At 70.7% G+C, this 57,671-nt stretch carries 50 protein-coding genes (2 of these 50 running past the window's edge); 24 read left to right on the top strand and 26 right to left on the bottom strand.

The features are described from left to right. Positions 1-712 carry the beginning of an IMP dehydrogenase gene (gene guaB / locus BH708_RS18315; RefSeq protein WP_076811600.1) on the bottom strand. 788 nt of this gene lie to the left of the window's left edge, so only the first 712 of its 1,500 coding nucleotides appear in the window; it begins with the start codon at positions 710-712; its stop codon lies off the left edge, out of view. Between the two features lie 298 nt (positions 713-1,010). Between guaB and BH708_RS18310 the strand changes: the two genes are divergently transcribed. Further along, the gene (locus BH708_RS18310; RefSeq protein WP_076810393.1) at positions 1,011-2,657 is read left to right on the top strand and encodes an inorganic phosphate transporter; all 1,647 of its coding nucleotides are present in this window, start codon (positions 1,011-1,013) and stop codon (positions 2,655-2,657) included. Positions 2,658-2,730: 73 nt separating this feature from the next. On the opposite strand, the gene BH708_RS18305 is transcribed toward BH708_RS18310, so the two are convergent. The 6 genes from BH708_RS18305 to groES form a co-directional block, all read right to left on the bottom strand. After that, complete coding sequence (locus BH708_RS18305; protein ID WP_076810392.1) at positions 2,731-3,513, bottom strand: hypothetical protein; 783 nt, start codon at positions 3,511-3,513, stop codon at positions 2,731-2,733. A gap of 29 nt (positions 3,514-3,542) precedes the next feature. Then, positions 3,543-4,514, bottom strand: coding sequence for a pseudouridine synthase (locus tag BH708_RS18300; protein ID WP_253705401.1), 972 nt, complete (start codon positions 4,512-4,514; stop codon positions 3,543-3,545). After that, positions 4,511-5,212 (bottom strand): hypothetical protein, encoded by a 702-nt coding sequence (locus BH708_RS18295; RefSeq protein WP_253705400.1) that lies wholly within the window; start codon positions 5,210-5,212, stop codon positions 4,511-4,513. The genes BH708_RS18300 and BH708_RS18295 overlap by 4 nt, the downstream gene beginning before the upstream one ends. A 159-nt stretch (positions 5,213-5,371) precedes the next feature. Further along, on the bottom strand, positions 5,372-7,546 hold the full coding sequence (gene betT, locus BH708_RS18290) for a choline BCCT transporter BetT (RefSeq protein WP_076811598.1): 2,175 nt from the start codon (positions 7,544-7,546) through the stop codon (positions 5,372-5,374). Positions 7,547-8,123: 577 nt separating this feature from the next. Then, positions 8,124-9,707, bottom strand: a complete 1,584-nt coding sequence (groL, locus tag BH708_RS18285; protein ID WP_076810389.1) for a chaperonin GroEL — start codon at positions 9,705-9,707, stop codon at positions 8,124-8,126. A gap of 4 nt (positions 9,708-9,711) precedes the next feature. After that, entirely contained in the window at positions 9,712-10,008 is a 297-nt protein-coding gene (gene groES / locus BH708_RS18280; RefSeq protein WP_076810388.1) for a co-chaperone GroES, read from the bottom strand. Between the two features lie 563 nt (positions 10,009-10,571). Between groES and BH708_RS19935 the strand changes: the two genes are divergently transcribed. Further along, positions 10,572-10,739, top strand: a complete 168-nt coding sequence (locus tag BH708_RS19935) for a hypothetical protein (protein ID WP_157236050.1) — start codon at positions 10,572-10,574, stop codon at positions 10,737-10,739. 115 nt (positions 10,740-10,854) lie between these two features. Here the strand turns inward: BH708_RS19935 and BH708_RS18275 are convergent, their stop codons facing one another. The 4 genes from BH708_RS18275 to glp all read right to left on the bottom strand — a co-directional run bounded on the left by BH708_RS18275 (position 10,855) and on the right by glp (position 14,630). After that, on the bottom strand, positions 10,855-11,709 hold the full coding sequence (locus tag BH708_RS18275; protein WP_076810387.1) for a metallophosphoesterase: 855 nt from the start codon (positions 11,707-11,709) through the stop codon (positions 10,855-10,857). Positions 11,710-11,776: 67 nt separating this feature from the next. Continuing rightward, positions 11,777-12,838, bottom strand: a complete 1,062-nt coding sequence (locus tag BH708_RS20565; protein WP_172805780.1) for a molybdenum cofactor biosynthesis protein MoaE — start codon at positions 12,836-12,838, stop codon at positions 11,777-11,779. Continuing rightward, entirely contained in the window at positions 12,835-13,350 is a 516-nt protein-coding gene (moaC, locus tag BH708_RS18265; RefSeq protein ID WP_076810386.1) for a cyclic pyranopterin monophosphate synthase MoaC, read from the bottom strand. Before moaC ends, BH708_RS20565 begins: the two co-directional genes overlap by 4 nt. Next, the gene (gene glp, locus BH708_RS18260) at positions 13,347-14,630 is read right to left on the bottom strand and encodes a gephyrin-like molybdotransferase Glp (RefSeq protein ID WP_076810385.1); all 1,284 of its coding nucleotides are present in this window, start codon (positions 14,628-14,630) and stop codon (positions 13,347-13,349) included. The genes moaC and glp overlap by 4 nt, the downstream gene beginning before the upstream one ends. A gap of 229 nt (positions 14,631-14,859) precedes the next feature. Between glp and moaA the strand changes: the two genes are divergently transcribed. Next, entirely contained in the window at positions 14,860-15,960 is a 1,101-nt protein-coding gene (gene moaA / locus BH708_RS18255; protein ID WP_083713795.1) for a GTP 3',8-cyclase MoaA, read from the top strand. A gap of 13 nt (positions 15,961-15,973) precedes the next feature. Further along, complete coding sequence (locus tag BH708_RS18250; RefSeq protein ID WP_076810384.1) at positions 15,974-16,243, top strand: MoaD/ThiS family protein; 270 nt, start codon at positions 15,974-15,976, stop codon at positions 16,241-16,243. 85 nt (positions 16,244-16,328) lie between these two features. Here the strand turns inward: BH708_RS18250 and BH708_RS18245 are convergent, their stop codons facing one another. From BH708_RS18245 to BH708_RS18230, 4 genes are all read right to left on the bottom strand, one after another. Then, positions 16,329-18,053, bottom strand: a complete 1,725-nt coding sequence (locus BH708_RS18245; RefSeq protein WP_076810383.1) for an ABC transporter family substrate-binding protein — start codon at positions 18,051-18,053, stop codon at positions 16,329-16,331. 271 nt (positions 18,054-18,324) lie between these two features. Next, positions 18,325-20,022: a dipeptide ABC transporter ATP-binding protein gene (locus BH708_RS18240; protein ID WP_253705398.1), complete on the bottom strand. Its 1,698-nt coding sequence runs from the start codon at positions 20,020-20,022 to the stop codon at positions 18,325-18,327. Positions 20,023-20,105: 83 nt separating this feature from the next. Next, positions 20,106-21,107: an ABC transporter permease gene (locus tag BH708_RS18235; RefSeq protein ID WP_083713794.1), complete on the bottom strand. Its 1,002-nt coding sequence runs from the start codon at positions 21,105-21,107 to the stop codon at positions 20,106-20,108. Between the two features lie 4 nt (positions 21,108-21,111). Then, a complete protein-coding gene (locus tag BH708_RS18230) occupies positions 21,112-22,104 on the bottom strand; it encodes an ABC transporter permease (protein WP_253705397.1) in 993 nt (330 codons plus the stop codon). A 279-nt stretch (positions 22,105-22,383) separates the two neighbouring features. Here BH708_RS18230 and BH708_RS18225 point away from each other — a divergent pair, with 279 nt between their 5' ends. After that, on the top strand, positions 22,384-22,701 hold the full coding sequence (locus tag BH708_RS18225) for a hypothetical protein (RefSeq protein WP_076810380.1): 318 nt from the start codon (positions 22,384-22,386) through the stop codon (positions 22,699-22,701). A 49-nt stretch (positions 22,702-22,750) separates the two neighbouring features. Here the strand turns inward: BH708_RS18225 and BH708_RS18220 are convergent, their stop codons facing one another. After that, positions 22,751-24,016: a molybdopterin molybdotransferase MoeA gene (locus BH708_RS18220; RefSeq protein WP_076810379.1), complete on the bottom strand. Its 1,266-nt coding sequence runs from the start codon at positions 24,014-24,016 to the stop codon at positions 22,751-22,753. 154 nt (positions 24,017-24,170) lie between these two features. Between BH708_RS18220 and BH708_RS18215 the strand changes: the two genes are divergently transcribed. From BH708_RS18215 to BH708_RS18185, 7 genes are all read left to right on the top strand, one after another. Continuing rightward, positions 24,171-25,157: an NADP-dependent oxidoreductase gene (locus BH708_RS18215; RefSeq protein WP_076810378.1), complete on the top strand. Its 987-nt coding sequence runs from the start codon at positions 24,171-24,173 to the stop codon at positions 25,155-25,157. Positions 25,158-25,235: 78 nt separating this feature from the next. Then, positions 25,236-26,510 (top strand): 50S ribosomal protein L11 methyltransferase, encoded by a 1,275-nt coding sequence (locus BH708_RS18210; RefSeq protein ID WP_076810377.1) that lies wholly within the window; start codon positions 25,236-25,238, stop codon positions 26,508-26,510. Beyond that, entirely contained in the window at positions 26,507-27,301 is a 795-nt protein-coding gene (locus BH708_RS18205; RefSeq protein WP_076810376.1) for a DUF4129 domain-containing protein, read from the top strand. The genes BH708_RS18210 and BH708_RS18205 overlap by 4 nt, the downstream gene beginning before the upstream one ends. Further along, a complete protein-coding gene (locus BH708_RS18200; protein WP_076810375.1) occupies positions 27,298-27,807 on the top strand; it encodes a hypothetical protein in 510 nt (169 codons plus the stop codon). Before BH708_RS18205 ends, BH708_RS18200 begins: the two co-directional genes overlap by 4 nt. After that, positions 27,804-28,829, top strand: coding sequence for a MoxR family ATPase (locus tag BH708_RS18195; RefSeq protein WP_076810374.1), 1,026 nt, complete (start codon positions 27,804-27,806; stop codon positions 28,827-28,829). Before BH708_RS18200 ends, BH708_RS18195 begins: the two co-directional genes overlap by 4 nt. An 80-nt stretch (positions 28,830-28,909) precedes the next feature. Further along, entirely contained in the window at positions 28,910-30,217 is a 1,308-nt protein-coding gene (locus tag BH708_RS18190) for a DUF58 domain-containing protein (protein ID WP_253705396.1), read from the top strand. Next, positions 30,217-30,765: a hypothetical protein gene (locus tag BH708_RS18185; RefSeq protein ID WP_076810372.1), complete on the top strand. Its 549-nt coding sequence runs from the start codon at positions 30,217-30,219 to the stop codon at positions 30,763-30,765. The genes BH708_RS18190 and BH708_RS18185 overlap by 1 nt, the downstream gene beginning before the upstream one ends. Positions 30,766-31,006: 241 nt before the next feature. Here the strand turns inward: BH708_RS18185 and BH708_RS18180 are convergent, their stop codons facing one another. The 4 genes from BH708_RS18180 to BH708_RS18165 all read right to left on the bottom strand — a co-directional run bounded on the left by BH708_RS18180 (position 31,007) and on the right by BH708_RS18165 (position 36,574). Beyond that, positions 31,007-32,683, bottom strand: a complete 1,677-nt coding sequence (locus BH708_RS18180) for a sulfatase (RefSeq protein ID WP_253705395.1) — start codon at positions 32,681-32,683, stop codon at positions 31,007-31,009. An 83-nt stretch (positions 32,684-32,766) separates the two neighbouring features. Further along, positions 32,767-34,662: an HNH endonuclease signature motif containing protein gene (locus BH708_RS18175; RefSeq protein ID WP_172805779.1), complete on the bottom strand. Its 1,896-nt coding sequence runs from the start codon at positions 34,660-34,662 to the stop codon at positions 32,767-32,769. A 183-nt stretch (positions 34,663-34,845) separates the two neighbouring features. Continuing rightward, complete coding sequence (locus BH708_RS20480; protein WP_253705394.1) at positions 34,846-35,904, bottom strand: PKD domain-containing protein; 1,059 nt, start codon at positions 35,902-35,904, stop codon at positions 34,846-34,848. Further along, positions 35,897-36,574, bottom strand: coding sequence for a DUF6318 family protein (locus BH708_RS18165; protein WP_076810370.1), 678 nt, complete (start codon positions 36,572-36,574; stop codon positions 35,897-35,899). The genes BH708_RS20480 and BH708_RS18165 overlap by 8 nt, the downstream gene beginning before the upstream one ends. 248 nt (positions 36,575-36,822) lie before the next feature. On the opposite strand from BH708_RS18165, the gene msrA reads away from it, so the two are divergent. Beyond that, positions 36,823-37,518 carry a peptide-methionine (S)-S-oxide reductase MsrA gene (gene msrA / locus BH708_RS18160; protein ID WP_076810369.1) on the top strand — a complete coding sequence of 232 codons (696 nt, stop codon included), beginning with the start codon at positions 36,823-36,825 and terminating at the stop codon, positions 37,516-37,518. Positions 37,519-37,521: 3 nt separating this feature from the next. Here the strand turns inward: msrA and BH708_RS18155 are convergent, their stop codons facing one another. After that, positions 37,522-38,619, bottom strand: a complete 1,098-nt coding sequence (locus tag BH708_RS18155; protein WP_076810368.1) for an NAD(P)-dependent alcohol dehydrogenase — start codon at positions 38,617-38,619, stop codon at positions 37,522-37,524. 93 nt (positions 38,620-38,712) lie between these two features. Between BH708_RS18155 and BH708_RS18150 the strand changes: the two genes are divergently transcribed. Further along, positions 38,713-39,300 carry a TetR/AcrR family transcriptional regulator gene (locus BH708_RS18150; RefSeq protein ID WP_076810367.1) on the top strand — a complete coding sequence of 196 codons (588 nt, stop codon included), beginning with the start codon at positions 38,713-38,715 and terminating at the stop codon, positions 39,298-39,300. A gap of 57 nt (positions 39,301-39,357) precedes the next feature. Here BH708_RS18150 and BH708_RS18145 read toward each other — a convergent pair whose 3' ends face one another. Together BH708_RS18145 and BH708_RS18140 are read right to left on the bottom strand one after the other, a co-directional pair. Further along, positions 39,358-39,927, bottom strand: a complete 570-nt coding sequence (locus BH708_RS18145) for an arsenic metallochaperone ArsD family protein (RefSeq protein ID WP_076810366.1) — start codon at positions 39,925-39,927, stop codon at positions 39,358-39,360. A 22-nt stretch (positions 39,928-39,949) separates the two neighbouring features. After that, positions 39,950-40,672: a FadR/GntR family transcriptional regulator gene (locus BH708_RS18140; protein WP_076810365.1), complete on the bottom strand. Its 723-nt coding sequence runs from the start codon at positions 40,670-40,672 to the stop codon at positions 39,950-39,952. Between the two features lie 342 nt (positions 40,673-41,014). Here BH708_RS18140 and BH708_RS18135 point away from each other — a divergent pair, with 342 nt between their 5' ends. From BH708_RS18135 to BH708_RS18095, 9 genes are all read left to right on the top strand, one after another. Then, positions 41,015-42,658 (top strand): ABC transporter substrate-binding protein, encoded by a 1,644-nt coding sequence (locus BH708_RS18135; protein ID WP_076810364.1) that lies wholly within the window; start codon positions 41,015-41,017, stop codon positions 42,656-42,658. A 146-nt stretch (positions 42,659-42,804) separates the two neighbouring features. Then, positions 42,805-43,770, top strand: coding sequence for an ABC transporter permease (locus BH708_RS18130; protein WP_076810363.1), 966 nt, complete (start codon positions 42,805-42,807; stop codon positions 43,768-43,770). A 1-nt stretch (position 43,771) separates the two neighbouring features. Then, positions 43,772-45,799 carry a dipeptide/oligopeptide/nickel ABC transporter permease/ATP-binding protein gene (locus tag BH708_RS18125; protein ID WP_076810362.1) on the top strand — a complete coding sequence of 676 codons (2,028 nt, stop codon included), beginning with the start codon at positions 43,772-43,774 and terminating at the stop codon, positions 45,797-45,799. Continuing rightward, complete coding sequence (locus BH708_RS18120) at positions 45,796-46,626, top strand: ABC transporter ATP-binding protein (RefSeq protein ID WP_076810361.1); 831 nt, start codon at positions 45,796-45,798, stop codon at positions 46,624-46,626. The genes BH708_RS18125 and BH708_RS18120 overlap by 4 nt, the downstream gene beginning before the upstream one ends. Before the next feature lie 117 nt (positions 46,627-46,743). Next, complete coding sequence (locus BH708_RS18115; RefSeq protein WP_076810360.1) at positions 46,744-47,679, top strand: dihydrodipicolinate synthase family protein; 936 nt, start codon at positions 46,744-46,746, stop codon at positions 47,677-47,679. After that, on the top strand, positions 47,672-48,676 hold the full coding sequence (locus BH708_RS18110; RefSeq protein ID WP_076810359.1) for an ROK family protein: 1,005 nt from the start codon (positions 47,672-47,674) through the stop codon (positions 48,674-48,676). Before BH708_RS18115 ends, BH708_RS18110 begins: the two co-directional genes overlap by 8 nt. A gap of 81 nt (positions 48,677-48,757) precedes the next feature. Continuing rightward, on the top strand, positions 48,758-49,438 hold the full coding sequence (locus BH708_RS18105) for an N-acetylmannosamine-6-phosphate 2-epimerase (protein WP_076810358.1): 681 nt from the start codon (positions 48,758-48,760) through the stop codon (positions 49,436-49,438). Positions 49,439-49,485: 47 nt separating this feature from the next. Continuing rightward, positions 49,486-50,697, top strand: coding sequence for an exo-alpha-sialidase (locus tag BH708_RS18100; RefSeq protein ID WP_076810357.1), 1,212 nt, complete (start codon positions 49,486-49,488; stop codon positions 50,695-50,697). Beyond that, entirely contained in the window at positions 50,694-51,848 is a 1,155-nt protein-coding gene (locus BH708_RS18095; RefSeq protein ID WP_076810356.1) for an exo-alpha-sialidase, read from the top strand. Before BH708_RS18100 ends, BH708_RS18095 begins: the two co-directional genes overlap by 4 nt. Positions 51,849-51,903: 55 nt before the next feature. Here the strand turns inward: BH708_RS18095 and BH708_RS20560 are convergent, their stop codons facing one another. Then, the gene (locus BH708_RS20560; RefSeq protein ID WP_076810355.1) at positions 51,904-54,588 is read right to left on the bottom strand and encodes a S8 family serine peptidase; all 2,685 of its coding nucleotides are present in this window, start codon (positions 54,586-54,588) and stop codon (positions 51,904-51,906) included. A gap of 177 nt (positions 54,589-54,765) precedes the next feature. Between BH708_RS20560 and BH708_RS18085 the strand changes: the two genes are divergently transcribed. Then, positions 54,766-56,202, top strand: coding sequence for a DUF2079 domain-containing protein (locus BH708_RS18085; RefSeq protein WP_253705393.1), 1,437 nt, complete (start codon positions 54,766-54,768; stop codon positions 56,200-56,202). 91 nt (positions 56,203-56,293) lie between these two features. On the opposite strand, the gene BH708_RS18080 is transcribed toward BH708_RS18085, so the two are convergent. Next, a complete protein-coding gene (locus BH708_RS18080) occupies positions 56,294-57,169 on the bottom strand; it encodes a hypothetical protein (RefSeq protein WP_157236048.1) in 876 nt (291 codons plus the stop codon). Positions 57,170-57,519: 350 nt separating this feature from the next. Next, positions 57,520-57,671, bottom strand: the final stretch of a protein-coding gene (locus tag BH708_RS18075) for an alpha/beta hydrolase (protein WP_076810353.1). Its footprint extends 1,222 nt past the window's final position; only the last 152 of its 1,374 coding nucleotides appear in the window; the start codon falls outside the window, past its right edge — the gene reads right to left on this strand; the stop codon is at positions 57,520-57,522.

Here is a 57,671-nt window from a genome sequence, read left to right as displayed (position 1 = left end):
CCCGCTCGAGGGAGTCGCCGAAGAAGCCGACGCCGGCCCCGACCAGCAGGCGCCCTTGGCGATCCTTGGAGGCGTCGGGGAACTGCTCGGACTTCACGAAGTCCTTGACGGTGATGAGCCCGGTGAGGCGGCCGTCGGCGTCGACGAGCGGGAGGCGCTCGCGCTTGTTGCGGCGCAGCTGCGCCGTGGCCTGCTCACTGGTGACGTCGTCGGGGGCGGTGAACAGCTCGGTGGTCATGACGTCGGCGATCCGGGTCCCCGCCCACTCGGCGACGGGGATGAAGCGCAGATCGCGGTTGGTGCAGATGCCCAGCAGGAGCCCCGAGGGATCGACGACCGGCAGCCCGGAGACACGGTACTGACCGCAGACGGCGTCGAAGTCCTCGAGGGTGGCGTCGGGCCCGATGGTGACGGGATTGGTGATGCGACCGGTCTGGGTGCGCTTGACGAGGTCGACCTGATGGGCCTGGTCCTCGATGGAGAGGTTGCGGTGCAGGATGCCGATGCCGCCGTGGCGGGCCATGGCGATGGCCATCCGGGATTCGGTGACCGTGTCCATGGCGGCGCTCGCGAGCGGCACCTTCAGGCTGATCTCCCGCGTGAGCCGGCTGGAGGTGTCCGCCTCCGAGGGGATCACATCCGTCTCCCCGGGCAGCAGCAGCACGTCGTCGTAGGTGAGTCCGATGAAACCGAAGGGATCCGCGCTCGTCATGCACCGATGGTAGCGGCGCGCGCGGCGCACGTGCAGTCCTGCTCATCACACCGTCGGCCCGCCATATCGACACGACCTGCACAGATGTCGAGCGTGCGGGGCATCACCCCTGGAGCTGAGATCGCCGAGGCGTGGATCACGTCCGCACTCGGCGGTGCAGGTCCCACCGATGTCCTCCGGCGCGAGGTGGACGTATTGATTCGTGGTGAACGCACGGTGGCCTACAGTGGCGTCGGCCCCTGCGACGGTCCGACCACGGCTCACCGTCCCCGATCCTCCGCATCCCGGGAGCTCGACAATGTCCCCCACGCCTGTCCAGCAGCATTCCGACGTCCCGGTGACCCCTGGTTTCCTCGGCCCGGACCGGAACTGGCACCTCGGTGCCGGCCTGATGACGGCGGCGACCGTGGTCGCCTTCACCATCTGGTCGTTCTCCCACTCCGGCGGCGAGGTGAACGCCTTCCTGCTGATCCTCGCGATCGCCTTCGGCCTGTTCATGGCCTTCAACATCGGTGGCAACGACGTCGCCAACTCCTTCGGGACCAGCGTCGGGGCCGGGACCTTGACCATGAAGCAGGCGCTCCTGGTCGCCGCCGTCTTCGAGGTCTCCGGGGCCGTCCTCGCCGGCAGCTCCGTCACCGAAACGGTCCGCAGCGGCATCGTCGACATCGACGGCATGCACATGGATCCGCACTCCTTCGCCTACATCATGATGTCCGCCCTGCTCGGAGCGGCCGTCTGGCTGCTGCTGGCCACCAAGATGGGCTGGCCGGTCTCGACCACGCACGCGATCATCGGCGGCATCGTCGGCGCCGCCGTCACCACCGGTATCGTCACCGGGACCGGCGGCCTGGAGATGGTGCAGTGGAGCGAGATCGGCATGATCGCGATCTCCTGGATCCTCTCGCCGCTGCTCGGCGGTGTCGCCGCCTTCCTGCTCTTCGGCGCGATCAAGCGCCGCATCCTCGCCCCGGCGGCGCGCGCGATCGCCCTGGGCTCCCGGGGCTTCGACGACGCCGAGGACGATGATGACGACGACGACGAGGACGGCGAGGAGGACGAGGACGGCCGTCACGTGCCCGGGTACGAGCGCGTGACCGAGCTCCAGCAGAGCGCCTTCGCCGAGTCCGCGGCCCTGGACCTCAGTCCCGGCAGTCCTGGTGCCGAGCTCGCAGAGCACGCCTCGACGCTGACGAAGAAGGAGCGCAAGGCCGCTCGCAAGATCGAGCGCAAGGCCGCCTACCACGCGCTCGAGAAGCGGGTCCCGCCGCTGGCCGCGGGTGCCGCCGTCGTGATCGCGGGGATGCTCGTGTTCAAGGGGCTGAAGAACGTGGGGCTGGACGTCTCGATCGGCGGCGGAGTGCTGCTGCTGATCATGGTCGCGATGGGCGTGTGGATGGCGGTGACCGTGTTCGCCCGTGCCCTGAAGAAGCAGTCGATCTCCCGCGCCACCTTCATCATGTTCAGCTGGATGCAGGTGTTCACCGCCTCGGCCTTCGCCTTCAGCCATGGCGCCAACGACATCGCCAACGCCGTCGGCCCCTTCGCGGCCGTGCTGGACGTGCTCAGCACCGGGCAGATCTCCGAGGAGGCCGCCGTGCCCACCGCGGTGCTCGCGGCCTTCGGCATCGCCCTGGTCTCCGGGCTCTGGTTCGTCGGCCGACGGGTCATCGCGACCGTCGGCACCGGGTTGACCTCGATGCATCCGTCCTCGGGCTTCGCGGCGGAGCTCGCGGCCGCGGGTGTCGTGCTGCTGGCGTCCGTGCTGGGGCTGCCGGTCTCCTCCACCCACATCCTGATCGGCGCCGTGCTCGGAGTCGGGATCGTCAACCGCGCCGCGAACTGGAAGCTCATGCGGCCGATCTTCCTCGCCTGGATCATCACGCTGCCGGCGGCCGCGAGCATCGGGGCCGTCGTGGTGCTGGTGCTGCGCGCCGCCTTCTGATCCCGACGGCCCAGCGCCAGACGCCCACTGCCCGCGGACGGCCGCCGCCCGCAGAACGTCTCCGCCCCGGGGGTCACCAGCCCTCGGGGTCCCCGTCCTGCGGCGGCTCCTGTCCTCCGAGCACGCGGCGGATCCGGTCGAACTCGGCGCGGAAGGCCGCCTCGTCGTACTCGTACTCGGGCCGCCAGGGCATGCCGAGCCGGTCCGCGAGCTCATGATTGCTGCGGGCGATCCGGCGGCGCCGGTTCTCGGCCACCAGCTCGCGCCGCGGCGGAGCGGGGCGCAGCCCGGCCGCGGCCTGCAGCACCCGCAGGCCGTCGAAGGAGGCCGCGTCCCAGCCGACCTCCGGAACCACCCACTGCCGCAGCGTCTGCGCCCCGTCCCTGTCACGCCCACGCAGCCCGACCAGCGCCATGCTCCCCCGGTCCGGCTCCCCCACCGCGTGGTCGACGTCCGCCAGGCGTGCCCGGTCCGCGCTGCGCACTCCTTTGCGCAGCTCGAGCGTCTCAGCGGACTCGTCGAGGAGCACCACCCGGTGGGTCATCAGCAACGGCACGACCGCCCACAGCGCGAACAGCGCCCACAGCAGCAGGGCCCCGACCAGCAGCTGCATCGCCGCCGGCGCCAGCAGCTGCTCGAGCAGGGTGTCGTGGCCGTCCCGGAGCCGGGCGGCACGCCACTGCTGCAGGCCCGCCCCGGCGAACGGGGACAGCAGAACGGACACCAGCGGCAGCCCGATCAGCGCGCCCGGCCGGTACCGGGCGGGGATCGTCGGCCCGATGATCACGGCGCCGTCCCGCCTGCGCCGCGGCGCAGGCTCCGGGGCGGGGGCATCGGGGGGCTGCGGGGCGGTCACCGATCCAGAGTACGGGCCGGCGCCGGCGCTCATCGCGGGCCGCCCAGCGCCCGGGTGCTGAGGAATCGGTGCTCCGCCCCGGTGACGGGATCGGTGAGGGCCAAGGAGCGGGCGAGCAGCTGGAGCGGCATCGGCGGACACTCGACGGGCTGCGGGTAGAGGTCCTCGCCGAGGATCGGGACGCCCCGGGAGGAGAGCTGGAGGCGCAGCTGATGGGTGCGCCCGGTGCGGGGTCGCAGCCTCAGCACCAAGATGCCGTCCTCCTCCACCGTGATGACCTCGAGGGTCGTCACCGCGTTCGGCTCCCCTGCCAGGACCTGCGCGGTCAGCTGTCCGTGGTGCCTGCCCAGGCGGTCGCGCAGCACGACTCGCTCCCCCACCGTCGTGGGGATGCGCGCCCCTGCCCCGGGTCGCACACGGGCCTCGTACTCCTTCTCGACCTCCCCCCGGGCGAAGAGCTGCTGGTAGGCGGACCGTTCCTCGGGACGGATGCCGAAGGCGAGCACCCCCGCGGTGCGACGGTCCAGGCGGTGCAGCGGGACCAGGGTCTCGATGCCGGTGCTGCGGCGGAGACGGACCAGCGCGCTGGCCAGCACGTGCGCCCCGCGCGGCATGGTCGCCATGTCGTGGGGCTTGTCGAGCACCAGCAGGTGCTCGTCGCGATGGAGGACGTCCAGGTCGACCTCGGGCACGTGCTCGGGGCGCAGCTCCCGATGGAACCACAGCTCGTGGCCGGGGCCGACGGGCTCGTCGGCCGTCCATGGGCGGCCCTCGGCGTCGACGATCTCCCCGCGGGCGAAGCGCTCGCGCAGCGGGATCGCGGCAGGGTCGGCGAGCGCGGGGAACCGCTCCCGCAGCGCGGCGAGGGCGCCGGCCGTCGCCGCTGCGGGCGGCACTGCCCAGCGCACCGGGTCCAGCCCCTCCCGCTGCGGCAGCGGGGCGGGGCGCCGCCGAGCCCGACGCCGGGCGGCGCGGCCCGGCCTCGCCCCCGACGTGCTCACAGCCCCCACACGGCGAAGGTCAGCACGTTGTGGAAGACGTAGAACGCCGCCAGCAGGAGCAGCAGCAGATTGGCGTGGCGGTCCACGAAGCTCAGCGCCTGCGGTGCCTGGGCGCGCAGATCGGCCGTGGTGATCGCGTCGATGTGGTCGATCCGCACGCCGGCCTCCCGAGCACGATGCAGCGTCATGTCCTGCGCGCGCGGCCCGAAGAAGCGGCTGGAGACCGCGAGCATCCGATGCCCGCCGGGATCCAGCAGGTAGACGCCGTCGTACGCGGTCGCCGGGGCGTCCAGCATCTCCGCGGGCGTCGCGCCGCGGTCGATGTCCCGCACGGCGATCACCCGACCCACCTCGTCCCACCCGGCCTTGCGGGTGCGCCGGGCGAGGCTGCGCAGCTCGAACCCGTGCTCGTCGATCTGCAGCCACGCGGTCAGGACCCGCAGGCACACGAGGGAGGAGACCACGGCCACGAGCACCCAGAGCAGGAACGGCGCGGTGAACACGGCATCGTGCAGCAGGGCCGGGTGCTTCCACAGGCGCTGGCCGACGAAGCTGATGATCACCAGGAACTCGAGCACCACGACGAACACCACGCCCGCCGCCAGGGTGCCGAGCACGACTCCGGCCGGCGGGCCGAAGGTCCGGGTGGGCCGGTCGTCATGATCCGGGGACCGCATGGTATCGGGGCTGCTGATCACCACTGCTCCTCCGACCATCGGCACTCAGGGACCTGCCCATCCTAAGCCGCGGTGAGGACAACCCGGACGGCTTCGCCGCAGGTCGGTCCCCGTGTCGTGCATCCGGGAAGATCTGTGCCGCCCGCACCGCCGTCCGCATCGCCGCTGACACCGTCGGGCTCAGTCGGAGATGCCGAGGGGGACGTTGCCGAGAGTGCTCGGGGTGAGCACGCTGGCTCCGCCCACCTCCGCGGCGTAGCTGAGGTACTGGATGTGGTTCTCGTAGCGGTCCAGGACGTCGTCGATGATCTGCTGACGGGTCAGCCCGCTCACGTCGTACCCCTCCGCCCCGGTCTGGGTGAACACGTCCAGGCGCTGGTACGTCGTGCGTTCCTGGGCGACCCTCGCGCCGAAGGTCGGCACCGGCGTCTCGACCGGGGCGACGCGGTACATGAAGTCCCGCTCGGCGCCCATGTGGATGATCAGCGTGTTGATCGAGATGCTGGTCCCTTCGTCGGTGACCGACATCGTCTCCGCCGGGTAGCCCTGCTCGACGAACTCGCGGGAGACGTCCTCGAGGGCCGGGGCGACGGTCTCCTGCGAGAACTGCGCGACGGCGCGTGTGGACGGATAGGAGCGCAGGTTCGCCAGGCGCTGGCGCCACGACTTCTCCGGGGCGAATCCGCCGTGGGCGGCGACGTCGGCCCGACGCAGCACGCGTCCCTCCTGCTCCGCACGCTCCATCCGCAGCGCCTTGGAGAAGCTCGCCATCACCAGGTATGCGACGACCGTGACCGGCAGACCGAAGATCAACGTCGCGTACTCCATCGTGGTCACGCCGCCGGCGGTGAGCATGGCGATGGTCAGCAGGGCCGTCAGCAACGCCCAGAAGATGCGCAGCCACTTCGGCCCGTCCTGGCCGGGGTCCGGGATCGTCGAGGAGAAGTTGCTCATCACCAGCGCACCGGAGTTTGCACTGGTCAGGTAGAACAGCAGTCCGGAGAGCGTGGCCAGGCCGATGAGGAACGGCGCCCCGGGGAACATCTCCAGCAGCGCGTACCAGCCCTGCTCGGGGCTGTCGATCGCGAGCTGGGCGAAGGCGCGGCCGGCCGGGGTGTCCTCGAGGACGACGGCCAGGGCGCTGTTGCCGAACACGGTGACCACCAGCAGATCGCACAGCACCGGGGCGGTGATTGCGGCGAGCACGAACTCGCGCAGGGTGCGGCCGCGGGAGATGCGCGCCAGGAACATGCCGACGAAAGGCCCCCAGGCGAGCCAGAACGCCCAGAAGAAGAGGGTGGCGCCGGCCATCCAGTCGGCGCCGCCCGGCTCGTAGGCCATGGTCGCCAGGGTGCGCTCGGGCAGCGTCGCCACGAAACGGCCGATGTTCTCGACGATGGCGTTGAGCAGGAAGGAGGAATGCCCGGTGATCACGATGTACGCCAGCATCGCCCCGGCGCTGTAGAGGTTCAGCTCCGAGATCAGTCGGATGCCCTTGTCGACCCCCGAGGTGCAGGCGGCGACGGTCATCACAACCGCGACGAGGACCAGGGCGATCTGCAGGCCCAGACCCTGCGGCAGGCCGAACAGCCAGGAGAAGCCGACGTTGAGCAGCACCACCCCGATGCCCATCGACGTGGCGACCCCGAACACGGTGCCCACCAGGGCGAAGATGTCGATGACATCGCCCATGGTGCCCCGCACGCGCTTGCCCAGCAGCGGGTACAGGGCCGCGCGGATGGACAGCGGCATCCCCCAGCGGTAGGCGAAGTAGCCCATCGCCATGCCGAGCAGCGCGTACATCGACCAGCCGGCCACGCCGTAGTGGAACATCGTCCACACCACGGAGTCCTGCAGCGCCGCGGCGGACTCCGGGGCCGCGTCCGGCGGGGTCAGGTAGTGCGAGATCGGCCCGGTGACCGAGTAGAACAGCATGTCGATGCCGACGCCGGCCGCGAACAGCATCGCCAACCAGGTCATGAACTTGTACTCGGGGCGGGCGTGGTCCGGCCCCAGGCGCACCCTGCCCCCGACGGAGAACGCCACCCAGAGCACGAAGAGGATCACGATGGTCACGGTGAGGACGTAGAACCAGCCGAGGTCCTCGGCGATCCAGGTGACGACCTCCAGCATCGTGCTGGCCGCGGTGTCCGGGGCCAGGATCGTCCACAGCGAGAAGGCCAGGATGATCGCGGAGGAGGTCAGGAACACGACCCAGTTCACGCGCGGCCCTCGGGCGCCGCCCACCTCGGCGGGCCCCTTCTGGAGATCCTCCCGGCTGACCGGGGATCGTCGGGATTCCCGCTCCTCGCGCTCATCCCGGCGCGTCTGCGCGCCGAGCTTCCCCCGAGCGATCTCGGCGGCCTCGCGCTCGCCGGCCTCGCGTTCACCGGCCTCGCGTTCACCGGCCTCGCGCTCGCTGCCACCGCGGGCAGGGAGGGTCTCCTCCGTGCTCGGATGCTCCTGGGACGAGTGCGACGTGCGGTGCTCTCTCACGCAATTCCTCCGATTCGGGTCGACAGCTCGGGGGATACCGGATGAGCGCACACGACCTCGGGCCCGAAGGGCGGCCTGAAAGGATCCGGGTGATGTGAGAGGCGTCGTCGTCCCACCGGTACCCGGCTCCATCACCGCAGGGTCACAGCCGACGCAAAACCAGCAGGGAGCACCCTGACAAGGATCACGACGCTGTGGCCTGGAGGGTCAATCACTTCCCGAGCCTTGCCGTGCGGCCGTCGGCCTCTTCCGTCTCGAGCGTTCTCGCCCCGAGCACCACACCGCTCGCTCGAGCGCGGAGCCCCTGCCTGGTGCCCGATGCCTCCGGACGCAGTGATGCCCCGCCGGGCGGACCCGGCGGGGCATCACAGGTGCGAGGTGATCCTGAGCGACCTCAACGGTCGGCTCGGGAGCGGATCACTCGGTGATCAGATGATCAGTCCTCGTCATCCTTCTTCTCGATCACGAGGGTCTCGGTGGTCAGGACCATCCCGGCGATCGACGCCGCGTTGCGCAGCGCGGACCGGGTGACCTTGACCGGATCGATGATGCCGGCCGCGGCGAGGTCGACGTACTCGCCGGTCGCGGCGTCCAGGCCGGTGCCGACCGGGGACTGCTTGACCTTCTCGACGACCACGTAGCCCTCGTCGCCGGCGTTCTCGGCGATCCAGCGCAGCGGCTCGACGACCGCCCTGGCCACGGCGCGCACGCCCACGGCCTCGTCACCGGTCAGACCGAGGTCGCCGTCGAGCACGGAGGACGCCTGGACGATGGCGCTGCCGCCACCGGCCACGATGCCCTCCTCGATGGCCGCACGAGTCGCGGAGACCGCGTCCTCGATGCGCATCTTCTTCTCCTTGAGCTCCACCTCGGTGTGAGCCCCGACCTTGATCACGGACACGCCGCCGGCCAGCTTCGCGAGGCGCTCCTGGAGCTTCTCACGATCCCAGTCGGACTCGGTGTTCTCGATCTCGCCACGGATCTGCGCGACGCGATCTGCCACGGCCTGATCGTCACCGGCGCCGCCCACGATGGTGGTGGAGTCCTTGGTGGCGACGACGCGCCCGGCATGGCCGAGCACCTCGGGACCGACGGTCTTCAGATCCAGGCCGAGGTCCGCGGTGACGACCTGGGCACCGGTGAGCACCGCGATGTCCTGCAGCATCGCCTTGCGGCGATCGCCGAACGCGGGAGCCTTCACGGCCGCGCCCTTGAAGGCGCCGCGGATCTTGTTGACGACCAGCGTGGACAGTGCCTCGCCGTCGATGTCCTCGGCGATCACGAACAGCGGCTTGCCGCCCTCGACGACCTTCTCCAGCAGCGGCAGGATGTCGGCCACGGCCGAGATCTTGCCCTGGTGCAGCAGCACCTGGGCGTCCTCGAGCACGACCTCCTGACGGTCCGCGTCGGTGACGAAGTGCGGGGAGATGTAGCCCTTGTCGAACTGCATGCCCTCGGTGAAGTCCAGCTCCATCGCCGTGGTGGAGGACTCCTCCACGGTGATGACGCCGTCCTTGCCGACCTTGTCGAACGCCTCGGCGAGCAGCTCGCCGATCTCGCGGTCCTGGCTGGAGACGGACGCCACGGAGGCGATCTGCTCCTTGCCGTCGACCGGATGGGCGATCTGGCCGAGCTTCTCGGACAGAGCCTGGACGGCCTGCTCGATGCCGCGCTTCAGCGCCGCCGGAGCAGCACCGGAGGTGACGTTGCGCAGGCCTTCGTGGACGAGGGCCTGGGCGAGGATGGTGGCGGTGGTGGTGCCGTCGCCGGCCACGTCGTTGGTCTTGGTCGCGACCTCCTTCGTGAGCTGGGCACCGAGGTCCTCGTAGGGATCCTCGAGCTCGACCTCACGGGCGATGGTCACGCCGTCGTTGGTGATGGTGGGGGCGCCCCACTTCTTGTCGAGGACGACGTTGCGGCCCTTCGGGCCCAGCGTCACCTTGACGGTGTTCGCGAGCTTGTCGACACCGCGCTCGAGCGCGCGGCGTGCATCCTCGTCGTAGATGATCTCCTTGGCCATGTGCTCAGGCCTCGATGATCGCGAGGATGTCGCGGGCGCCCAGGACGAGGTAGTCCTCGTTGCCGTACTTCAGCTCGGTGCCGCCGTACTTGGAGAAGACGACCTTGTCGCCGAGCTTGACGTCCATGGGGATGCGATCGCCCTTGTCGTCGAAGCGGCCGGCGCCGACGGCGACGACCTCGCCCTCCTGGGGCTTCTCCTTCGCGGTGTCCGGGATGACCAGGCCGGAGGCCGTGGTCTGCTCGGCCTCGAGCGGCTTGACGACGACGCGATCCTCGAGGGGCTTGATGGAGACCGACATGCGGCTCACTCCTTCATGAAGAGATGACTCTGTGTGAGTTCGGGGTCCAGGGATCCCGGTCCCGATCGTCGTCGCGGTGCCGATCGAGGAGGATCCCTCCGCGGCAGCTTCTGGCACTCTCGGCCGTCGACTGCCAACGAGGACAACTCTAGGACCGCTCTGGCACTCGTGCAAGGTGAGTGCTAAACCCGTGGCCTCTCAGCGGTGCCACCGCCCCAGGAACACAGCACGTCCCGCACCATCCGTCACCCGGTTCCGACCCCGGATCGACGCCACTGCCCCGACGGCGGCACCTCCACCGAGGTCACCCCGGAGCCGATCGGCCAACGCTGTGCAGCGATCCCACCCGAGCCCCCGACCCCACGAAGCCATCAGGGGACGCTCGTCGGACGCACGTTCTGCGCAGCAGGTCACATACTTATTGTGAGTCTGGCAACCAGATCAGCCCCGCAGGCTTCGCCGGCCTGCGCGTCGCGATAGAACTGGTGGTGCCCGCCGCGCCGGAGCACCTGCGATCCAGGGCCCGCGCGTCCACGCCCGACCGAACCGAAGGGGACCGACACATGGCCATCTTCCGCACCCTCCATTCCGCTCTGGGCCGATTCTCGGACCGCCGGCAGAGCCACGACATCGAACGAGCGCAGGCGACCCGTCGCGCGCGCCTCGGCGCCGAGAACACCGCGATGCTGAAGGCTCGTCGCATCCAGGGACCCATCGGCTTCGTCCGCTGATCGAGCCTGCCCGGCACCATCGCCCGGAGCCCCCGCGAGATCTCTCGACGGGGGCTCGCTCATGTCGGGCCGTGCTCACGACCGACGACGCGGCGTCAGCGCGCCCCGCAGCGTGTCAGCGCCCCGCGGCCTGCACGATCGCCGCGACCTGCTCCGGCCCGACGTCGTAGACCGGGACGTCCTGGTCCCCGAGGGTGTCCCCGGCATGGGGAAGCACGGACGTGATCACCCGCGGCGCCCCTGCGCCGAGCTCCACCAGCGAGATGCCCGACAGCGCCAGGGACTGCTCCCGCTCCCCCGCCGTCACGGGATCGACGACGTTCGTGACCCCGGGGACGACGTGGACCGGGACGCCGGCGATCTGTCCCGTCATCTCGTGGTGGTAATGGCCCGAGAGCACCACCTGCACATCGGAGCCCTCGAGCACGGCGGCGAGCTCGTCGAGCCCGTCGAGCTCGAGGGCCCCCAGCAGCGGGGTGGCGGCGGCCAGCGGCGGATGGTGGAGGGCCAGGACGGAGCCGGACGCGGACGGCTCGGCGAGGACCTCGCGCAGCCAGAGGAGCTGCTCCGGGTCCAGATGCCCGTACCCGGCGCCGGGAACGCTCGTATCGAGCACGACGACCCGCCACCCGTCCGGCAGGGGGACCACGCGGTCCTGGACGGTGGTGCCGCGGTCACCGAGGGCGATGGTCTCCCCGTAGACGGCGGAGTCGTCGTGGTTTCCCATCGCCACGACGAGCCGGGCGTCCTTCGCGGCGGCGAAGGGCTCGAGGATCTCGTGCAGCAGGCGGTAGCTGGCCGCGGAGCCGTCCTCGGAGGCGTCCCCGGTGTGGATGATCGCGTCGAGGTCCGGGACGTCCTGGCAGCGGGCGAGGAGTCCGCGCAGGGCTGCGGTGGTGTCGATGCGGTCATAGTGCCTCGCCGCGGGGTCGCCGTAGAGATGGGTGTCGCTGAGGTGGAGGATGCGCATGGAGGCACCGTATCGACCGCAGGTGTCGCGGCGGTGACGCGACGGTGCCCGCGCGGCCCGGATCTGCCTACCCCAGAGCTCCTACCCACTCGGCCTCCCCGTCGTCGAACGTCTGATGCTTCCAGATCGGCAGACGCTGCTTGACCGTGTCGACGAGATCGTCGCAGGCGACGAAGGCCTGCTTGCGATGCGGGGCGGCAACGGCGCAGGTCAGGGCGCTGTCCCCGATCTCCAGCGCTCCGTGGCGGTGGGCGAGCGCCACCAGGGTGTCGGGGTAGCGCTCGGCGACCTCCCGGGCCACCTCGCGCATCACCGCTGCGGCGCCGGGATGCGCGGTGTATTCGAGGCGGACGACGCCGCGGCCGCCGTCGTGATCGCGGACCACCCCGTCGAAGGTGACGATCGCGCCGCAGCGCCGATCAGTGACGGCCTCGACCATCTGCGCCACGGAGATCTCGCCCTCACACACCTCGGCCCGGCGCACGCGTGCCTCGTCGCCGCCCATCGGGGGGTCCTCGGCGATGCGCAGCTGCGCGGTGTCGCCGGCGAAGGGCGTCGGACCGCGAGTCGGACCCGCGTCGACCTCGTGCCCGGACCCGTCACGCTGCTCGAGCAGATGGTCGAGGACCGGGTCGAGCACGGCGATCCCGTCGCGCACCCCGCCGCGCGAGCCGGGCAGGGTGGCCACGAAGCTCTCTCCGGCCATCCCGGCGATGCCGCGGCTGAGCAGCGCGGTCGGGGCGGTCTCGCCGCCGCGGCGGCGCACGGCCTCGAGCACGCCGGGCATCTCCCGGTCGATCACCGGGGCCACCTGTTCGGGTGTGGCGTCCGTGGGGCTGATCCCGGTGCCGCCGGAGGTGATCACGAGGTCCGTGCCGACCTCGATCGCCTCCCGGACCGCGGCGCCGACCTCCGGCCCGTCGGCCACGACCTGCTTGTCGACGGGATCGAGGCCGCGGCCGCGGAGCCAGGTCTCCAGCAGAGGCCCGGTGCGGTCCTCGTAGGTGCCGTCGGCGGCACGGGTCGAGGCGATGATGATCCGCGCGCTGCCGCACAGCGGCGGAGGCTGCTGCGGGTCCTCGCGCTGGACGCAGTCCTCATCGCTGCGCCGGGCGGGCATCTCCTTCATGCTCTTCCCTCCTCTCCCTCCTCGCGGGACGGGTCGCCCTCGTCCTGACGGCGCCAGTCTCCGCTCTTGCCCCCGGACTTGGCCAGGACCTGCATCTGCTCGATGGTGGCGAGGTGGTCGACGGCCTTGATCATGTCGTACACGGTCAGCGCCGCGACGGAGGCAGCCGTGAGCGCCTCCATCTCCACGCCCGTGACGCCGGTCGTCCGGACCCGGGCGGTGATCTCGACGCGGTCCTCGCGAGGGAGGAGGTCGAGCTCGATGCCGCTGAGCGGCAGCGGGTGGCACAGCGGAATGAGTTCGCTGGTGCGCTTGGCGCCCATGATCCCGGCGATGCGGGCGGTCGCGAGCGCCTCCCCCTTGGGCAGGTCGCCGCCGGCGATGCGGTCGACGACGTCGGTCCGGGTGCGCAGCACGGCACGGGCGGACGCCTCCCTCGCGGTGGCGGCCTTGGCGGTCACGTCGACCATGTGGGCGGAGCCGTCGGAGCGGACGTGGGAGAGGTCGTTCATCGGTCTCCTCCGGGGATGAGCAGTGTGTCCAGGGCGTCCCCGTCATCGATGGTGTCGATGCCGACGGGGACGATGACCAGGGCGTCGGCGGCGGCGAGACCGCCGATCAGGTGCGAGGAAGCCCCTCCCACCAGGCGCACGGCCCCGGAGGGCAGCACCCTTGCCCGACGGTACTGCTCCAGCGCCGACGGAGAGGACTCGGGGGTCTCGAGCCGCAGGGGCAGGCGCAGCCGGGTGCGCGGCGGCGACCCGAGGGCGGGCCGGGCGATGAGTTCGCAGCTCAGCAGGGCGGAGACGGGATTGCCGGGGAAGGCCAGCCACGGCACCCGGCGCTCGGGCAGGTCCAGGGTGCCGATGCCCTGCGGCCCGCCGGGCTGCATCGCCACGGTCGGGAAGGCCATGGTCACGCCGTCGTCGGAGGCCGCGTGGCGCACCACCTCGAAGGCGCCGGCGCTGACGCCGCCGCTGGTGACGATCAGGTCCGCGTCGTGGGTGAGGACCTGCTCGCGCAGCTGTGCGGCCAGTGCCCCCGCGTCGTCGGGCACCGTGCCTCGATGCACCACCTGGGCCCCGGCCTCGGTGAGGGCGGCGGCCAGCCCCGGACCGTTGGCGTCGAACACGCCGCCGGCCGGGGGCTCGGCGCCGCCGGCGGCGACCTCGCTGCCGGTGGACAGCACGATCACACGTAGCCGGTCCTCGACCTCCACGTCTGCCACCCCGCAGGCGGCGAGGTGGGCGAGGCGCGCCGGGGTCAGCACCTGTCCCGCGCGCAGGATGGTGTCCCCGCGGTGGGTGTCCGAGCCGCGACGGCGCACGAAGCGGCCGGCCTCGGCGGACCGCGGGGTGAGCGTCACGGTCCCCGGGCTCTCCTCCCCCGTTCCCTCTGCCTCGAACCGTCCTGCGGCGCTCTCCTCGACAGGGATCACGACGTCGGCGCCGTGGGGGATCGGGGCCCCGGTCATGATCGGTCGAGCCGTCCCGGCCGACAGCTCGTCCGGGGGATCCCCGGCGGCGATCGTCGACCCCAGCGGGAACGTCATCGCGACCCCGTCGGAGCCCCCTGCTCCCCACGACGAGGTGTCGGCGCTCGCGAGCACATAACCGTCCATCTGGGAGTTGTCGTGCCCGGGCACGTCGACGCGGGCACGGACCTCGACCGCCGCCACCCGGCCCGTGAGCGCACCGTCGAGTCGCACGGCCTCGCGTCGCCGCACCGGCGCGAGGAGTGCGGAGGCGTCGACCACGTGGTCGGCCAGGGGGATGCGCTCGGAAGCAGTCATCGTGAGAGTCTCCTGTCGTCCCGGAGGTCGCACCGGTCGCCCGTCGTCCCGGAGGCGGTGGCACCGGTTCTGGCCGCCCTCGAGCGGCTCCTCCCCAGTATGGCGCGCACGGGGCCGCGCCGCGCACGACGGGGAGCACGGCGCGGAGCGCGGACGGAGGTCCTGCCCCGATCCGCGCCGAGGCACCTATCCTGGACGGACACCCGCGTCGCGAGAGGAGCACGGTGCCATGGCGTCCCGCCGCATCTCCCTGGGCATCCCCAAGCCGCGCACCACGGACGAGGCCGCCACGGCGCTGCCGAACACCTCGGACCGCCCGGCCACGCCGGCCCTGGCCGACCGTTTCGATCGCGAGGCCACGGACCTGCGTCTGTCGCTGACCGACTTCTGCAACCTGCGCTGCACCTACTGCATGCCCGCCTCCGGGCTCACCTTCTTGAACAAGGAGCAGATGCTCTCCGCCGAGGAGGTGATCCACCTGGTGCGGATCGGGGTGGAGCGCCTGGGCATCGAGCAGGTGCGCTTCACCGGGGGCGAGCCGCTGACCCGCCCGGATCTCGAGGAGATCATCGCCGGCGTCGCCGCCCTCGACCCGCGACCCGACATCTCGCTGACCACCAACGCGATCGGCCTGGACCATCGTGCCCCGCGACTGCGGGACGCAGGCCTGGACCGCATCAACGTCTCGCTGGACTCCGTGGTCTCCGAGACCTTCGAGCGGCTCAGCCGTCGGCCCCTGCTGCACCGGGTGCTGGCCGGGATCGAGGGGGCCCGCGAGGCGGGTCTGGACCCGATCAAGGTCAACGCCGTCCTGCTGCCGGGCGTGAACGACCACGAGCTGCCCGAGCTGCTGGACTGGTGCCTGACCCGCGATCTGCAGCTGCGGGTCATCGAGCAGATGCCACTGGACGCGGACCACATCTGGGACCGCAGCTCCATGCTCACCGCGGCCGACGTCCACAGCCTGCTCGCCGAGCGCTACGTCCTCACGCCGGTCGAGGAGGACCGCAACGGCGCCCCCGCCGAGCTCTACGAGGTCTGCGAGCGGGCCTCGGATGTTCACCGCGGCCGGGTCGGGATCATCGCCTCGGTCACCCGCCCCTTCTGCGCCGACTGCCGTCGGACCCGGCTGACCGCCGAGGGCCGCGTGCGCACCTGCCTGTTCTCCCGTGAGGAGACCGATCTGCGTGCGGCGCTGCGCTCAGGGGCCGACGACGAGGCGATCGCGGACATCTGGCGCGCCGCGCACTGGGGGAAGAAGGCCGGTCACGGCATGGATCGGGAGGACTTCGTCCAGCCCGAGCGCCCGATGAGCGCCATCGGCGGCTGAGCAGGGGGAGACGATGGACGAGACGACGCAGAGAACCGCCCCCGCCATCACGGTGCAGCTGTTCGCGGGGGCGGCGGCCGAGTACGGCGCCGAGACCACCACCGTGCACGGCACCACCCTGCAGGACGCGCTCGATGACCTGCTCTCCACCGCTTCCCCGCAGGCCGCACAGGCGATCGGCCGCTCCAGCTTCCTGGTCAACGCCGTCGCCTGCACGGACCGCGGCCGGGCACTGTCCGAGGGAGACCGCCTGGACGTGCTGCCCCCCCTCGCCGGCGGCTGAGGAGACGACAGCACCGCACTGTGCGCCGACAGACGGGAAGGGCCCCGTGCGCCGCCGCTCGAGGCCCTTCCCGCCAGTGGTCCGCTCAGCCCTCGAGCTTCGCCGACCCCTTCACGTAGCCGATCTTCGTCCAGTCCGGCGACTGGAATCCCCACGCGCCGAAGTTCGCGAGGTCGTCGTTCTGGACGAAGAAGTCGTAGGACTGCCACAGAGGCAGCGTTCCCGCGAGCTCCCAGAGATTCGCATCGTACTGGTTGATCAGATCGATCCGAGCGGCCTCATCGGTCTCGATTGCGGCCTTCTCGACGAGTTCGTCGGTCTCGGGATTACCGACCTTCCCGAAGTTCTGCTCGCCGTCGGTCTTCCAGATGGCATCGCTCGAGGAGAGGAACGGGGTGCCGACCCAGCCGAACAGCGTCAGATCGAACTCTCCCGGGATGACGTACTGGGAGAACAGGTCCGTCGGCGGAACCTTCTGCACTTTCATGGTGATCCCGACCGCGGCCAGAGCCTCCTTCACGACCGGGACGACGGCCTCGTTGGTCTTCGACCCGTCGTTGTAGACGTAGGTGATCTCCAACGGCTCGCCGTCCTTGGTCGCGACGTCGCCCTCCATGGTGTAGCCGGCGTCCTCGAGCAGCTTCTTCGCCGCCTCGGGATCATAGGCACCGAAATCGCCGGAGTTGTCCTTGTACCCCTCCTGGTTGGTCATCAGGACGTGGTTGTTCAACTGTTCGAAGTCATCCGGGTACGGCATGGTGGCATTGACCGACAGGAAGACCTGTTCGCGGTCGATGGCCCGGAACACCGCCTGGCGCACGGACTGGTCGGCCAGCGGGCGGCCCTCTGTGCCGTTCAGTGTGATGTGCGTCCAGTCGGGGCCTGCGGCCTTCCGCATGCTGACCCCGTCGCCGATCATCGGCTCGACGACCGAGTAGGTCGCCGGCACGGAGGTCTCGATGACATCGAGCTGGCCGTTCTGGAAGCTCGTCGCCGTCGCCGCCGGGTCCTCGATGGTCGTGAAGAGCACCTGCTCGAGCAGCGCCTTGTCACCCCACCAGTTCTCGTCCGGCTCGAGCAGCACGGTCTTGTTCGCGGAATCGATCTTCCCGATCTTGTACGGACCAGCGGTGACGAGCGGCTCCTCCAGCCAGCCGGAGTTGAAGGCATCAGCGGATTCTGCCAGGGCGTCCGGCATGACTCCCGCCAACCCCTTCCAATCGGCGTACTTCTCCTTGAACGTCACCACAGCGATCAGGTCGCTGTCTCCCTGCTCGACCTTCTCGACGAGGTCATAACCCTCGGAGGACGCGACCGCGTACCCCTCCTTGGAGCCGTTCATCGTCGTGAAGACGTTCTCGATCGACGTGTAATCGATCGGCGTCCCGTCGGACCAGGACATCCCCTCGTTGAGCTCGATCTCCATGACCTGGGGATCCTCGGAGGTGAGCTCGAGACGCTTCAGGTAGTGCGTATTCGGTCCCACTTCGCCCGCCGCATCCGAGGCCCACACCTCCAGAGGGAAGATCGCGCGCAGCATGTCGCTGGTGTTGGCCTCGTTGCCGTCGGTGTGGAAGGGGTTCCAGTTCGCGGGGAATGCATTGTTCGCCAAGCGTAGGACGCCACCCTCACCCAGCTCGTCGCGCTCCATGGCATTGATGTCGTTCTCGTCGGAGGCGATCTGCTCGCCACCGCCGCCGTCGGAGGCTCCGCCGCCACTGTTCCCCGGATCCTGGCTGCACGCCGCCAGCGCCCCCATCGAGACGGTCAGGGCCGTCGCCCCCAGCATCGATCGCCGCGTCAAACGCATGTTCTCTCCTTCATTCGCGAGCGATGAGATCGTCGTACTCGCTCGATGTTCATGACCTGCGTGCGGCGTCAAGGCGAGACCACCATGGTCCTGCTCGCCGCGCGGTCCCGTCAGTCTAGGCACGGAAGCGATCTGTGACACATGTCCGACAGGGGACGTTACCGGTTCGCAACACAACGATTCACAACAGGACGGAATCATCACCCGAAAAGGCATCGCGATAAAGCGGCGCGCCATATCGCTGCGCCGCACTTCCCTCCGTCTCCGCTGGTCAGGCGACCGGGCCGTCGTCCACCCTCCCCTGATCGGTGCTCTCGAAAGCACGGCGATCAATCACATTCTTCCGGCGACGCCGGGCGATCTCTGGATCCGGAATAGGAACGGAGGAGAGTAACTCCCTGCTGTATTCATGCTGGGGATTCGAGAAGACGTCCTCGGTGTCCCCCAGCTCGACGATCTTGCCGCCGCGCATCACGGCGATGCGATCGGAGATGTTCCGGACCACCGAGAGGTCGTGCGAGACGAACAGGAAGCTCACGCCCAGTCGTCGACGAAGATCCGCCAGCAGCTCGAGGACGCCTGCCTGGACCGTGACGTCCAGCGCCGAGGTCGGCTCGTCGAGCACGATCAGCTTGGGGTCGCAGGCCAGGGCCCGGGCGACCCCTACTCGCTGACGTTGGCCCCCGGAGAACTCGGCGGGGAAGCGCGCGGCGTGCTCAGAGAGCAGGCCCACGGTGCGCAGGAGCCAGTCGACCCGCTCGTCCATCCACTCGGCGCTGTAGCCCTGGACCCTCATCGGCTCCTTGAGGATGTCGCCGATCGGCATGCGCGGGTCGAGGGCCGCCATCGGATCCTGGAAGACGATGGTCACGTCGGACCGCAGGGCATGACGCTTCGCGCGGGTAAGGGATCCGGTCTCGATGCCGTCGATGCGGATGGTGCCCTGTTGCGGCGTCCGCAGCTGCATGATCTCCATCAGCGTGGTCGTCTTGCCGCAGCCCGACTCGCCGACCAGCGCGAGACACTCGCCCTCGCGGATGTCGAAGGAAATGCCGTCGACCGCTCGCTGCTCACCGATCTTGCGGCGGACGATCGCGCCCTTGGTGATCGGATAGATCCGGTGCAGGTCCTCCACCTCGAGCACCGTCGCCAGCTCCTCGCGGGGCCTCCGGTGCTCGTCGGAAGCCGCCTCGCCGGCGGTAGCGCTCAGCGCGGTGCCCGCGATGCTCCGGCTCTCCTCGGAGTCGGCGAGGTCGACGCGGGGAACGGCGGAGAGCAGGTCCCGGGTGTACTGCTCCTGGGGCCGGTAGAAGATGCCGTCGACATCTCCCGTCTCGACCATCCGCGAATCCTTCATCACCAGGACCCGATCGGCGAAGCCGGCCACGACGCCCATGTCGTGGGTGATCAGGACGGTCGCGGCGCCGAGCATCTCCTGCGCCGATTTCAGCAGGTCCATCACCTGCGCTTGGATCGTCACGTCCAGGGCCGTGGTGGGCTCGTCCGCGATGATCATCTCGGGCTCGTTGGCGATCGCCATCGCGACCATCGCTCGTTGCCGCATCCCGCCGGAGTACTCATGCGGATACTGCTTCGCGCGCCGAGCAGGTTCCGGGATTCCCACCGACTCCAACAGTTCGATCGCCCGGTGCTCCGCTTTCGAGGCCGACACCTCGGGATGATGGATGCGCACGACCTCGGCGATCTGCTGGCCGACCTGGAAGACGGGCGTCAGCGCCGACAGGGGGTCCTGGAAGATCATCGAGATCGTGTTGCCCCGCAGCTGTGCGAGCTGTTTGTCGTTCAGCGCGAACAGATCCCTGCCCATCAGCTCGATCTCGCCGGAGATCGAGGCGTTGCGCGGGAGCAGACCCATCACTGCGAGAGAGCTGACGGACTTCCCCGAGCCGGACTCGCCGACGATGGCGAGTGCCTCGCCCTTGTGCACCTCGTAGCTCAGATTCTGCACGGCCCTCACCGTGCCGTACTCGGAAGGGAACGAGACGCTCAGGTCCCGCACGGAAAGAATCGGATCAGACATTCAAGTCCCTCTCAGAGACGGCTGGAGCCGCTGGTCGGGTCGAGGGCATCGCGAAGGGCCTCGCCCATGAGGTTGATGGAGATGACGAGAGCGGCGAGGATCGCGGCCGGCGGCATCCAGGTGTAGGGCGCGGAGATGTTGTAGCCCTGCAGCACTGTCCCGAGCGATACCTGCGGATACTGGATCCCGAAGCCGATGAACGACAGCCCGGTCTCCCCCAGGATGGCGGCGCTGACGCCGAGGGTGGTATCGATGATGATCCAGCTGGCGACATTGGGAATGATGTGGCGGACCATCGTGATGATCGGATTGACGCCCATGAAGCGCGCGGCCTCGACGTACTCGGTGCGCACCAGCTGCTGGGTCATCGCGCGCAGGACTCGGGCCGTGAGCATCCAGGCGAAGCCGGCCAGCAGCGGGATCATCCAGAGCCAGGACGCCCGCTGCAGGGCTGGGCTGAACAGCATCAGCAACAGCAGAGAAGGGACGACCAGGAACAGATTGATCAGGTTCACGAGCGCGCCGTCGCCGAGAGCTCCCAGCTTGCCCTTGCCCCCGATGAACCCGGCCGTGATGCCCACGATGAGTGCCAGCAACGAGGTCAGCGCCGCGGTTCCCAGGCCGATCACGAGCGAGATGCGCAAGCCCTGGAGTGTGCGCGCGAAGATGTCCAGCCCGTTCTCGTTCACCCCGAACCAGTGGTACCCGCTGGGGCCGGTGAGCGCGTTGCGCAGATCCCTTTCGAACGGCCCGTACTGGTAGAACATCGGCCCGAAGATCGCCAGCAGCACGAGGACCGCAAAGACGCTCATGCCGATCCATGCGCTGGGATTGCGCAGGTAACGACGTCGCAGCAGCTCGCCGCGCCCCATCGCCGCAGTGGGTCCTTCTTCCGAGGATGGTCCGCTCGGTCCGTCGACCGCGGCACCGAGCACCGGGTTGGCCTCGGGGTCGGTGCTCGCGTGCAGCTCCGACACATCCTCGGTCGACCGCATGTCAGAAGGGTTCGTCATGGTGTCACCGAATCCTCGGGTCGAGAGCACCCTGCAAGAAGTCTGCGAAGGTGGCGGAGAGCAGGGTGAGTACCGCCGTGTACAGCACCACGCCGGCGGTGCCGTTGACGTCGGCCATACCGATCGCCGAGATCGCGAAGCGTCCGATCCCCTGCCAGTTGAACATCAGCTCGACGAAGAGCGAGCCGGAGAACGCGGCCCCGACGGCGAAGGCGAAGTACTGCCCCATGGGGATCAGCGCCATGCGCAGACCGTGCCGGGTCATGGCTTTCCCGCGCGTGAGTCCCTTCGCTCGTGCGGTGCGCAGATAGTCGCTGCCGAGCACGTCGAGGGTCGTGACCTTCATGTACCGGGAGTACGACGCCGCGGCGGTGACCGCGAGAACGATCGTCGGCATCACCAGGGCTCTGATCTGATATCTGATCGACTCCCACGAACCGGGTTCGAGCAGCGGATTGATCGGGTTGATCGCCGGCAGCCCCCAACCGGTCGCATCCATGACCCCCTGGTTCGCCTGCTGGACGATCAGGATGATCACCGGCGTCGGCAGCGAGAGGATGAAGAAGGCCAGCAGCGTCGAGAAGCGGTCACCGAGCGAGTCGCGGCGGACCGCGGCGATCATGCCCAGCACGACGCCGAGGACGGTGCCGATCACGGTGCCGATCACCACCAGGCGGAGGCTGATCGGGATCCGGTTGCTGAGCTCCTCGGTGACCGGGACCATCGACTTGTTGGTACCGGTGGTGACGCCGAGGTCGCCTCGGACCAGCCCGCCGAGCCAGTTCGCGTACCGCTCGAAGAGGGGCGTATCCGGGTTGACGTTGCGGACGTCAAGGTACTGCTGCGCAGTCTGTTCGGGGACGGGCTCCGTCGCGATCGGGGGATAGAGCACTTCCTCGGGGTGCATCAAGGACGCCGCCAATAGATAGGCGAAACTCGTCGCGAGGAACGCCAGGATGACGTAGGTGAGCACCCGCATGGAGACGAACTTAAGCACTCTGTCTCCTCCACTGACTATCGAACATTCGCAGGCATTCCTCTCCGAACCGTCTGTTCTTCCCGTGCGCCTCCGGCGCGGCACGGCACCGCTCCGACATGACCCCGACCCCCAGCACCGTCACGACTCCGTGCCCCGGTGCCCCCGGACCTCCCATACATCCTGATGTGCTCCAAGTCTCCCCGGTTCCGCACTGCGGACACGATAGCCCCTCGCCGCGCGTCGCGGGGCACATCGGCGCACGCCTGGGCAGGACCGCGCCCCAGTTATGCTCGAATCGTGACCTTCCTGCACCTGCTCGTGCTGGCGATGGGCGTGCTCGTCGCCGTCGTCGCCGCCGACCTCCTCAGCCATGCGGACATCGGGCCGTGGCCGGTCGGCGTGGTCACGGTCCTGCTCATCCCCCTGGCGGGCTGGCTCTACAGCGCCTGGCTCCTCGCCTTCACCGTCGGCGCGGCTCTGGGGGTCTCGATCGTCCTGGTCGGGTCGTGGCGGCGGACGTTCCTCCGCCGACGACATGCCCGTCGAGAGATGGGCCGCCGACGGAGGGCGGCCCGCGCCGCCCAACTGGGTGGTGACGGTGAAAGGCACCCGTGACCCTCGGCCGTACCGCTGACGCCCCTGTCACGGCCCGCTGACCACCCGATCAGACGGCGATGATCAGCACACGGCCGTCGCTCCCCTCCTCTGTTCCCGCACGCGCTGGCCCTTCGTCGGCCTCCCACAGCACGATCGCGTCGGCCCGCCCGTACGGCGCGAGGCGCCGGCCGGGCAGCAGATCGACCGTCTCGCAGCCGTCCCCGTCCCGGTGCAGCCGACCGGGCAGCGCGTGCAGACCGCCCCGGCGTGGCTGCTCCGCTCCGGGGCCGTCATCGCCGAGCCGCACCCGCCGCGGTGCGGCCCCGGTGCCGACCAGCAGCGGCCGGACGAACAGGTGGTAGCCGACCAGCGCCCCGACCGGGGTTCCGGGCAGATGGATGACGGGGGTCCCGTCCGGGAGGCGGCCGGCGCCCTGCGGGCCGCCCGGCCGCAGCGCAAGGTGCTCGAAGCGCGAGGTGGCACTGCCCCGGTCCCCCAGCATCGTCTTGACCACGTCGAAGGCGCCGTGGCCGATCCCGCCCGTGGTGAGGACCAGGTCGGATCGCTCGGCGGCGGTCTCCAGGGTGCTGCGCAGCTGGGCATGGTCGTCACCGCTGTGCAGGGCCCGGGCCTCGGCGCCGTCGCCGGTCAGGGCAGCTCCGAGCATCGTCCCGTTGGACTCGCGCACGGCTCCCGCAGCGGCGTCCTCGCCCGCGAGCTCGTCCCCGGTGACCACGACCGCGACCCGCAGGGGCCGCAGGACCGGGAGGGTCTGCAGGCCCAGCGCGCGGACCAGGCCGATCAGGCCGCCACCGACCCGGTCCCCGGCCCGGGCCAGCAGCGCGCCGCGGGCGACCTCCTCGCCGACGGCCCGGATGTGGCGGCCCGCGGCGGGCAGGCGATCGAGGGCGAAGGTGACGCTGCGAGGAGCAGGACCGAAGGGGTCCGTGTCGGTGGTCTCGACCTCGATCACGGCGTCGGCCCCGAGAGGCAGCGGCGCACCGGTCATGATGCGGGCGGCGGTACCCGGGGCGAGGTCGCCGACCTCGCCCGGACGGGCGGGGATCTCCGTGCTCACCGGCAGGGTGATGGTCCCACCGGCGCGGCCCCTCCCTCGTTGATCACCATGTCCCCGCAGGTCCTCACGCCGCACGGCGAATCCGTCCATCGCCGCCATCGGCAGCGCCGGGAAATCCTCGGGGCTGTGGAGGTCGGCGCCCAGCACAGCGCCGACGGCCTCGTGCACCGGAGCGTCGAGGACCTCGCGCGGCAGAATGATCTCCCGCCGCATGAGATCTCGCCATTGCCAGGGGTCGACACAGGTGTCGGTCATGGTCCTCCTCGAGGCCGTGAGGGCGGGCACCCGACCATGATTCCCCATCGCGGGCACCCGCGGCACCGCGTCCTCCCCTCATCCTCGACACCCTTCGCCCTCGCGCACCTCGCGCAGCTGCCCACGCGGGGGTCCTGGGGTGCATGATGGGGGCATGCGTGAGATCCGTTTCGATCGCTTCGGCGGTCCCGACGTCCTGACCCTGCACTCCGACGCCCCGACGCCGGAGCCGGGGCCCGAAGAGCTGCTGGTCCGCGTCGCCTACGTCGGCCTGAACCCCCTGGACTACAAGATCCGCGACGGCTCCTCCGGGCGAGCGAAGGATCTTCAGCTGCCCGCGGGCACCGGTCGGGAGATGGCCGGCACCGTGCTCAGCGCGGGATCGGACCTGGACGATGCCGAGCTCGGCTCCCGCGGCCTCACCCCGGGCACCCGCGTATTCGGCATGCGGGCACCGGCCGATCCTCGCGGCGTCGCCGCCGAGGTGATCGCGATCGGGGCCGACGAGCTCGCCCCCATCCCCGACGAGATCGACGACGCGGACCTCCCCCGCTGGGCCGGGCTGGCCCTGGTGGGCCTGACCGCGATCGCCACCATCGAGGACACGGCACGGATCCGGTCCGGGCAGACGGTTCTCGTCCACGGCGGCAGCGGCGGGGTGGGCCAGCTGCTCATCCCGATGGCCCTCGAGGCCGGAGCGGCACAGGTGTGGGCCACCGGCCGCGCCACCAACGCGGAGCGGATCCGCGACCTGGGCGCGACCCCGATCGCCTATGACACCGAGGACTGGCAGGCGGAGATCCGCCGCCGGACCGAGGGCCGCGGCGTGGACGTCGTCCTCGACACCCACTATCACTCCACCTTCGTGCCCAGTCTCGACCACGTCGCCGGCAGCGGCCTCGTGGTCACCTTGCCGACGCTGGCGGACCTCAGCCCCGCGCAGGAGCGCGGGGTCGAGGCGAAGGTGCCCCGACTCCGTCCGGGCCGGGACCGCCTGGACCGCCTCGTGCAGGGGATCCGTGCGGGCCGCTATCCGCTGGAGGTCTCCCAGGTGCTGCCGCTGGCGGAGATCGCCCAGGCCCATCGTCTGCTCGAGGACGGCCACACCCGAGGCAAGCTCGTGCTCGACGCCCAGGCCTGACCCGACCCGCGCGAGCTTCCCGGGCCGCGACGCCGGACGGTGACACCGGACACATGCCCACCAGGTAGCCTGGTCGGCATGGTTCCGCGCCCGCTCGACGATCCCGATGCCGCGGTCCGTGCTCTGGAGCCGGTCCTGCAGAGCTCCGGCTGGGCGCTGCTGAACTCGTTGCCGCCCTACCGCGAGCACGAGGCCCTGCGCCAGGGCGCGCGTCTGCGCGAGGCCGGCCATTCCCCGGAGCTGGTCTCCGCCGTGATGACGCAGTCGCGGCTGCGGGCCAAGGCGGTCGACAAGTTCGGCGAGTTCGCCTCGTCGATGCTGTTCACCCAGCCCGGCCTCGAACAGGCGACGCGATTGCCGGTCGCGGCGATGCATGCGGAGCGTTTCCAGCGCGCCGGCGTGGAATCGGTCGCGGACCTCGGCTGCGGCATCGGCGGGGACGCCATGGCGCTGGCGGGATTGGGTCTGCAGGTGCGGGCCGTGGACCGAGATCCGCTCGCCGTCGCCGTCGCGACCATGAACCTGCGCTCCTTCCCCGCGGCCACGGTGCATCTGGGGCGGGCCGAGGGCCACGATCCGTCGGACGCCGAGGGCATCTGGCTGGACCCGGCCCGCCGTGCCCCGACCCGCAGCGGCACGCGACGGCTGCACGACCCCGAGGAGTACGAGCCGCCGCTCTCGGCCGTCATCGAACTCGCCCGTCGCCTCGGCCGCGACGGAGAGGCCGGGCCGCTGGGCGCGAAGCTCGGTCCCGGCATCGACCGAGATGCGCTCCCCCGCGGGGTCGAGACCCAGTGGCTGTCCTTCCACGGGCAGGTCCTCGAGGCCACCGCCTGGTTCGGTCCGCTCGCCCGGGAGGGCGTGACCTCCTCGGCGGTGCTCATAGACAGGGCCGGGGCGCACCGCCTGGACCGCGGCGAGGAGGCGATCCCCGATCCTGCACCCGCTGCGCTCGGCGATCATCTCTATGAGCCCGACGGCGCGGTGATCCGCGCGGGCCTGATCGGGAGCCTGGCCAGCGACCTGGGGGCCCACACGCTCGATGAGACCATCGCCTATCTCACCGGCGACCACCGGATCGACACGCCCTTCGCCCGCGGCTACGCCGTGCGTGACGTGATGCCGTTCGGGCTGAAGCGCCTGACCGCCTATCTGCGCGAGCATCACCTCGGGGTGCTCGAGATCAAGAAGCGCGGAACGGCGGTCGAGCCCGACGAGCTGCGCCGCAAGCTCCGACCGCGCCGCTTCGGCGACGAGTCGGCCACCGTGATCCTCACCCGCGTCGGCGGGGAGCAGTCCGTCATCATCGCGTCCCCGCACGGCACAGGCGCGGCGGAGGGGACGGCCACATGATCAGCGGGGACGCTCGCAACGTTGCGAGCGCGCAGAAGGCCCCGGCCGTCGGCGGCGATCGTCCCAGCGGTGCCGCTGACCGTCCCGCAACCGGCGGCCCGCACCGCCGCCTCCTCGCGCTGCTGCTGCTGATCGCCGCTCTGGGCGGGCTCGGCCTGGCCACCCTCGGTGCCTCTGCCGAGCGCGCCGCAGAGCCCGTCTACGTCGGCGACGCGACCCAGGACCTGCCGAGCTTCGTCACACGTGAGAAGTACGAGGAACCGGTGTGGGACACCGCCAGCGCCCAGGAGGTGCCGCCGCGACCCGACGGCCCCGACACCGGCCTGGTCGTCACGTTCATCGTGCTCGGGGTGGTCCTCGCGGTCGTCGCCGTCTGGGTGATCTACCGGATGCGCAAGCTCGCCCGGCCCGCGCAGGCACTCGCCGGCGAGGCCGATGAGGACGAGCTGACCGTCACGCAGGTCCGCGCCGCCTTCGAGGACGCTCGGCGGCATCTGTCGACGGTGGTCGAGGCTCATGATGCGGTGATCGCGGCCTGGCTGGCTCTGGAGCGGGCGATCGCCGCGGCCGGCGTCCACCGTCGGCCCTCCCAGACCACGCGCGAATTCGTCGTCGCGGTGCTGGCGACCCTGCAGCTGGACCGCTCCGCCCTCGACCGGCTCGCCCACCTGTACCGCCGGGCGCTGTTCGACGACCAGCCGCTGGTGGAGGCCGACCGTGAGGAGGCGCTCGAGCTGCTCGACCGTCTCACCCGCGATCTCGACGCCCGGACCGACCGGGGGGCGCGATGACGCGGGATCTGCTGCCGCTGCTGTGGCGCCTGGTGGTCTGCGTCGGCATCGCCCTGTTGGCCGTCGGCGTCTTCGCCCTGTTCGATCTGCTGATCCCGCTGCCGCTGCCGATCGCGCTGGGGCTCGTCGGCGGGACCATCTGGTGGATCACCCGCTCGGGGGCGCCACGCGCCGACCAGCTGGACGCGCCCGAGCTGGATCTGGACGTCGACTACGCGCTGCCCCACTCCCGGGACATGCGGGTGCGGCGCCTCGAGGACCTCGTCCACGGTGCCCAGCCCTCGCGCCGCATGACCTCGCGCGGCCTGGCCCGCACCCTCGGCGACGTCGCCGACGAGAGGGCCCACGACCCCGAGGCCCCACCGCTCAGCGACGGCCTGACCCGTCTGATCGCCGAGTCCCGTCATCCCGACGCCGAGAGCCATCCGGTCGGCCCCATCGACCGGCGCACCCTGCACCGCTATCTACGAGAGCTCGCCGCTCACGGCGAGGAGAGGGATCGATGACCCAGCCCACCCCCCTGCCCCCTGCCGAGGCGACCGCCGCCGCCCAGCGCGTGCTCGATGCCGTCGAGACCGCCGTGGTCGGCAAGCGGGAGTCCCTCGAGATGGTGCTGACCGGGATCCTCGCCGGAGGTCACGTGCTGCTCGAGGACCTGCCGGGGCTCGGCAAGACCCTCGCCGCACGGTCCTTCGCCCAAGCGCTCGGCCTGCCCTTCACCCGCGCCCAGTTCACCCCGGACCTGCTGCCGGCGGACCTCACCGGTGCCGAGGTCTTCGACCAGCGCACCGGCGAGTTCGTGTTCCGTCCCGGCCCGGTGTTCACCGGTCTGCTGCTGGCCGACGAGATCAACCGCACGCCGCCGAAGACCCAGTCGGCCCTGCTGGAGGCCATGCAGGAGCATCAGGTCTCCGTCGAGGGCACCACCCGCAAGCTGCCCCGGCCCTTCCATGTGCTGGCCACCGCCAACCCCGTCGAGCACGAGGGCACCTACCCGCTGCCCGAGGCCCAGCTGGACCGATTCCTGCTGCGACTGTCCTTCGGGTACCCGACCGCGGCCCAGGAGTGGGACGTGGTCTCACGCCGGATCGATCGCCGCCGCGAGGATCAGACGGTCGCCGAGGTGCTCGACGCGGACGGGCTCCTCGGGGTCCAGGCCACGGTGGAGGACGTGCACGTCGAGGACTCGGTGGGCCACTACGCCGTCGAACTGGTCGCCGCCACCCGCAGGCACCAGCACGCCCTCGTCGGCGCGTCCCCCCGCGGCACCCTCGCCCTGATCACCTGTGCCCGGGCGCTCGCGCTGATCCGGGGTCGGACCTACATCGTTCCCGAGGACGTCAAGACTCTCGCCCACCCGGCGCTCGATCACCGCGTGACGGTCAAACCCGAGCTGTGGCTGCAGAACGCCACCGGTGCCGGCGTCGTCGACTCCGTCCTGGACCAGGTCCCGGTGCCGGCCGCCGAGGAGGACCCGTCGGGCGGCGCAGGGGCCGGGGCCCGCACCCCGTCGGGCGCCACGGCGTGACCACCTCCCCGCCCGAGCCGCACCGGGTGCCGCCCGGGGTACCGACCGGGCCGGGCGGAGAACCGGCCGGGCCGCGGCGGGTGTCGACCAGGCCGACCGCCGCGCTGGTGCGTGCTGCGGTGATCGGTTGTGCCTGCCTGGCCCTGGCGGTCCTCGCGGGCCGGCCGGTGATCATCCTCGCCGGCCTGCCGCTGCTGGTGTGGACGCTGGTCGCCGTCGCTCGTCGGATCGCACGCGGGGAGGAGCACGGCACGGCGGCGGCCACCGTGACCTCCAACCGCCGGTCCATCGAGGAGGGCGGCACCGCAGCCATCTCGGTCCGGACCGCACCGGGCGTGCTGACCGCGGCCACGATCCCCCTGCCACCCCACTCCCACTTCTCACCGCGACACGGCTCCGCGGCCGGCGACGGCTCGCTGCGGTTGCGCGTCAGTGCTCAGCGCTGGGGACGGATCCACGTGGGGCCGGTGCATGTGCTGGTCAGCGACGCCTTCGGGGCCTTCCGCGCCCAACAGCTGTTGCCGCGGCTGGACGTGCAGGTGATCCCGCATTCGACGGTGCTCGAAGCGCCCGTGGAGGTCCCGACGCCGATCGGGATCAGCGGGATGCACCTGTCCCGCCGGCGCGGCGACGGCACCGCCCTGTCGGAGGTGCGGGCGTTCCGCCCCGGCGACCGGCTCCACCGCATCAACTGGCGCGTCTCCCAGCGCACCGGCACGCTGCACACCAATGCGACCTTCACCGAGCAGGACACCGACGTCCTGCTCGTCACCGACACGATCGCGGATGTCGCCGCGGCACCGTGGAGCGGCGAGAACGCTCCCACCAGCCTGGACATGACGATCCGGGCGACCTCCGCGGTGGCCAGGCACTACCTGGCCGCCGGCGACCGGGTCTCGGTGTTCGACCTCGGGCACCTGATCGGTCCGATCGCTCCCGGCACCGGTCCGCGGCAGCTGCGCGTGCTCACCGACGCCCTCGCCCGGGCGTCCCGCGAGGACGGTCGCACCCACCCCGCGCGGCGCCTGCGCACGGTGCGGCCCGGCACTCTGACCGTGGTCTGCTCCCCGCTGCTGCATGCCGAGGCCATCGCGCAGATCGGGGTCCTGGTGGCGCACGGGGCCGACATCATCGTCGTGGACACCCTCCCGCCCAGCATCGGGGACGTGTCCGTGCTGAACGGCAAGCCGCTGCGCCTGGACGGCAAGGTCTCCGACCGGTTCTGGCCCGAGGCCTGGGCGCTGCGTCGCCTGCTGCGGGAGCGGACCGTGCGGGAGCTGCGCGAGTCCGGGGTCCCGGTGACGGCCTGGGAGGGCCCGTCCTCACTGGCCCCGGTCCTGCTGTCGTTGGCGGCCGCTCGGTCCGCGCCGCGGATGAGGAGGTCCTGATGCGTCTGGGCGGTCTGGTCGATCCGATCGCGGGGCGGCTGCTGGAGCTGCAGAAGGTCAGCGGCACGCAGTGGGTGCTGCGCCTGCTGGGTGTCGCCGCGATGCTCCTGGCCCTGTCCGTCGCGATGCCGGGCGGTCTGGCCCAGAACTTCGGTGCCGTGTTCGTGCTGCTGGCCGTCGCGGTCTCGCTGGGGGTGCAGATGTTCCGCCCGGACAGCGACGTCGGACTGCTCGCGCCGGCCGTGATCATCCTGGTCCTGGCCGGCCAGGGGGATCTGACGACGCTGCGGGCAGGGATGGTGGGGCTCGCGCTGCTGGTGTCCCACTCGGCTTTCGCGCTGGCGTCCACGATCCCGGTGCACGGGGTGTTCGATCGCTCGGCGTGGCTGCTCACCGGCCGCGGACTGCTCATGGTGCTCGCCGTGAGCGTGGTCGCCGGTGTGCTCGTCGTGGTGCTCTCGGGGATCCAGTTGGGCCCGTGGATGCTGGTCGTCGGGGCCCTGGCCGTGCTCGCGCTGTTGTGCACGGTGCTGCCGCGGGCTCGGTGAGGTCAGCAGGGGCACGGAGGCCGGTGCCGGCTGCGGCTGGTGTGGGCCGTGCCCGGCGCGGACCGTGGGCGCCGTGGTTCGAGGCCGACGTGGTTCGCGGCCGCCGTGGATCGAGGCCGACGTGGATCGAGGCCGACGTGGTTCGCGGCCGCCGTGGATCGAGGCCGACGTGGTTCGTGGCCGCCGTGGTTCGGGGCCGCCGTGATTCGGGGCCGACGACGCGACCCTGGCTCACCGAGGCTCACCGACCCCACGGCGGGCGCGGCGTCTGCGGCCCCTCATAGGGCCGATCCCCCACCTCGGCCTGCAGCTGGGCCAGCCGCTTCTCGAGATCGGCACGGATCGCGGCGTGCACGGGATCGTCTGCGATGTTGGTGAGCTCGGCAGGGTCGGCGACCAGGTCGTACATCTCCCACTCGGGCTCGCGGATCGCGTCGGAGGAGCCGGGCGCCCCCATCCCGTCTCCGTAGTAATGGATCAGCTTGTGGGTGCCAGTGCGGATGCCGTAGTGAGCAGGTGCGTTATGGGCCGGGTCCTCGTGCTCCCAATAGCGGTAGTACATGGCGTCCGGCCAGGCCCCACGCGTGGCATCGTCGGCGGTGCCGTCCAGCAGCGGGAGCAGACTGCGGCCCTGCTGGTCCGGGAGCGACTCGTCGGGGTCGAGGCCGCAGGCATCGAGCAGCGTGGCGGCGAGATCGACGTTGGTGGCGAGCTCCTCGACCACCGATCCGGGGGCGATCTGCGCCGGCCAACGCACCATCATCGGCATCTGCAGGGACTGGTCGAACATCAGCCGCTTGTCGAACCAGCCGTGGTCACCGAGGAAGAACCCCTGGTCGGAGGTGTAGACCACGATCGTGTTCTCCGCGAGTCCGCGGGATTCGAGGTCGGCGAGCACGCGGCCGGTGGAGTCGTCGATGGCCTGGATGGTCTGCAGGTAGTCGCGCATGTACAGCTGGTAGTTGCGACGGGTCCGGGCCTCGCGGTGCTCCTCTCCCTCGAGCTCGGGCGGCAGCGGCTGCTTGAGGTCGTTCTCCGTGAGGTCGTCGGCGATGCTCATGCGCACGTCGCGGACGGCGCGGCTCATGCTCGAGTGATCGTCGAACAAGGTGTCCGGCTCGGGGATCGAGTCCACCGGGTAGAGGTCCGCATGGCGGGGGTGGGGGATCCAGTTTCGATGCGGTGCCTTGTGGTGCAGCAGCAGGCAGAAGGGGGCGTCCGGGTCCGTGTCCTGGGTGCGGTCGAGCCAGTCGAGCGCGAGGTCGGTGACGGTGTCGGTGGCATAGCCGGGCACCACCTCGTCGACGCGCTCTCCCGCGGCGTCGATGCCGTACATGACTGGGTCGTTGTACTCGCCCTGGCCGCGGTAGATGCGCCACTCGTCGAAGCCGCGGGGGTCGTTGTGCGCCTCGTGGCCGAGGTGCCACTTGCCGAACAGCGCGGTGCGGTACCCGCACTCGTGCAGGACCTGCGGGAAGGTGCGCACCCGGTAGTCGAAGCCGGAATAGATCGTGGCGGCGCCGTTGATGTGCGAGTAGGTGCCCGAGAGGATGGTGGCGCGGCTCGGGGTGCAGATCGAGTTGGTGCAGTACAGCGAGTCGAGCCGCGCACCCTGCGCGGCGATCCGGTCGAGGTTCGGGGTGGAGTTGACCCGGCCGGAATAGGCGCTGATGGCGTGAGCGGCGTGGTCGTCGGTGAGGATGAAGACGATGTTGGGGCGGGCTCCGTCGTGATCGTCGGAGCCGGAGGTCGCACCCGGCCCGGAGGCGAGGTCGCGGCGTCGGGCGTTCCCGTCGGCGGTCGCCGGGACGTTCCGGTCGGCGGTCATCGAGACGTTCCGGTCGGCGGTTGCCGGGACGTTCCGGTCAGCGGTCTTCCCGGCGTCGTTGCGGTGGTGCGGGGTCTTCATCGGCTCCATCGCCCCATTCTGTCACCGGCCCCGGAACCGACGTCGCGCCGAGACGCTCCCGAGAACCGGGCGTGCCGAACCGGCCCTCCGCGTCAGCTCGCACGGGGGTACGCGTCGCCAGGGTGCTCGTCATCGGGCGGCGGGCTCGTCGGCGGTGGCTCAGCAGGCGGCGCCTCTCCGGCAGGAGGATCAGCGGATGCCCGATCGGTCGGGGCAGGGCCAGCGGGTGGTCGGTCAGTCTGGTCAGGGGGGACGGGTGGTGCGTCGCCAGGTGCGGGGTCGACGGGCGGTTGAAGCGCAGGGGCGGTCGAGGTGTAGCGGTGCCCGGTCGGCGTGGTGATCGTCAAGGTGCTCGGTTCGCCGTCGGTCCCGGCTCGCTGGGTGGTCGCCCACTCGGGGACCTCCTTGACCAGGTTGAAGCGCTGGCAGTGCCCGATGCCGTTGTCGATGGTCGTCTCGCCGCCGTCTTCATAACGAGTCGCGTGGTCGACGTCGTGGATGGCCGCGTCGCACCAGGGTGTGCGGCAACGCTGGTCCCGCAGCAGGATGAAGCGGCGGACCTCTCCGCGGAACAGTCTCCTGCGCGGATCGGCGGCGACCAGCTCTCCGGTGCGGGGGTCGGTGTACAGGCGGCGGATCCAGCGAGCGGCGTTCGTCAAGTCTTTCGGCGAGGGCCCGGTCTGCCCGCGCGGGCGCTCGAGGCCAGTCGAGTCTCCCGGCGGACCCGTCGTCGCGGTCGGCTCCTGGGTGGGCTCATCCCGCAGGGTGTGCTCGGGACCAGGCTGGTTCGAGGGCTCGTCGCCATCGGCGCCTCCGGCGGGGAGCGACCCCTCACGATCGCCGTCCCACGCGACGTCTCCGTCGGAGAGCAGTCCTTGATCGGTCGGGGACTCGTGGACTGCTGCGGCTTGCTCGCCACCGACTCCACTGGTCTCGCCTCCTTCAGCGGCCGAGGGCCTGCGGACTCCTGCGGATTTCGAGGCGACCCCTAGGGCGACGTCTCGGGCGAGTCGGCCCGGGATCGGATGCCCGTCCATCCAGGCCGCCCGGGCGTCATCGTGCAGCAGCGTCATGTCCGTCATCAGCAGATTGACCTCGACGGGGATCTCATCGACGGTCTTGGCACCGGTGACGCGTTCGACGAGCGTGTCGGCCATGATCTGCCCCTTGCTCCGCTCGTCGCCGGAGCTCTTCGCGGATTTCGCCGCCTGGGTCAGCGTCTTGTACGCGGCGACGCCGTCTTTCGTCGGCAGCACGGTCCGGAGGATCGACATGCCATCGGGCGCGGGCCTCAGCGATGTCCTCCGATCGGCCGCGGCCCTCTTCGCCCGGACCACAGCCGATGCAGGATCGAGTTCCTGGGCTCGGGCGCGGGTGACGTTCCCGGCGCGGGTCGCAGTCAGCGCCGGCAGTCGCGACTCCAGCTCGGTATCGATCTTCGCCCGCGTGTCATCGTCGAGCACGAGCACGTTCTTGGCGACCTCCTGCGCGGCCCATTCGCTGATCTCTCCTCGCTCGAGCAGAGTCGTGGTGCGCGGCAAGGTCTCGATCAGGACGCGGTGCAGAGCCACGTGACCGGAGGCCTGTGTGGGGGTGATGCGACGAGCCATCGCGATCTGGTCGGCGACGCCTCGGCCGCGTAGCGCGCGGGGGACGTCCTGGCGTCGCTGCAGTTCGATCTGCGAGTCCCGGAATGCGATCTCGGCATGCGCCTGTGCCGCGCCGATCATGCCCTTCGCCCGTTCGAGCGCGCTGATGGTGTCGATCAGCTCCGGATCGGAGGCTCTCGTCAGATCGTCGGTTCGCGGAGCCTGCTCGAGGAGCCCGGCCAGGGACGCGTTCCACTCCTGCAGCGCGGTCGCCATGGTCGCCTCCTCTCCACATGCCGGAGCCATCGCCCCATCTCGTCGAACTCTTGTTCGTTCCTTCGCTTCCAGCGTGGTCTGCGGGCTGCGATGCAGCAATGAACGGGGTACCGGTGTGGACAAGGGTGCGGTGTGGAGGAAGGACGAGTGGATGATCGTGTGGACGGATGCTCTGTCGGGGGTCCGCGACGAGGGCCTCCGTGGCTCGCCGCCTGGGCACCTCATGTGGTCACGGCCCAGCGACAGAGAGCGCCCATCGCCGGATCGGCGATGGGCGCTCTCTGTCCGTGCCCGGGAGCGACGAAGTCAGATCTCGCGATGCGTGGCCTCAGGATCCTGTGGGCCCTGGGTCTCCGCCGTGCGCTCCGGCACCCATGGGTCCCCTTGCTCGTCCACCGGGACGTCGCCGTCGACCAGTCGGGACTCCAGCGACTTCGAGTAGATCGGAATCGAGTCCGAGGCCACCTCGATCGTGCCGTCGATGTCCTGCCACGGACCGCCGGCCACGGAGAACTGCCCACTGAACGTCGTCGTCAGCGTGACGTCGTACCACCCCTCGTACCGGTAGGTACCCGAGACCGTCTCCGATGGGTACGGCTCCCCCGCATTCGTGGTCGTGATCGTGTTCCCGTCGCCGAGATCCCAGTGGTAGGACACCGGGACCGCTCGCACGGACACCGGTACTCCGAGGACCTCGGTCGCCAGCGTCTGCGACTCGGACTCCGCATAGAGCACGTTCACCATGTTGACCGGCAACCAGCCCTCCTCCGGGCCTGCGCTCGCGACAAGAGGCTCGACCTCCATCGACTCGAAGTCGCTCCGCGTGATCGTGATAACGACTGGCTCCGACCCTTCAGCTGGCGCCCCACCGCCACCACGGGCCGTGCAGTCGAACCCGAGCAACTCCTCCGAATCGGCCCGGGTATTGATCCTGACTCTCTCCGACGTCAGGTACCCCTCGCCGTCAGGAGCAGTCATATCTATGAGCCCGCAGCCCATGTTTAGGGCGTCACAGATCGCACCCCCCGGCGCGTCGCCGCCATCCGGGAGGTCATCACACGTGTATTTACTGTTGGTGCCTAGTACGCGAGAGGTGACGTAAATCGGCGACCTTTCATTCTCGCTATCACGCCCACTGTTTTCGGCATCGCTCTCGTTCAGCAACTTCTCCTCGACAGAGGTCACACCGGTTTCAATGACTCCGTCATTGGTCTTGGCTGTCGGCAAATCCGACACCTCGTGCCCGGAAACATCACCGTAAGGGTCAGCATAGGAAGGTGCCTGAAATAGCGTCCCGGCCATTCCTGCAACAAAGAGCGCAAGAGACCCAAGCACCCACGCCCGGCATATACCATCATTAGACATCCGAGGTCTCCTGCATCACAAAATCTCCAAGCATCCACCGACCGGAGTGCCAATCTAGCCCGCCAATGGTGGTCCACTGCTCTTCACGAACAACCTCACCCTCTGAACCTTCCGCGTGCGCGCCGAGAACGAAAATGTAGCCGACCTCCACACCGAACGACGAGGTCTCGAATGTATCGATTCCGGTATCTTCAATTTTAGCCTGCGACCAAAGCTCTCCATCGACTCGATCTGAATCGATTTGCGACGCTATATCTGCACAACTTGAGCAACTATCGGTGTATAGCTGTGAAAATTTCACTACATCGCCACTTTGACGTGCCCACACCATGACTCCCACGTAGTACCTGAACGCCTGCTCCGCCCCCTCAGGCGTGTTCTCGTCCATACCCGGGAAGTCCGCCGGGTCCGGCGGTGGGATGTCCAGAGCTGCCTGCGTCGAGCCATCTTCCGTACCGCCGCCGTCGCTGACTGCGGCGGCGTCGCTGCTGCCAGCATCGGCCCCGCCCCCGTCGTCGGCCCCGCCCCCATCGCTGGTGCCGCCGTCATCGCTGCCGGCGTTGGTCTCGGGTGGCGGCTCGGTCACGGGTCCTTCTTCGCCGTCTCCGCAGGCCGCGAGCCCGACGGCAAAGGCAACGGTGGCCGCGGCGGCCAGGAGTCGTCGGGACATGCGGAAACCTTCCAGCTGTGTGTCAGATCACCGTGACCTTACCGGGCGCTGAAACTCCCCACCACCGATTCCGCACGACTGTGGACAACTCTCCGCGCGGGGAGACCTCACCTGCCCGCATGGTCAAGGCCCCATCCACCGCAGTCGCCTCTGCTCGTCCCGGCGCCTTTGTTCCCTCCACGCCGGTCCCCGTGAGAAGCCTCCCTGCGCCCTCCCCGTCGCGCCCCGCCAGGGCTACCGTGAGCCCCATGTGGCAGATGATGGACCTCCTGTACGGGCACAAGAAGGACATGGTCGCGCCGGAGGACGCCCTTCCCGGCCGGGACCGCTACCCCTACGCGCTCGAGCGCGAGCACCTCGTGCTGGGCACCGACATGCTCGGGCCCGACTCCCCCACCGACCCCCGACCATGGCCGGAGGGCACCGAGGAGATCATCTTGGCGGGCGGCTGCTTCTGGGGCATCGAGCGCATCGCCTGGCAGATCCCCGGCGTGCACACCACCTCCTCGGGTTACGCCGGCGGCTACACGCCCCACCCCACCTATGAGGAGGTCTTCTCGGCGAAGACCGGCCATACCGAAGCCGTCCGCGTCATCTACTCCGGCGGCGAGGAGACCTTGCGGGCCCTGCTGACACAGTTCTGGCAGCAGCACGATCCGACCACAGCGAACCGCCAGGGCAATGATGTGGGCACCGAGTACCGCAGCGCCGTGTACTGGACCTCCGAAAGCCAGGGCGAGGTGGTCCGCGAATCCGTCGCGCGGTATCAGGTCGCGCTCGACGAGGCCGGTCGCGGCCGGATCACCACGGAGCTGAAGCCCCTGGCCGAGGCCGGCGACGGCGTGTACTACACGGGCGAGCCCGTGCACCAGCAGTACCTGCACGTGAACCCCGGCGGGTACTGCAATCACGGTTTCAACGGCGTGGCCTGCTCGATCGGCTGACCCTCAGGGCGCGGCGGTGTAGAGATCAGGCTGGTCGAGACCGGCCTGGTCGAGATCGGGCTGGTCGAGATCGGACATGTCGAGGACGAATCGGTAGCGCACGTCGCCGCGAGCGAGCCGTTCGAGGAGTTCTTCCACCCGGGTAGACGGGAGGAGCTCGATGTCGGCGACCACGCCGTGCACCGCGCAGAAGTCGAGCATCTGTGCCGTCTGCGCCATTCCGCCGCTCCCGGCCGAGGTGAGCTTCTTGCGCCCGATCAGAAGATCCGTGGTCTCGAGGGAGACGGGCCCGAGGTGGCCGAGCTGTGCCAAGGTGCCGTCGAGGCCGAGAAGATCGAGATACGGCCCCAGATCATGGGCCACCGCGATCGTATCCAGGATGATGTCGAATCGTCCTCGCGTTGCGTCCATGGCGCTCGCGTCCGCAGAGACCAGGAGCCCGTCGGCCCCGAGTCGGCGCGCATCGGCGGTCTTGTCCGCCGTGCGGCTGATGACCGTGGTCTCGGCTCCGAGCGCCACCGCCAGTTTGACCGCGAGATGCCCGAGTCCGCCCAAACCCACGACGGCGACGCGGGTTCCTGGGCCGACGGCGAGCGCCCGGAGGGGCTCCCAGACGGTGACCCCGGCGCACAGCAGCGGGGCCGCAGCAGCCGGGTCGAGCCCCTCCGGCAGATGGTGGGCGAAGTCCTCGCGCACGACGTACTCGCGGGAGAAGGCCCCGAGAGTCGCCGTCCGGTCCCGCCGGTCGACCCCGCCGTAGGTCAGGGTGGGGAACTCGCGGCAGTAGTTCTCCTGCCCCGCCCTGCACATATCGCAGGTGAGGCACGCATCGACGATGTTGCCCACCGCCACGGCGTCCCCGACACCGAAGCGACGCACCTCGCGTCCGACGTCCGTGACGACGCCGGTGAACTCATGGCCGGGCACCAGGGGCGCCGTGGACTCGGCGCCGTGGTCTCGCAGCGCGTGCAGATCGCTGTGGCAGACGCCGCAGTAGTCGACACGCACGGCGATGTCGTCCGGGCGCAGGTCGCGCCGCTGGAGCAGGGTCCTGCGGAGCGTCGCGGATCCGTCCGCGACCCATCCAGGGGTCGTTCGCATCAGGTTTCCTTTCAACAGACTGTTCGGTCTGTTCAGCATGCACCCCCTCGCGCCACAAAGCAAACCAACCGTTCTGCCCGGTAGGGTGGAGAGATGGCCGACAAGGAGCTGACAGCGCGCGGAGTCGCGACGCGGGCGCGGATCGTGGACGCGGCGACCGAAGAATTCGCCGAGCACGGCATCGCCGGGGCGCGCGTGGAGCGCATCGTCGCAGCCGCCCGCACCAACAAGGCCCAGCTCTACGACTACTTCGGGAGCAAGGACGGCTTGTTCGATGCGATCTTCGAGGCCTCCTTGGAGCGAATCGTCGAGGTCGTCCCGATCGATTCCTCGGATCTCCCGGACTGGGCGGTCCGCCTCTACGACGAGTACCTCCTGCACCCAGCGCTCATCCGGCTGGCCACCTGGACCCGCCTCGAGCGACGGCCCGTCGGGCACCTCGTGCCGGACGGGGACCGTCGGGACGATCGCAAACTGCGTTTCATCGCCGACGCGCAGGCAGCCGGGCTCGTGCGCCCCGGCGAGCCGTTCGACATCATGGCGCTGGTCATCGGCATGTCCATGGCCTGGTCGCCGGTCAGCAACGTCTACGCCGCCTCGTCCGACGATCCTGAGCACGTCCACGAGGCCCGCCGCGATCTGCTGCGCGAGAGCGTCCGGCGCGCGGTGATGACCGGCTGACGGCGACCGGGTTCCCGCCCGCCGCGGACGGCTCGAGCACCCGCTCCGGGCCCGGGGTCAGTCGGCCGAGCCCCCGGAGGACGGGGAGGCCGATCCCGGCAGGCCGTCGCCGTGGTCGCCGCCCATGAGGTTGCGTCGCCCGCCGATCTCCGGTCCTCCGGCCGGGCGCGCCGGGGCAGGCGCGGCACCCATCAGCTGCGCGGCGAACCCACCCGCTTCGCGGGGCATGGGCGCGCCGGAACCGCCCGGGCCGCCAGAGCCGCCGGGCCCGCCCGGGCCGCACGCGGAGGCGGCCGCCGACCGCGGCGCCTCCGTCGCACCGCCCACCCGGGCGAAGCGAGTCATCTGGTCCTTGCTCGGATAGGCCCAGCTGACCACGATGTCCAGCCCCAGCACCGTCACCGGGAGCACCGCGTCCCCGACGGACTCCAGCATCTCCCGCACCGGCTCGCACGCCTCGAACGCCCAGGCGTCCTCGTCCTGGAAGTAGACGGTGATCGGGTGGCCGTCGAGGGCGAGCTCTGCGGCCTCGTCCAGGAAGGCCTCCTGCCGCTCGGGATCCGGCGGCGGGGACGGCAGGAAGATGTCCAGGGCAGCCAGCTGCGCGGTCTCGACCTCAGGGCTCATGGACACCACGGTAGCCCCCAGGTCACCGGAGCGCGGCAGCCCGCCCGGTCTCCGCGGCCGCGTCGAGGGTGCGCCCCAGCGGACGGTAGTGCTCGTGGACCGCCGCACGATAGGCATCGGTGTCCCCGGCCTCGAGCGCCACGAGCATCGCGCGGTGGGCCTCGACCGTGTCCAGGATGTCCTCCGCCGGAGCCAGCCCCAGCATCGGAACCGCCGTCGTGTGGATCTCCCAGAACGCCTGGGCGAGCTGGCGCATGAGGCCGTTGGGCAGTTCCGCGAAGAGGGTGCTGTGGAAGGCCGCGTCGGCCTGCGGGAACGGCTTGCCCTGTCCGGCCAGCGTCCGCATCTCCTCCACCAGCGACTCGAGCTCCGGATTGACGGTGCCGCGATAGATGTCCACGAGCTGATCGGCGACGGACAGATCGATCGCGATGCGCAGCTCCACCACTTCCCGCAGGGCCCGCAGGTCATTGCCGTCGTCGAGCCGAGCGCGGAACAGCAGCCCGTTGACCAGCGGCGCGAGCGAGAGCTGCCCCACGAAGGTCCCGTGCCCGTGGCGCACCTCCACGATGTCCAGCGAGGCGAGCGTGCGCATGGCCTCGCGCACGGAGGAGCGGGATATGTCCAAGCGCTCGCACAGCGCGGTCTCGGTGGGCATCGGATCCCCCGGGACGAGCCCTTCGGCCAGGATGAGCTCCTGGATGCGCTCGACGGCGCTGCCGCCGGCCCCCTTCGTGCGAACCATGTCGTCTCCTCCCCGGCGGCGCGCCGCCTGCCGCGGTGCGTGCATCCATCGTGCCGTGTCCGGCACCGCCCTGGCCACGTTTCGGCCCGGACGCGCACCACCTGTCCGTGACGATCGCCGGTGGTGGCGATCACCCATTCCGTGATGTACTCTCTCTGATCATCAGACATCATACGTCTGATCTTCGCAGAGCGGCGAACCTCAGCAGGAACCGTCGTCTCTCGCGGAGGGGATCCGGACAGGTCCCGACGACGGGGTCAGGACAGATCCCGACGACAGGGTTTTCCACGACCCTGGCGCCCCGGGGCGCCGGGACCAACCCCATGAAGGGATGTATCCACGGTGAACACGAACTCCACCGGCCCTCTGGGCCGACGCGGATTCCTCCGCGGCTCCGCCGTCCTCGCCGGCGCCGCCGGGATCATCGCAGGCATCGGCGCCTGCGCTCCGAAGGACTCCGGCTCCGGCAGCAGCGGCGACGAATCCGACGCCGGCGGCGCTCCCGCCGGCGAGGCGGATCCGGACGGGCACCTCACCGCCGCCATCAGCTACGAGCTGGGGACCAACGGCTACGACCCGATGACGACGTCGGCCGCCCTGACCGTCGCGGTCAACTGGCACACGCTCGAGGGCCTGACCGAGCTGCACCCCGTCACCCGCGAGGTGTACGCGGCGCTGGCCACCGAGATCCCCAGCGCCGACGGCACCAGCGTCGATGTGACGCTGCGCGACGGCGCGGTCTTCCATGACGGCTCGCCGGTGACCACCGATGACGTCGTCTTCTCGTTCGAGCGCGTCCTGGATCCGGACAACGCCTCGCTGTACGCCCAGTTCATCTCCTTCATCGAGGGGATCCAGAAGAAGGACGACACCACCGTCACCTTCAGCCTGACCAGCCCCACCGGCGTGTTCGCCGAGCGTCTCTCGACGGTGAAGATCGTGCCGCAGGCCGCGGTCGAGGCGGATCCGAAGGCCTTCGACTCGAACCCGATCGGCACCGGCCCCTGGACGATGACCGACAGCGGCGCGGCCTCCAAGATCGTCGAGTTCGAGCGGTTCGACGACTACACCGGCCCCATGCCCGCGAAGGCCGGCACCATGAGCTGGCAGATCATCCCCGATGCGGCCACCCGCACCAACGCGCTGCAGTCCCAGACCGTCCAGGCCATCGACTCGGTGCCCTATCTGTCGATCGACGGGCTCGAGGCCACCAGCGACGTCGAGTCCGTCGGCGGCTTCGGGCTGCTGTTCGCGATGTTCAACAATGCTCCGGACAACCCCTTCAACGATCTGAGGAACCGCCAGGCGTTCCTCTACGCGATCGACATGGACAAGGTCATCGAGACCGGCCTGAGCGGTCAGGCGACGGCGGCGAGCTGCTTCGTCCAGCCCGAGCACCCGAACTACAAGGAGGCCTCGACGGTCTACTCCCTCGACGCGGAGAAAGCCACGTCCCTGTTCGCCGAGACCGGGCTGACCTCCTTCCGGATGCTGGTCACCGACCACGGCTGGGTCCAGCAGGTCACCCCGATCATCCAGGAGTCGCTGACCTCCCTGGGCGTCGAGGTCACCTTCGAGCAGAAGCAGTCCGCCGACGCGTACAACACGATCGACTCGAACCCCGACGCGTACGACGTGATGATCGCCCCCGGCGACCCCTCCGTCTTCGGCAACGATCCCGACCTCCTCATGCGCTGGTGGTACGGAAACGACATCTGGACCGACACCCGCATGCACTGGAAGGGCGAGGGCGCCTACGACGAGGTCCAGGAGCTGCTGACGAAGGGCCTGGAGACGGCCGACGCCGCCGAGCAGGAGAGGGTCTGGAGCCAGCTGTTCGACCTGCTCTCGGACGAGGTCCCGCTGTACCCGCTGTTCCACCGCAAATCGCCCACCGCCTGGGACGGCACCACCCTGGTCGACTTCCAGCCGATCTCCCTGACGGGGCTGAGCTTCGTGGACGTCGCGACCACGACCTCGGCCTGAACCGTCCCCGCCGGGGTCGACCCGCCGTCGGCTCCGGCACCGGGGGCGCCCTGCACCGTCCCCGCCCCGGGGGTGCCCCGTCCCCGACGCCGGGGGTGGCCCGCACCCTCTGCAGTCCCCAGAACCGACACCCTCCGGAGGACCCCGTGTCCCATCTCGTCCGCCTGATCGGACGCCGCCTGATCTCGCTGCCGATCATGATCCTCGGCGCCGCGCTGCTGGTGTTCGTGATCATGTCCTTCTCGCCCTCGGATCCCGCCCGACGCGCGCTCGGCCCGTCGGCCTCCCCGAAGGCGCTGGACATCTACCGCGAGGCCAACGGGCTCAACGACCCGCTGCTGCAGCGGTACTTCTCCTTCGTCGCGGGCTGGTTCCGCGGCGACCTCGGCACCACCAGCGGCAACGTCCCCGTCACCGAGGTCGTCGCCCAGGCCTTCCCGATCACGCTGCAGCTGACCTTCCTCGGACTGCTGATCGCCATCGTGATCTCCGCCGTGCTCGGCGTGCTGGCCGCCCTGTTCCGTGACGGCTGGGTCGACCAGATCATCCGCGTGTTCTCCATCGCCTCGCTGGCGACCCCGTCGTTCTGGCTGGCGATCCTCATGATCCAGTGGCTCGGGGAGGTGCCCGGCGGCTGGGGGATCTTCCCCGCCCTGGTCTCGCGATGGGTCCCGCTGACCGAGGACCCCGCGACCTACGTGCGCAACATCGCGCTGCCGGCCCTCGCTCTCGGCGTCCCGGTGGCGGGCTCGCTGATCCGCGTGGTCCGCACCGCCATGGTCGAGGAGCTCGACCGCGACTACGTGCGCACCGCGATCGGGGCCGGTGTCCCCTATCCGGTCGTGGTCGGCCGCAACGTGCTGCGCAACGCCCTGATCACCCCGGTGACCGTGCTGGGCCTGCGCGTGGGCTACCTCATGGGCGGCGCCGTGATCATCGAGATCATCTTCAACATCCAGGCGATGGGCCAGCTCATCCTCGACGGCGTCACCCGCAACGACGTGTTCCTCGTCCAGGGCGTGACCCTCGTGGTCGCGATCGCCTTCATCGTCGTGAACATCGTCGTGGATCTGCTGTACGTCCTCATCAACCCCCGCATCAGGAGCATCTGACATGCGACCGAAGCTCGGATCCCGCCTCCGGGCCGTCAGCGGCAGCCCGCTGGCGCCCTTCACCGCCCTGCCCTGGCCCAGCCGCATCGCCGTCAGCTTCCTGGTGCTGCTGGCGCTGGTCGCCGTCTTCGCCCCCGTCGTCGCCCCGTACAGTCCGCTCTCGACCGGCACCCCCGTGGTCCCGCCGGGGGCGGAGCACTGGATGGGCACGGACGCCATCGGCCGCGACATCTTCTCCCGGGTCGTCCACGGCGCCCGCTCCTCGCTGCTGATCGGCCTGTCCGCCACGGTGGCCGCCCTGATCGCCGCGATGGTGCTGGGCTCCTTCGCCGCCACCGCCTCGAAGATCCCCTCCGAGATCCTGATGCGCACGCTCGACGTGATCATGTCGTTCCCGGGCATCGCCCTGGCCGCCGTGTTCGTGGCCGTGTTCGGCACCTCGCTGCCGGTGCTGATCTTCGCGATCGGGTTCTTGTACGTGCCGCAGCTGGCCCGGGTGATCCGTGCCAACGTGCTCTCGCAGTTCGGCGAGGACTACGTCGCGGCCTCCCAGGTGATGGGGGCGTCCACCCCGTGGATCCTCCTCAAGCACGTCACCCGCAACTGCATCGCCCCGATCATGGTGTTCGCGACGGTCCTGGTCGCCGACGCGATCGTGCTCGAGGCCTCGCTGTCCTTCATCAACGCCGGTGTCCAGCCGCCGGAGCCCTCCTGGGGCAACATCCTGGCCGACGGCAAGCAGCTGCTGCTGTCGGGCTACTGGTGGCCGACGTTCTTCCCGGGCCTGTCGATCCTGTTGACCGTGCTGGCGCTGAACATCCTCTCCGAAGGGCTCACCGACGCCATGGCCAGTCCACGGATCCGCGCGAAGGTCGATGTCGAGGCCGACGAGCGGGCGGAGGAGCAGGCCGCCCATCGCTCCCCCGAGGAGGCCGACGAGACGCTCGGGGGGACCGACCAGGAGACCTCGCACCGGCTGCTGGTCGATTCCCTCGCCGCGCTGCGCCGGGCGGAGCTGTCGCGTCCGGAGCGTCCGGTGGTCGATGCTTCCGAGCCCCCGCTGCTGCAGGTCAAGGATCTGCGCGTCGCCTTTCCGGAGGCGCACGGCGACATCGACATCCTCGACGGCGTCTCCTTCGAGGTCCGCCCCGGCGAGACCATGGGACTGGTCGGCGAATCCGGCTCCGGGAAATCCGTGGCGTCGCTGGCCGTGATGGGCCTGCTGCCGTCCACCGCACGGGTCAGCGGCTCGGTCGAGCTCGAAGGCGTCGACCTGCTGACGCTGCCCTCGAAGCAGCTCAACGCCCTGCGCGGCCACGAGATCGCGATGATCTACCAGGACGCGCTGAGCTCCCTGAACCCCTCGATGCTGATCCGCTCCCAGATGGCGCAGCTGACCCGCCGCGGCGGGACCCGCTCGGCCTCGGAGCTGCTGGAGCTGGTGGGACTGGAGCCGAAGCGCACCCTGTCCGCCTACCCGCACGAGCTCTCCGGCGGGCAGCGCCAGCGCGTGCTCATCGCCATGGCGCTGACCCGGGACCCCAGGCTGGTGATCGCCGACGAGCCGACCACCGCCCTGGACGTCACCGTGCAGAAGCAGGTCGTGGACCTGCTGAACTCCCTGCGCGAGGAGCTCGGCTTCGCCATGGTGTTCGTCAGCCACGACCTCGCGCTGGTCGCCCAGCTCGCCCACCGCGTGACGGTCATGTACGCCGGGCAGGTGATCGAGCAGGGCACCACCCACGAGATGCTCATCGACCCGCGCCACGAGTACACCCGCGGCCTGCTCGGCTCGGTGCTGTCGATCGAGGCCGGGGCCGACCGGCTCCATCAAGTCGCCGGCACCGTCCCCTCCCCGCGCGACTTCGCCGACGGCGACCGCTTCGCCCCGCGCTCGCTGGATCCGTCGGCCGATCCCGCCACGCGGCCGCAGCTGCTGGAGATCGGCTCGTCCGGTCACCGCGTGGCCGGCACCGGAGCCGCCCCCGCTCCGCTCGACCCTGCACCCCTCGAAGGAGACCCGCGATGACCGCCCCTCCCGCACCGCAGTCCCTCTCCGAGCGCACCGGCGAGATCCCGCCGACGATCGAGCTGCAGGACGTGCACGTCGTGCACAAGCTGCGCACCGGCGGCCTGTTCCACCCGGACACGATCCGGGCGGTCGACGGCGTGAGCGCGTCCGTACGACGCGGCGAGGTGCTCGGCATCGTCGGAGAGTCCGGCTCCGGCAAGTCGACCCTGGCCCGTGTGATGACCGGACTGCAGCCCGTGACCAGCGGTGCCGTCCTGTTCAACGGGCAGCCGATGCAGCACAGCCGGGCTCGCCGCAAGGAGCTGGGCCGCACCGTCTCGGTGGTGTTCCAGGATCCGTCGACCGCGCTGAACCCGCGCCTGCCGGTGCGGGAGACGCTGATGGATCCGCTGCGCGTGCACGGCATCGGCACCGAGCAGCAGCGGCTCGCCCGCGTCCAGGAGCTGCTGCACCTGGTGGGCCTGCCCCCGTCGGCCATCGAGGTGATGCCCCGCCAGATCTCCGGCGGTCAGCGCCAGCGCGTCGCGATCGCCCGGGCCCTGGCCCTGGACCCGCAGATCATCGTCGCCGACGAGCCCACCAGCGCCCTGGACGTGTCCGTGCGCGCCCAGGTGCTGAACCTGCTGATGGACCTCAAGCGCGAGCTCGGCCTGGGCCTGGTGTTCATCTCCCACGACATCAGCACGGTCCGCTTCGTCTCGGACTCGATCATCGTGATGCATCACGGGAAGGTCGTCGAGCACGACGCCGCCCAGCGGATCTTCACCGATGCGCGGGACGAGTACACCCGCACCCTGCTCGCCGCCGCGCCGTCGCTGCTATGACCGGCCGGTCCGGCCGGTCCGCCCGAGCCGGCCCTCCGCGCGAGCCGCCCCGTCCGCACGGGCACGTGCCACCTCGCACCCCGATCACACCCCGTCCCTCGAAGGAGCACCCCTGCCATGACCACCTCGACCCTCTCCGGCGTCGTCCCGCCCCTGCTGACCCCGCTGACCACCGACGGAGACCTCGACCTCCCGTCGCTCGAGCGACTGGTCTCCCGGCTCCTGGACGCCGGGGTCGACGGGATCTTCGCCCTCGGCTCCAGCGGTGAGGTGGCGTTCTTCGACGACGCGATGCGCGGCCGGGTGCTCGAGGCCGTCACCGGCCTCGTCGCCGGGCAGGTGCCGGTCATCGCCGGCGCCATCGACATGCAGACCCATCGCGTGATCCAGCACCTGCGGGCCGCGGAGCGCTTCGACCTCGCCGGATACGTGGTCACCGCCCCGTTCTACGCGATCACCGGACCCGAGGAGATCGACGCCCACTTCCGCGCGGTCGCGACCGCCGCCGATGCGCCGGTCTGGGCCTACGACCTTCCCGTCTGCGTGCACACCAAGCTCGCCCCCGCCCAGCTGCTGCGCCTGGGGCAGGACGGCGTGATCGCCGGCGTGAAGGACTCCAGCGGCGACGACGTCTCCTTCCGTCGTCTGTCGGCCGCGAACCGGGCCGCCGGCTCCCCGTTGACGCTCATGACCGGCCACGAGGTCGTCGTCGACGGCGCCTACCTCGCCGGGGCCGACGGATCCGTGCCGGGGCTCGGGAACGTCGATCCGGCCGGCTACGTGCGGATGCACCGCGTCGCCCGGGCGGGTGACTGGGAGCAGGTGCGGAGCGAGCAGGACCGCCTGGCCGCCCTGTTCGAGATCGTCTTCCAGCCCACCGGGAAGGTGGGCCCGGCCGCCGGCGTGGGCGCCTTCAAGACCGCGCTGCGCGAGCTCGGGGTGTTCTCGTCCAACGTCATGACCTCCCCGATGACGCCGATCGAAGGCGAGGCCGTCGAGCGGATCCGGGCGATCCTCACCGAGAGCGGGCTGCGGGAGGGCGCGGGTGTCTGATCCGGTCCTCGCCCTCGACCTCGGGGGCACCAAGATCCGTGCCGCCCTGGTCACCGGGGCGGGTGTCGACGACGGGGCGAGGCCCGACGACCGGGCGCGTGTCTCCTCGACCCCGGGGGTCGAGCGCGTCGCCACTGTGGCCACCCCCGCGACGGAGGGCGCTGCGGCGATCCTCGACGCCGCGCTCGAGCTGGCCGAGCAGGTGCGCGGCGGCGCCGCGATCCGGGCGGTGGGGGTCTCCTCGGCCGGCGTGATCGACACGGCCCGCGGGACGGTCACCCATGCCACCGATGCGCTGACCGGCTGGGCCGGGGCCGAGATCGCACCGGCCCTCCTCGATCGCTTCGTGGTCCCGGTCAGCGTGCTGAACGATGTGCACGCCCACGGGATCGGCGAGGCCCGGTTCGGGGTCGGTCGCGGGCGCGCCTCCCTGCTGCTGGTCGCCGTCGGCACCGGGATCGGTGGCTGTCAGGTCCTGGACGGCTCGCCCGTGCTGGGCTCCCGCGGCGCCGCCGGGCACATCGGCCATCTGGCGGTGCCCGACGCCGAGGGCGTGCCCTGCCCCTGCGGTCGCACCGGCCACCTCGAGGGCCTCGCCTCCGGCCCGGGGATCGTGCGGCTGGCCCGGCGGCTGGGCGCCGATCCCGCGCCGGTCGACGGCCACGCCCTCGCCCGGGCCTCCCGGGAGGGTGACCGGGCGGCGCGCGAGGCGTACCGGATCGCGGGCGTCGCGACCGGCCGGACGATCGGCGGTCTGCTGAACGTGCTGGATGCGGAGGTGGTGGCACTGACCGGTGGGGTGAGCGAGGCCGAGAGCCCCTGGCGCGACGCCGTGTCCGAGGGGATCGCGCACGATGTCATGGAGGTGGTGGAAGATACCCCGGTGCTCGCCGCCCGCGCCGGGAACCATGCCGCGCTGCTGGGTGCCGCCGCCCGCGCCGAGGACGCGCTGCGCGGTGCTGATCGTGGTCCCCGCACCGGACCGTGTCCGTCCTGACCGCCCTTCCTCGTCCTCCTCCCCGTCGTCCTCGCCTCCCCGTTGTCCTCGCCTCCCCGTCGTCCTGGTGAAAGGTCCCGCATGCATCCCCTGATCGCTCCGCTCGAGGGCTCGTTGATCGTCTCCTGCCAGGCCTACCCCGGGGAGCCGATGCGCGATCCGCGCACCATGGCCCAGGTCGCCGCCGCCGTCAGCGCCGGCGGCGCCTCCGCCGTCCGCGCCCAGGGCCTGGACGACATCCGCGCCATCAAGAACACCGTCGACGTCCCCGTCATCGGCATCTGGAAGGACGGCACCGACGGCGTGTTCATCACCCCCACCCTCGACCACTGCCTCGCCGTCATCGACGCCGGCGCCGACATCCTCGCCCTCGACGGCACCCGACGCGACCGCCCCGACGGCCGCACCCTCGAACAGACCATCACCACAGTCCGCGAACGCTTCGACGGCCCCATCATGGCCGACTGCGACAGCGTCGAGGCCGCCCTCGCCGCCGCCGACCTCGGCATCGACCTCATCGGCACCACCCTCGCCGGCTACACCCACGCACGACCCACGACCACCGGCCCCGACCTCGACCTCCTCCACCACCTCACCGACCGGCTCCCCACCGGTTCCATGCTCATCGCCGAAGGCCGCGTCCACACCCCCGCCCACGCCGCCGCCTGCCGCACCGCCGGCGCCCACGCCGTCGTCGTCGGCACCGCCATCACCCACCCCACCACCCTCACCACCTGGTTCCACGACGCCCTCGCCCCCTGACGGGGCGAGCTGCACGAAGAACACCCATCCCGACGAAGGAATACCTGATGGAGAACCACCTGACCCGACGCGGCCTGCTCGGCACGGCCGCCGCCGTGACCGCTCTCGGTGCCGGCACCGCCGCCGGAGCGCTGCCCCCGCCGACGGAGAACGGCCGCCGCCACGGCACCTACGAGGACCAGGCGCTGGCCTGGTCCGGGTACCAGGGCGTGGACAACTTCCGCATCCCCGCCCTGGCCGTCGCCCCCAACGGCGACCTGCTGGCCGCCTTCGACAAACGTCCCGGCTTCGGGGACGCGCCGGCGCCGAACTCCGTGTGGCAGCGCCGCTCCCGCGACGGCGGGCACACCTGGGGCGAGCCGACGGTGGTGCGCCAGGGCTTCGAGTCCGACGTGCCCGGCGAGAAGCTCGGCTACTCCGATCCGTCCTACGTGGTCGACCGCGAGGCCGGTCTGGTCTACTGCTTCTGCGTGTTCTCGAAGGACACCGGGGTGTGGAACGGCGAGTACGGCAACGACGACGAGGACCGCGGCGTGCTCAGCGCGAACCTGTCCGTCAGCCGCGACTCGGGCGAGACCTGGGAGCACCGCTCGGTCACCGAGATCGTCAAGCCGACGGACTGCCGGGCCACCTTCGCCTCCTCCGGCGCCGGCATCCAGCTGCGCTACGGGAAGCACGCGGGCCGCCTGGTCCAGCAGTACGCGGGGTTCTTCCGCGGCGCCGGCGACGGCGAGATCGTCCAGGCCTACTCCGTCTACTCCGACGACCACGGGCAGAGCTGGACCATGGGCACCCCGGTCGGCACCGAGATGGACGAGAACAAGGTCGTCGAGCTCTCCGACGGCACGCTGATGATGAACTCCCGCGAGCATGTGCGCACCGGGCACCGGTGGGTGGCGCTCAGCCACGACGGCGGCGAGACCTGGCAGGACCTGCACCGCGACCTGTCCCTGCGGGACCCGGGCAACAACGCGCACATCACCCGGGCCTACCCGGATGCGCCGCAGAGCTCCGCGAGGGCCCGCGTCCTGCTGTTCTCCCATGCGGACCACGTGCCCGACGACCGCGTGAACGGCACGATCGAGATCTCGACCGATGACGGCGCCACCTGGGAGCGCAAGCGGGTCTTCGATCCCGGCGTCTGCCAGTACTCCGTCATCATCGCGATCGGACGCGATCAATACGGACTGCTGTACGAGGCGGCGGGATCGACCATCACCTTCGCCCGCCTCGACATGGATTGGATCCTCTCACGGTGATCTCCCTCGGACCCGGCCCCGCCCCGGTCCCGGATGCCCCGCTCCCCCACACGGTCCTGGCCCGGGCCGGGGACGGGCCGTGGCCGCGCTATCGCATCGTGAGCCTCGTCCATCTCGGAGGCGGCCAGGTGCTGGCCGCCTTCGACGGGCGCGACACCGGGCAGGACGTTCCCGATCCGACCGGCCTCGTCCAGCGCGGCTCGCTGGACGGCGGGCGCACCTGGGGGCCCTTCGAGACGCTGCGCGCCGCGGATCGCGAGGGGCGGCACTGGTACTGCGACCCCAGCTATGTCCGGGACCGCGAGACCGGTGCGCTGCACGTGTTCCACACCCATGCGAAGGATCGCGGGGTCTGGGACGCGGCGGCCGGGACCGACGACGCCGACCGCGACGTGCTCGGCTCGGCCGTCGCCACCAGCGTCGACCAGGGCCGGACCTGGTCGTACCGCTCCGTCACCGCCGTCGCGGCACCGCCCGAGCTGGTGCGCACGGCGTTCCCCACCTCGGGGACCGGTATGCAGCTGCGTCGCGGTCCGCACGCCGGACGCCTGCTGCAGCCCTACTGCGGATGGTTCTGGGCCGACGGGCGGGCGGCGGAGGACGGCCGGTCGACGCCCGGCAGGACCCGCGAGGTGGTCCGCTCCTACGTGCTGTTCTCCGACGATCACGGGCAGACGTGGCAGCGGGGCGAGGCCGTCGGCGAGGACATGGACGAGACCACGATCGTGGAGCTCTCCGACGGGAAGGTGCTGCTGAACTCCCGCGATCACGCCCGCGGCGGGCACCGCCGGATCGCGGTCTCCGCCGACGGCGGCGCGACCTGGGAGGACCGTGACATCGACGAGCAGTTCGTGGACCCCGGCAACAACGCCCAGCTGGCCCGGCGCTTCCCCGAAGCCGACCCCGCGGACCCGCGCTCGCGGATGCTGCTCTTCAGCAGCTCCTGGGACCGCTTCGCGCGGATCCGTGGCACCGTCAGCCGCTCCTCGGACGACGGGGCCACCTGGGGCGAGGCGCTCGTGTTCGAGCCCGGCCCGCTGGACTACTCGGTGGTGCAGCCGCTGGACGACGGGGCGATCGGCATCCTCTGGGAGGTCGAGTCGCGCGAGATCCGCTTCGCCCGGGTCGAGGCGGAGAAGCTCGACCGCTGAGGCACGGAGGGCGGCGACACCCTGGACGGGTGCCGCCGCCCTCGTCGTCCCCGGCTCAGCGGGCGCCGGGCTTCGGCGGCTCCGGGTCGTCGATCGTGAACTGCGGGGAGGTGTAGCTCTCCCAGTGATCCGGGTTCTCCGGATCGCCGAGCGGCTTCAGCACCCGCATCTCCAGGACGTAGTCCCCGTTCTTCACCGTCTTCGACTTCTGGTTCTTCAGCGCGTAGCTGCCGTCCCAGGCGAAGACCTCGGGCTCACCGGAACGGCCGAGGTGATCGGCGGCCTCGATCAGCCCGACCGAGGGGTTGACCAGCTTGGCCTTCCCGCCCTCATTGATCCGGTAGGCGCGGATCTCGAGCCGCTCGGCCGGATACTGGAAGTAGTAGGCGAGGTACGGGACGTCCCCGTTCTGCATCGTGTAGGTGTGCCCGCCGTCCGGGTCCAGCAGCACGCTGCCGGCCCCGTCGCTCACGCCGAGGACGGGCAGACCCATCCCCTGGTCATCCAGCACGGGCAGCGCCTGGTAGTCGCCCGACATGCCCGCGTACGGGACGACGAGGTCCTCGTCGTCCCCGATGAGCGTCACCCAGCCGCCGTAGATGTGTCCGTCCACGCCGAAATCCTCCCCGAGCGTCACGGTGACCTCGGCGGATCCCTGCGCGGGAACGGTCACGGACGAGGCCGACGGCTCGGCGATCCCGCCGGCCACGGAGAAGGTCGGGTCGAAGGTGGGGGCGCCGGTGGCGATCCCGTGGCGGATGCCGACGTCATAGGTCTGCTCCTGGTCGGAGGAGTTGGTGACGTCCAGCGTGACGGTCCGGGGGCCGTCCTCGCCCTCGCCGAGGGAGATGGACGGCTCGTCGACGGTGGTCGTGGTGTGCACGGCCTCGACCATGTCCAGCAGGCCGGCACCCTGGCGGTGCACCGGTTCGAGGTAGCCCTGATCGGGCATCAGCGACCAGGTCAGCGGATCCGCAGTGTTCATCATCGCGGTCTTGACGCCCTGGGGATCCAGGGTCGGGTCCGACTCCAGCAGCAGCGCGGCCGCGCCGGCGACGTGCGGTGCCGCCATCGACGTGCCCGACATGGAACCGTGGCCGCCCTGCTCGAGCGGGAGCGTCGACCAGATCGATCCGCCCGGGGCGGCGATGTCCGGCTTCAGCGCCAGCTCGGCGGTGAGCCCGTAGGAGGAGAAGGACGAGACCAGGCCGCCGGTGGCGTTCTGAACCGTCGTGGCCCCCTCCTGCCAGGCCCACGTCACCTCGCCGCCGGCGAGTGCGTCCTGCAGTTCCAGGCCGTCGGCCTGACCGATCATGACCACCGGGACGGTGATCGCCGGATCACCCTCGACCGTCGGGTTCACGGCGCCGGGCGAGTTGTTGTACAGGATCACGGCGTCATAGCCCGCGGACTGCCCGGCGGACGCCTTCTCGTAGAACGCGCAGACCCCGCGCTCGATCAGCAGCGCCTGGCCCGGTCCGGACGCCGGGGTGACGGCGGCGGGATCGCAGGCCTGCGCGGCCTCGGTGCCCGGCGCACCGGCGGACACGAGCGCGAGCTCGCCGGAGGTCGGGGCGTCGGGCGCGCCTTCTGCCGAGGAGTAGGCCCGCTCCACCCCGGCCGCGGTGGCGTAGGGCGACTGGCGGTGGGTGTTGTCCACCGAGGCGACCGTGATCGCGTCGGCCGCGACCCCGGGGGCGCCGCTGGAGAAGGTGCCTGCCTCGCCCTCGTTGCCGGCGGAGATGACGACGGTGACACCGGTCGCGGTGAGCGCGTCGGACAGCTGCGCCGTCGGGTAGTCCTGCCAGGTCACGAAGCTCGCTCCGAGTGACATGTTCACCACGTCGGCGCCGTCGGCCGCGGCCTGCTCCATCGCTTCGAGGATCACGTCGGTGCTGCTGGTCCCGTCGCAGCCGAAGATGCGGTAGGCCAGGAGGTCGGCCTCCGGGGCCACGCCGGTCACCTCGCCGTCGGCACCGATGATGCCGGCGACGTGGGTGCCGTGGCCCCCGCAGTCGTCGGGGTACGCATCCGGCTCGGGGACGTCCCCGGCGGAGGAGTCGTAGTCGTCGCCGACGTAGTCGTAGCCGCCGATCACGCGCTCCCCGGGAAAGTCCGCCTGCTCGTCGTCGACCCCGGAGCCGCCGAGGTCGGGATTGTTGTAGTCGATGCCGGAGTCGATCACCGCGACCGTGACGCCCTCCCCGGTGAGACCGTCGACCTCCTGGACCTGATCGACGCCCGTCATGGCATTGCCGTACACGTCCTCCGGGGCGGCGTCCGACGGCTCCGGCGCCTGGACCTCGAGGACCGGGTAGACCGCCTCGACGCCCGCGACGCCGCGGAGCTTGGCGACGTCGGTGTCCTCTATCTCCACGGACATGCCGTTCCACCCGGAGACGAAGGATTCCTTGACCGTCATCGGGATCTGGGCGTCCTCGGCCCGCTGGCGGACCTCGTCCTGGTTCGTCGAGTTGGCGGAGGAGCTGCCGCCCTTCAACGTCGGGGACCCGGAGACCTCGACGAGCCATCGGCCCGGGATCGCGGACTCCGCCGAATCCAGGACGTCGTCCGGGGTAGGGACCTCGACCCCGAGATCGGAGGCGGATCCGAGCAGCTCGGGATCACCGCCGTCGGCGAGCGCGGGCGGGGCCACGAGGAGCCCGGCGACGAGCGCCGCGCCGGCGGTGGCCGCGAGAGCTCCGCGGGGTCTGGGCAGGACAGGACGGACGAGGGGCATCGTTGCAGACCTCCAGGGATGGGATGGACGGTGCGCTGCGCCACATCGCGCCCGGAGATCCGGTGCACACCGGCACCACGCATTTCACCACGGCCCTCCCCGATCCGCAGGCGAATGCTGCGATCGGTGGATCTCGAACGCGTTGCGACGCCGGCCGTGACCGATACCCTCACCTGCGTGACTCCCACCGCCGACGCCTCCACGACGCCGCCGGAGCTCGGGCACCGTCCCGTCACCGATCCCACCACGGCGCGGCGCCTGGTCCCGCCGGCGCTGGCCGTGCTCGCCGCGCTCGCGTACGGGCTGCTGGGCAGCCAGCAGTTCCGCCACCTCGTCGCCCGGTCCTGGGACCTGGGGATCTTCACGCAGCTGGCCAGGGCCTACGGCGAGCTGCGGGCGCCGATCGTCCCCATCAAGGGCGACGCCGTGAACCTGCTGGGCGATCACTTCCATCCGATCCTGGTGCTGCTGGCCCCGGTGTGGTGGGTCTGGCCCTCCGGGGAAGCGCTGCTGTGGACCCAGGCGCTCCTGTTCGCGGTCTCGGCGATCCCGCTGACCCGTCTGGCGATCGACCGGCTGGGCCCCGGCCTCGGATCGCTCGCCGGCGCGGCCTACGTGTTCTCCTTCGGCCTGCAGTCCGCCGCCGCAGTGCAGTTCCACGAGATCGCGTTCGCGGTGCCATTGCTCGCCCTGTCCCTGACCGCCCTGCTGCGGGACCGCTCGCTGGCCGCGGTCCTCTGGGCGGCGCCGCTGGTGCTGGTCAAGGAGGATCTCGGGCTGACCGTCGCGCTGCTCGGCGGATTGATCGCGCTGCGGGACCGTGCCCACCGGCGGGAGGGGCTCGGCCTGGCGGCGTGGGGCGCGGGCTGGTTCGTGCTGTCCACGTTCGTGATCCTGCCGCTGCTGAACACCGCCGGGCAGTACGACTACACGGACAACCTCGGGACGCCGCTGGAGGTGTTCTGGCCCCCGGTGAAGTGGGTGACCGTCGCGATGCTGCTGCTCGCCGCGGGCGTCATCGGGGCCCGCTCCCCGCTGATCCTGCTCATGATCCCGACGCTGGCATGGCGCTTCACCGGCACCGTCGAGTTCTACTGGGAATGGGGCTGGCACTACGACGCGGTGCTGATGCCGATCGCGCTCGCGGCGCTGCTGGACGCGCTCGGGGACCGTCGCGGCGGGAGGGCGACGGCCGGCCTCCGCCGGGACGTCCCGCGCCCCGGTCGCCGGGTCCGCGTCACGGCGGTCGCGGCCACGGCCGCGGTCACTCTGGTGCTCGGCGGGGCGATGCCGGTGCTCGACGTCGTGCGCCCCTCGCAGTGGGAGCCGACCTGGCGCGCCGAACCGGCCGCCGCGGCGCTCGAGGCCGTCCCCGATGGCACCGTGCTCGCCGTGGACATCACGCTGATGGCCCACGCGGTCCCCGACCACGACGTGCAGTGGATCCATGGTCCCAACCAGCGGGTCCCCGACTGCGTGCTCAGCGACGAGTACGCCTTCTCCTGGGACGGTCGCCCGCCGGGGGACATCGCGGACTGGGCGGAGCAGACCTGGGGCGGCGACTATCTGACCGTGTTCGACGACGGCGGGTTCTCGGTGGCCTGCCGGGCGTGAGCGGGGGTGGGTGAGGCAGCACGGGCGGTGGGTGAGGCAGCACGGGCCGGTCGCTCAGCGGTGGCTTCCACCGGATCCGGACGCGGAGGGCTCAGTCGCTGCCCTGGTCGTGTGTGCGCGAAGACGTCGCCTCGGGCGATTCTGCGTCCTCGCCGGCTGATGGATCCGGCTCCTCGCTCGACGTCGCCTCGTCCTCGGCGTCGCCCGGCACGTCGGTCGCGGGGTCGTCCTCGGGGGTCGTCGTGGGCGGTGTCCAGTCGCTGTCGCCCCCGCCATCGGACGCACCACCACCATCGGATGCACCACCACCATCGGATGCGCCGCCGCCATCCGATGCACCGCCGCCATCCGATGCACCGCCGCCATCCGATGCACCACCACCATCGGATGCACCACCACCATCGGATGCGCCGCCGCCATCCGATGCACCGCCGCCATCCGATGCGCCACCGCCATCCGATGCACCGCCGCCATCCGATGCGCCACCGCCATCCGATGCACCGCCGCCATCGTGCCAGCCGCCTCCGTCGGTGCTTCCCCCGGGGCCGTTCCCAGAGCCGTCCTGGGAGGGACGCGTCGGCTCATCGGTGCCGGTGGCGGTGCCGTCCTGCTCGGGTGCCGACGGGTCGGTGGTCGACTCCGGGGCGGCAGCCGAGGTCCCTTCCGCGGTGGGCTCCTCGGTCGCCGGGTCCTCCGTCACCGGTTCCTCCGTCGCCGAGTCCCCGGTCGCTGGGTCCTCCGTCGCCGAGTCCTCGGTCGCCGGGTCCTCGGGGGTGTTCGTGACGGGATCGAGGTCCTCGGGGCTCGGCGCGGGGGCACCGCCGCCGTCCGACGGGCCCGCTTCGCGCAGCGGCTTCTCGGTGGAGGGTCCGGAGCCCCCGGCGAGCGCGTCCAGCGGTCCGATCCCGGCGACGCCGAACCCCGTCAGGCCCCCGACAGCGACCACGCATCCCGCGGCCAGCGCCACGCTCGTCCGTGCCCGCGTGGACACCGGCTCGGTGCTGCGGATACCCAGAGCTCGCCTGCGCATCTGTCCCCTCCTGATCGCACTGCCGGGCGAGCGCTGTCGCTCGCAATCGCTGCGCTCGACACCGGCAGGTGTCACCCGGCCGGTACTGCCAGATCGTCCTCGTCCAGGGTAGGTGGTCGACGCCGATGACCGGCACCCCTCCATCGCATATGGACCATGAGGTCTGGCGCGTCGAATGGACCCGGGTGATCCGACACGTCAGACCGCACGGTCCGCCGCTCCGCCCCGCCAGGCCACGAGGCACGCCGCTCCGCCCCGCCGGGCCACCGGGCGGAAGATCCTCACCGTCAGTCCAGCTTCACGTGACGGGTGCGGCGGGCCCGCGGGTCGACGTGGGCCTGCTCCCGCTTCGCCTTCGCCGACTCCACCCACAGCCGCCATGGGGAGTAGCGCTCCACGGCCAGGGCGATCTGCAGACCCCGCGATAGCGCCTGGTCCG

Source organism: Brachybacterium sp. P6-10-X1 (genome assembly GCF_001969445.1).
In the GTDB taxonomy this organism is placed as follows: Bacteria; Actinomycetota; Actinomycetes; order Actinomycetales; family Dermabacteraceae; genus Brachybacterium.
The sequence above is the reverse complement of the archived record's forward strand: the minus strand, read 5'-3'. Positions and strand labels throughout refer to the sequence as shown.

Coding starts and splice junctions, on each gene's coding strand:
- BH708_RS18310 (WP_076810393.1), top strand. CDS start 1,011: ATGTCCCCCACGCCTGTCCAGCAGCATTCCGACGTCCCGGTGACCCCT.
- groL (WP_076810389.1), bottom strand. CDS start 9,707: ATGGCCAAGGAGATCATCTACGACGAGGATGCACGCCGCGCGCTCGAG.
- groES (WP_076810388.1), bottom strand. CDS start 10,008: ATGTCGGTCTCCATCAAGCCCCTCGAGGATCGCGTCGTCGTCAAGCCG.
- BH708_RS19935 (WP_157236050.1), top strand. CDS start 10,572: ATGGCCATCTTCCGCACCCTCCATTCCGCTCTGGGCCGATTCTCGGAC.
- BH708_RS18275 (WP_076810387.1), bottom strand. CDS start 11,709: ATGCGCATCCTCCACCTCAGCGACACCCATCTCTACGGCGACCCCGCG.
- BH708_RS20565 (WP_172805780.1), bottom strand. CDS start 12,838: ATGAAGGAGATGCCCGCCCGGCGCAGCGATGAGGACTGCGTCCAGCGC.
- moaC (WP_076810386.1), bottom strand. CDS start 13,350: ATGAACGACCTCTCCCACGTCCGCTCCGACGGCTCCGCCCACATGGTC.
- glp (WP_076810385.1), bottom strand. CDS start 14,630: ATGACTGCTTCCGAGCGCATCCCCCTGGCCGACCACGTGGTCGACGCC.
- moaA (WP_083713795.1), top strand. CDS start 14,860: ATGGCGTCCCGCCGCATCTCCCTGGGCATCCCCAAGCCGCGCACCACG.
- BH708_RS18250 (WP_076810384.1), top strand. CDS start 15,974: ATGGACGAGACGACGCAGAGAACCGCCCCCGCCATCACGGTGCAGCTG.
- BH708_RS18245 (WP_076810383.1), bottom strand. CDS start 18,053: ATGCGTTTGACGCGGCGATCGATGCTGGGGGCGACGGCCCTGACCGTC.
- BH708_RS18235 (WP_083713794.1), bottom strand. CDS start 21,107: ATGACGAACCCTTCTGACATGCGGTCGACCGAGGATGTGTCGGAGCTG.
- BH708_RS18220 (WP_076810379.1), bottom strand. CDS start 24,016: ATGACCGACACCTGTGTCGACCCCTGGCAATGGCGAGATCTCATGCGG.
- BH708_RS18215 (WP_076810378.1), top strand. CDS start 24,171: ATGCGTGAGATCCGTTTCGATCGCTTCGGCGGTCCCGACGTCCTGACC.
- BH708_RS18210 (WP_076810377.1), top strand. CDS start 25,236: ATGGTTCCGCGCCCGCTCGACGATCCCGATGCCGCGGTCCGTGCTCTG.
- BH708_RS18205 (WP_076810376.1), top strand. CDS start 26,507: ATGATCAGCGGGGACGCTCGCAACGTTGCGAGCGCGCAGAAGGCCCCG.
- BH708_RS18200 (WP_076810375.1), top strand. CDS start 27,298: ATGACGCGGGATCTGCTGCCGCTGCTGTGGCGCCTGGTGGTCTGCGTC.
- BH708_RS18195 (WP_076810374.1), top strand. CDS start 27,804: ATGACCCAGCCCACCCCCCTGCCCCCTGCCGAGGCGACCGCCGCCGCC.
- BH708_RS18185 (WP_076810372.1), top strand. CDS start 30,217: ATGCGTCTGGGCGGTCTGGTCGATCCGATCGCGGGGCGGCTGCTGGAG.
- BH708_RS18180 (WP_253705395.1), bottom strand. CDS start 32,683: ATGGAGCCGATGAAGACCCCGCACCACCGCAACGACGCCGGGAAGACC.
- BH708_RS20480 (WP_253705394.1), bottom strand. CDS start 35,904: ATGTCTAATGATGGTATATGCCGGGCGTGGGTGCTTGGGTCTCTTGCG.
- BH708_RS18165 (WP_076810370.1), bottom strand. CDS start 36,574: ATGTCCCGACGACTCCTGGCCGCCGCGGCCACCGTTGCCTTTGCCGTC.
- msrA (WP_076810369.1), top strand. CDS start 36,823: ATGTGGCAGATGATGGACCTCCTGTACGGGCACAAGAAGGACATGGTC.
- BH708_RS18155 (WP_076810368.1), bottom strand. CDS start 38,619: ATGCGAACGACCCCTGGATGGGTCGCGGACGGATCCGCGACGCTCCGC.
- BH708_RS18150 (WP_076810367.1), top strand. CDS start 38,713: ATGGCCGACAAGGAGCTGACAGCGCGCGGAGTCGCGACGCGGGCGCGG.
- BH708_RS18145 (WP_076810366.1), bottom strand. CDS start 39,927: ATGAGCCCTGAGGTCGAGACCGCGCAGCTGGCTGCCCTGGACATCTTC.
- BH708_RS18140 (WP_076810365.1), bottom strand. CDS start 40,672: ATGGTTCGCACGAAGGGGGCCGGCGGCAGCGCCGTCGAGCGCATCCAG.
- BH708_RS18125 (WP_076810362.1), top strand. CDS start 43,772: ATGCGACCGAAGCTCGGATCCCGCCTCCGGGCCGTCAGCGGCAGCCCG.
- BH708_RS18120 (WP_076810361.1), top strand. CDS start 45,796: ATGACCGCCCCTCCCGCACCGCAGTCCCTCTCCGAGCGCACCGGCGAG.
- BH708_RS18115 (WP_076810360.1), top strand. CDS start 46,744: ATGACCACCTCGACCCTCTCCGGCGTCGTCCCGCCCCTGCTGACCCCG.
- BH708_RS18105 (WP_076810358.1), top strand. CDS start 48,758: ATGCATCCCCTGATCGCTCCGCTCGAGGGCTCGTTGATCGTCTCCTGC.
- BH708_RS18100 (WP_076810357.1), top strand. CDS start 49,486: ATGGAGAACCACCTGACCCGACGCGGCCTGCTCGGCACGGCCGCCGCC.
- BH708_RS20560 (WP_076810355.1), bottom strand. CDS start 54,588: ATGCCCCTCGTCCGTCCTGTCCTGCCCAGACCCCGCGGAGCTCTCGCG.